Origin of the sequence: Solidesulfovibrio sp. C21 (assembly GCF_047785625.1) — a bacterium.
In the GTDB taxonomy this organism is placed as follows: Bacteria; Desulfobacterota; Desulfovibrionia; order Desulfovibrionales; family Desulfovibrionaceae; genus Solidesulfovibrio.
The window spans coordinates 1-55443 of the sequence record NZ_JBLODY010000020.1 but is presented as its reverse complement, the minus strand read 5'-3'; the positions used below and the strand labels follow the sequence as shown (position 1 = coordinate 55443).

53 protein-coding genes and 1 tRNA gene (1 of these 54 only partly in view) are annotated in these 55443 nt (G+C 65.1%); 29 read left to right on the top strand and 25 right to left on the bottom strand.

The features are described from left to right. The 4 genes in view from ACMZ6R_RS08495 to gcvH are tightly spaced (at most 15 nt apart) and all read right to left on the bottom strand, a layout consistent with a single transcriptional unit that may run on beyond the window. A protein-coding gene (locus tag ACMZ6R_RS08495) for an FAD-dependent oxidoreductase (RefSeq protein ID WP_416110493.1) crosses the window boundary here: on the bottom strand, positions 1-532 show its start. The gene continues 842 nt to the left of window position 1, outside the view; the window shows 532 of its 1374 coding nt (coding positions 1-532); the start codon lies at positions 530-532; its stop codon lies beyond the left edge, outside the window. Beyond that, positions 522-1970, bottom strand: a complete 1449-nt coding sequence (gcvPB, locus tag ACMZ6R_RS08490) for an aminomethyl-transferring glycine dehydrogenase subunit GcvPB (protein ID WP_416110492.1) — start codon at positions 1968-1970, stop codon at positions 522-524. The genes ACMZ6R_RS08495 and gcvPB overlap by 11 nt, the downstream gene beginning before the upstream one ends. Continuing rightward, on the bottom strand, positions 1967-3298 hold the full coding sequence (gene gcvPA / locus ACMZ6R_RS08485; protein ID WP_416110491.1) for an aminomethyl-transferring glycine dehydrogenase subunit GcvPA: 1332 nt from the start codon (positions 3296-3298) through the stop codon (positions 1967-1969). The genes gcvPB and gcvPA overlap by 4 nt, the downstream gene beginning before the upstream one ends. Positions 3299-3313: 15 nt before the next feature. After that, positions 3314-3688 (bottom strand): glycine cleavage system protein GcvH, encoded by a 375-nt coding sequence (gene gcvH, locus ACMZ6R_RS08480; RefSeq protein WP_416110490.1) that lies wholly within the window; start codon positions 3686-3688, stop codon positions 3314-3316. A gap of 223 nt (positions 3689-3911) precedes the next feature. Here gcvH and ACMZ6R_RS08475 point away from each other — a divergent pair, with 223 nt between their 5' ends. The 4 genes from ACMZ6R_RS08475 (at position 3912) to ACMZ6R_RS08460 (ending at position 8268) form a co-directional block, all read left to right on the top strand. Beyond that, positions 3912-4607, top strand: a complete 696-nt coding sequence (locus ACMZ6R_RS08475) for a class I SAM-dependent methyltransferase (protein ID WP_416110489.1) — start codon at positions 3912-3914, stop codon at positions 4605-4607. A gap of 13 nt (positions 4608-4620) precedes the next feature. Further along, on the top strand, positions 4621-5040 hold the full coding sequence (nikR, locus tag ACMZ6R_RS08470) for a nickel-responsive transcriptional regulator NikR (RefSeq protein ID WP_416110488.1): 420 nt from the start codon (positions 4621-4623) through the stop codon (positions 5038-5040). Between the two features lie 265 nt (positions 5041-5305). Continuing rightward, entirely contained in the window at positions 5306-6094 is a 789-nt protein-coding gene (gene folE2 / locus ACMZ6R_RS08465; RefSeq protein ID WP_416110487.1) for a GTP cyclohydrolase FolE2, read from the top strand. A 185-nt stretch (positions 6095-6279) separates the two neighbouring features. Beyond that, positions 6280-8268 (top strand): ATP-binding protein, encoded by a 1989-nt coding sequence (locus ACMZ6R_RS08460; protein WP_416110486.1) that lies wholly within the window; start codon positions 6280-6282, stop codon positions 8266-8268. 156 nt (positions 8269-8424) lie between these two features. Here ACMZ6R_RS08460 and ACMZ6R_RS08455 read toward each other — a convergent pair whose 3' ends face one another. After that, positions 8425-9000 carry a hypothetical protein gene (locus ACMZ6R_RS08455; protein ID WP_416110485.1) on the bottom strand — a complete coding sequence of 192 codons (576 nt, stop codon included), beginning with the start codon at positions 8998-9000 and terminating at the stop codon, positions 8425-8427. A gap of 111 nt (positions 9001-9111) precedes the next feature. Between ACMZ6R_RS08455 and ACMZ6R_RS08450 the strand changes: the two genes are divergently transcribed. From ACMZ6R_RS08450 to ACMZ6R_RS08425, 6 genes are all read left to right on the top strand, one after another. Beyond that, entirely contained in the window at positions 9112-9498 is a 387-nt protein-coding gene (locus ACMZ6R_RS08450) for a flagellar basal body rod protein FlgC (protein ID WP_416110484.1), read from the top strand. A 286-nt stretch (positions 9499-9784) separates the two neighbouring features. Further along, entirely contained in the window at positions 9785-10798 is a 1014-nt protein-coding gene (locus ACMZ6R_RS08445) for a sigma-54 interaction domain-containing protein (RefSeq protein ID WP_416110483.1), read from the top strand. A 59-nt stretch (positions 10799-10857) separates the two neighbouring features. Further along, positions 10858-13857 (top strand): tetratricopeptide repeat protein, encoded by a 3000-nt coding sequence (locus ACMZ6R_RS08440; protein WP_416110482.1) that lies wholly within the window; start codon positions 10858-10860, stop codon positions 13855-13857. A gap of 113 nt (positions 13858-13970) precedes the next feature. Continuing rightward, positions 13971-14813, top strand: a complete 843-nt coding sequence (gene amrB / locus ACMZ6R_RS08435) for an AmmeMemoRadiSam system protein B (RefSeq protein ID WP_416110481.1) — start codon at positions 13971-13973, stop codon at positions 14811-14813. 34 nt (positions 14814-14847) lie between these two features. After that, entirely contained in the window at positions 14848-15489 is a 642-nt protein-coding gene (locus ACMZ6R_RS08430; RefSeq protein WP_416110480.1) for a hypothetical protein, read from the top strand. Between the two features lie 51 nt (positions 15490-15540). Beyond that, positions 15541-16287 carry a hypothetical protein gene (locus ACMZ6R_RS08425; RefSeq protein WP_416110479.1) on the top strand — a complete coding sequence of 249 codons (747 nt, stop codon included), beginning with the start codon at positions 15541-15543 and terminating at the stop codon, positions 16285-16287. A 209-nt stretch (positions 16288-16496) separates the two neighbouring features. Here ACMZ6R_RS08425 and pnp read toward each other — a convergent pair whose 3' ends face one another. From pnp to ACMZ6R_RS08370, 11 genes are all read right to left on the bottom strand, one after another. Then, positions 16497-18731 carry a polyribonucleotide nucleotidyltransferase gene (pnp, locus tag ACMZ6R_RS08420; protein WP_416110478.1) on the bottom strand — a complete coding sequence of 745 codons (2235 nt, stop codon included), beginning with the start codon at positions 18729-18731 and terminating at the stop codon, positions 16497-16499. 167 nt (positions 18732-18898) lie between these two features. Next, entirely contained in the window at positions 18899-19168 is a 270-nt protein-coding gene (gene rpsO / locus ACMZ6R_RS08415; protein WP_416110477.1) for a 30S ribosomal protein S15, read from the bottom strand. Between the two features lie 4 nt (positions 19169-19172). Then, positions 19173-20150, bottom strand: a complete 978-nt coding sequence (gene truB, locus ACMZ6R_RS08410) for a tRNA pseudouridine(55) synthase TruB (RefSeq protein ID WP_416110476.1) — start codon at positions 20148-20150, stop codon at positions 19173-19175. Continuing rightward, a complete protein-coding gene (locus ACMZ6R_RS08405; RefSeq protein ID WP_416110475.1) occupies positions 20140-21126 on the bottom strand; it encodes a DHH family phosphoesterase in 987 nt (328 codons plus the stop codon). The genes truB and ACMZ6R_RS08405 overlap by 11 nt, the downstream gene beginning before the upstream one ends. Next, positions 21107-21442, bottom strand: coding sequence for a 30S ribosome-binding factor RbfA (gene rbfA / locus ACMZ6R_RS08400; protein WP_416110474.1), 336 nt, complete (start codon positions 21440-21442; stop codon positions 21107-21109). The genes ACMZ6R_RS08405 and rbfA overlap by 20 nt, the downstream gene beginning before the upstream one ends. 15 nt (positions 21443-21457) lie before the next feature. Beyond that, the gene (locus ACMZ6R_RS08395; RefSeq protein WP_416110495.1) at positions 21458-21745 is read right to left on the bottom strand and encodes a DUF503 domain-containing protein; all 288 of its coding nucleotides are present in this window, start codon (positions 21743-21745) and stop codon (positions 21458-21460) included. A 51-nt stretch (positions 21746-21796) separates the two neighbouring features. After that, a complete protein-coding gene (gene infB / locus ACMZ6R_RS08390) occupies positions 21797-24661 on the bottom strand; it encodes a translation initiation factor IF-2 (protein ID WP_416110473.1) in 2865 nt (954 codons plus the stop codon). Beyond that, complete coding sequence (locus ACMZ6R_RS08385; protein WP_416110472.1) at positions 24651-24902, bottom strand: YlxR family protein; 252 nt, start codon at positions 24900-24902, stop codon at positions 24651-24653. The genes infB and ACMZ6R_RS08385 overlap by 11 nt, the downstream gene beginning before the upstream one ends. Beyond that, entirely contained in the window at positions 24899-26395 is a 1497-nt protein-coding gene (gene nusA / locus ACMZ6R_RS08380) for a transcription termination factor NusA (protein WP_416110471.1), read from the bottom strand. The genes ACMZ6R_RS08385 and nusA overlap by 4 nt, the downstream gene beginning before the upstream one ends. A 28-nt stretch (positions 26396-26423) precedes the next feature. Beyond that, on the bottom strand, positions 26424-26966 hold the full coding sequence (gene rimP, locus ACMZ6R_RS08375; protein ID WP_416110470.1) for a ribosome maturation factor RimP: 543 nt from the start codon (positions 26964-26966) through the stop codon (positions 26424-26426). Between the two features lie 83 nt (positions 26967-27049). Continuing rightward, positions 27050-27125 (bottom strand) — tRNA-Gly (locus ACMZ6R_RS08370). A gap of 155 nt (positions 27126-27280) precedes the next feature. On the opposite strand from ACMZ6R_RS08370, the gene flgF reads away from it, so the two are divergent. From flgF to fliW, 11 genes are all read left to right on the top strand, one after another. Then, positions 27281-28066, top strand: a complete 786-nt coding sequence (gene flgF, locus ACMZ6R_RS08365) for a flagellar basal-body rod protein FlgF (RefSeq protein ID WP_416110469.1) — start codon at positions 27281-27283, stop codon at positions 28064-28066. A 22-nt stretch (positions 28067-28088) separates the two neighbouring features. After that, entirely contained in the window at positions 28089-28871 is a 783-nt protein-coding gene (gene flgG / locus ACMZ6R_RS08360) for a flagellar basal-body rod protein FlgG (protein ID WP_416110468.1), read from the top strand. 31 nt (positions 28872-28902) lie between these two features. Next, entirely contained in the window at positions 28903-29877 is a 975-nt protein-coding gene (flgA, locus tag ACMZ6R_RS08355; RefSeq protein ID WP_416110467.1) for a flagellar basal body P-ring formation chaperone FlgA, read from the top strand. Positions 29878-30035: 158 nt separating this feature from the next. After that, the gene (locus tag ACMZ6R_RS08350; RefSeq protein WP_416110466.1) at positions 30036-30758 is read left to right on the top strand and encodes a flagellar basal body L-ring protein FlgH; all 723 of its coding nucleotides are present in this window, start codon (positions 30036-30038) and stop codon (positions 30756-30758) included. A 25-nt stretch (positions 30759-30783) separates the two neighbouring features. Further along, positions 30784-31929 carry a flagellar basal body P-ring protein FlgI gene (locus ACMZ6R_RS08345; protein WP_416110465.1) on the top strand — a complete coding sequence of 382 codons (1146 nt, stop codon included), beginning with the start codon at positions 30784-30786 and terminating at the stop codon, positions 31927-31929. A gap of 2 nt (positions 31930-31931) precedes the next feature. Then, on the top strand, positions 31932-32942 hold the full coding sequence (locus ACMZ6R_RS08340) for a peptidoglycan DD-metalloendopeptidase family protein (RefSeq protein WP_416110464.1): 1011 nt from the start codon (positions 31932-31934) through the stop codon (positions 32940-32942). Between the two features lie 37 nt (positions 32943-32979). Continuing rightward, positions 32980-33456, top strand: coding sequence for a flagellar export chaperone FlgN (flgN, locus tag ACMZ6R_RS08335; protein WP_416110463.1), 477 nt, complete (start codon positions 32980-32982; stop codon positions 33454-33456). Then, a complete protein-coding gene (flgK, locus tag ACMZ6R_RS08330; protein ID WP_416110462.1) occupies positions 33456-35546 on the top strand; it encodes a flagellar hook-associated protein FlgK in 2091 nt (696 codons plus the stop codon). The genes flgN and flgK overlap by 1 nt, the downstream gene beginning before the upstream one ends. 18 nt (positions 35547-35564) lie before the next feature. Then, entirely contained in the window at positions 35565-37088 is a 1524-nt protein-coding gene (gene flgL, locus ACMZ6R_RS08325) for a flagellar hook-associated protein FlgL (RefSeq protein WP_416110461.1), read from the top strand. 116 nt (positions 37089-37204) lie between these two features. Beyond that, positions 37205-37444: a carbon storage regulator CsrA gene (gene csrA, locus ACMZ6R_RS08320; protein ID WP_416110460.1), complete on the top strand. Its 240-nt coding sequence runs from the start codon at positions 37205-37207 to the stop codon at positions 37442-37444. Further along, positions 37420-37875 (top strand): flagellar assembly protein FliW, encoded by a 456-nt coding sequence (fliW, locus tag ACMZ6R_RS08315; RefSeq protein WP_416110459.1) that lies wholly within the window; start codon positions 37420-37422, stop codon positions 37873-37875. Before csrA ends, fliW begins: the two co-directional genes overlap by 25 nt. A gap of 115 nt (positions 37876-37990) precedes the next feature. Here fliW and flgM read toward each other — a convergent pair whose 3' ends face one another. Together flgM and ACMZ6R_RS08305 are read right to left on the bottom strand one after the other, a co-directional pair. Further along, a complete protein-coding gene (flgM, locus tag ACMZ6R_RS08310; RefSeq protein WP_416110458.1) occupies positions 37991-38308 on the bottom strand; it encodes a flagellar biosynthesis anti-sigma factor FlgM in 318 nt (105 codons plus the stop codon). A gap of 64 nt (positions 38309-38372) precedes the next feature. Next, positions 38373-38792, bottom strand: coding sequence for a DVU0524 family FlgM-associated protein (locus ACMZ6R_RS08305; protein ID WP_416110457.1), 420 nt, complete (start codon positions 38790-38792; stop codon positions 38373-38375). Between the two features lie 190 nt (positions 38793-38982). On the opposite strand from ACMZ6R_RS08305, the gene ACMZ6R_RS08300 reads away from it, so the two are divergent. Continuing rightward, a complete protein-coding gene (locus ACMZ6R_RS08300) occupies positions 38983-39846 on the top strand; it encodes an NAD(+)/NADH kinase (protein ID WP_416110456.1) in 864 nt (287 codons plus the stop codon). Next, on the top strand, positions 39843-41615 hold the full coding sequence (locus ACMZ6R_RS08295) for an ARMT1-like domain-containing protein (RefSeq protein ID WP_416110455.1): 1773 nt from the start codon (positions 39843-39845) through the stop codon (positions 41613-41615). The genes ACMZ6R_RS08300 and ACMZ6R_RS08295 overlap by 4 nt, the downstream gene beginning before the upstream one ends. A 193-nt stretch (positions 41616-41808) precedes the next feature. Here the strand turns inward: ACMZ6R_RS08295 and der are convergent, their stop codons facing one another. The 4 genes from der to gatB all read right to left on the bottom strand — a co-directional run bounded on the left by der (position 41809) and on the right by gatB (position 46795). Next, on the bottom strand, positions 41809-43140 hold the full coding sequence (der, locus tag ACMZ6R_RS08290; protein WP_416110454.1) for a ribosome biogenesis GTPase Der: 1332 nt from the start codon (positions 43138-43140) through the stop codon (positions 41809-41811). Between the two features lie 271 nt (positions 43141-43411). Then, complete coding sequence (locus ACMZ6R_RS08285) at positions 43412-44203, bottom strand: sulfide-dependent adenosine diphosphate thiazole synthase (RefSeq protein ID WP_416110453.1); 792 nt, start codon at positions 44201-44203, stop codon at positions 43412-43414. A gap of 30 nt (positions 44204-44233) precedes the next feature. Next, positions 44234-45277, bottom strand: coding sequence for an S-methyl-5-thioribose-1-phosphate isomerase (mtnA, locus tag ACMZ6R_RS08280; RefSeq protein WP_416110452.1), 1044 nt, complete (start codon positions 45275-45277; stop codon positions 44234-44236). Positions 45278-45364: 87 nt separating this feature from the next. After that, complete coding sequence (gene gatB, locus ACMZ6R_RS08275) at positions 45365-46795, bottom strand: Asp-tRNA(Asn)/Glu-tRNA(Gln) amidotransferase subunit GatB (RefSeq protein ID WP_416110451.1); 1431 nt, start codon at positions 46793-46795, stop codon at positions 45365-45367. A gap of 219 nt (positions 46796-47014) precedes the next feature. Between gatB and ACMZ6R_RS08270 the strand changes: the two genes are divergently transcribed. Then, the gene (locus ACMZ6R_RS08270) at positions 47015-47392 is read left to right on the top strand and encodes a hypothetical protein (RefSeq protein ID WP_416110450.1); all 378 of its coding nucleotides are present in this window, start codon (positions 47015-47017) and stop codon (positions 47390-47392) included. A 40-nt stretch (positions 47393-47432) separates the two neighbouring features. Here ACMZ6R_RS08270 and ACMZ6R_RS08265 read toward each other — a convergent pair whose 3' ends face one another. Further along, positions 47433-48266 (bottom strand): hypothetical protein, encoded by an 834-nt coding sequence (locus tag ACMZ6R_RS08265; RefSeq protein ID WP_416110449.1) that lies wholly within the window; start codon positions 48264-48266, stop codon positions 47433-47435. 234 nt (positions 48267-48500) lie between these two features. Between ACMZ6R_RS08265 and ACMZ6R_RS08260 the strand changes: the two genes are divergently transcribed. Both ACMZ6R_RS08260 and ACMZ6R_RS08255 read left to right on the top strand, forming a co-directional pair. Beyond that, entirely contained in the window at positions 48501-49301 is an 801-nt protein-coding gene (locus ACMZ6R_RS08260; protein WP_416110448.1) for a DUF2092 domain-containing protein, read from the top strand. Positions 49302-49311: 10 nt separating this feature from the next. Beyond that, positions 49312-49977, top strand: coding sequence for a hypothetical protein (locus tag ACMZ6R_RS08255; RefSeq protein WP_416110447.1), 666 nt, complete (start codon positions 49312-49314; stop codon positions 49975-49977). Between the two features lie 550 nt (positions 49978-50527). Here ACMZ6R_RS08255 and gpmA read toward each other — a convergent pair. Both gpmA and thiC read right to left on the bottom strand, forming a co-directional pair. Continuing rightward, positions 50528-51274 (bottom strand): 2,3-diphosphoglycerate-dependent phosphoglycerate mutase, encoded by a 747-nt coding sequence (gene gpmA, locus ACMZ6R_RS08250; RefSeq protein ID WP_416110446.1) that lies wholly within the window; start codon positions 51272-51274, stop codon positions 50528-50530. A gap of 28 nt (positions 51275-51302) precedes the next feature. After that, positions 51303-52616, bottom strand: coding sequence for a phosphomethylpyrimidine synthase ThiC (gene thiC / locus ACMZ6R_RS08245; protein WP_416110445.1), 1314 nt, complete (start codon positions 52614-52616; stop codon positions 51303-51305). A 189-nt stretch (positions 52617-52805) separates the two neighbouring features. On the opposite strand from thiC, the gene rpmE reads away from it, so the two are divergent. The 3 genes from rpmE (at position 52806) to prfA (ending at position 55203) form a co-directional block, all read left to right on the top strand. Continuing rightward, positions 52806-53021, top strand: coding sequence for a 50S ribosomal protein L31 (rpmE, locus tag ACMZ6R_RS08240; RefSeq protein ID WP_416110444.1), 216 nt, complete (start codon positions 52806-52808; stop codon positions 53019-53021). Between the two features lie 67 nt (positions 53022-53088). Then, on the top strand, positions 53089-54039 hold the full coding sequence (locus ACMZ6R_RS08235; protein ID WP_416110443.1) for a DUF1385 domain-containing protein: 951 nt from the start codon (positions 53089-53091) through the stop codon (positions 54037-54039). Between the two features lie 90 nt (positions 54040-54129). Then, positions 54130-55203 (top strand): peptide chain release factor 1, encoded by a 1074-nt coding sequence (gene prfA, locus ACMZ6R_RS08230; RefSeq protein ID WP_416110442.1) that lies wholly within the window; start codon positions 54130-54132, stop codon positions 55201-55203. Positions 55204-55443 lie beyond the last annotated feature (240 nt).

Sequence of the window (55443 nt, the reverse complement as noted above, 5' to 3'; positions counted from 1 at the left end):
TGAGGCTTTCCGGGGCTTCGGTGAAATCGAGCACCGGAGCCACGCCGAGCACGGCCTTGCCGTCGGGCTTGACGCCGGGAAAGGCGGCGGCGCGCGAGCCGAGGGCCAGGATCAGCGCGTCGAAGGGGATGTCTTCGGTTTTGCCGCCGGCGGCAACATGGGCGACGTTTGGCTTGAGGCCGGCGAGGTTGCCGGTCACCAGCCGCACTCCGGCCGCTTCCAGGCGTTTGGCCATGGCCGAGTGGGTGGCGGAAAGGAGTTTTTTCTTCTTGGCCTGGATGGCGGCCAGGTCCGGCCGGACCTCGCCGGCCACCAGCTTCTGTTTGGCCTGATCGGCCAGGGCGGCCACGGCCTGGGTCGTGGCCAAAAGATGCTTGGTCGGGATGCAGCCCCAGTTGAGGCAGGTGCCGCCGAGCTTGCCGCGCTCGACCAGGGTCACGGCCAGCCCGGCCGCCGCGCCGGTCAGGGCGGCGTCGTAGCCGCCGGGCCCGGCGCCGACCACGACAAGGCGTTTGGCTTGGCTAGAGGTCATCGGTGATCTCCATGGCCCGGGCTGCGTGGGTCTCGTCCAGACGGCCCACGGGCAGCGTGGTGGGGCAGGCCCGCACCGCTTCGGGGTCTGTTTCGGCCAGGGCCAGGATGTCGCACAGATCGGCCACGAAGGCGTCGAGGGTGTCCTTGCTCTCGGTCTCGGTCGGCTCGATCATGAGCGCTTCCTTGATGATGAGCGGAAAGTAGATGGTCGGCGCGTGGTAGCCTTTATCCAGCAGTGCCTTGGCGATATCCAGGGCGCGCACGTTTTTTTCGGTCGCGAGTCTGGCGGCCGAGACCACGAATTCGTGCATACAGGTGCGGTCGTAGGGCACCTCGATGACGTCGGCCAGGCGCTTGCGCAGATAGTTTGCCGCCAGCACCGCCGCTTCCGACACCCTGGTCAGCCCTTCGCGGCCCAGGCGCAGGATGTAGGCATAGGCGCGCAGCACGATGCCGAAATTGCCGTAAAACGGGGCCACGTAGCCGATGGACTTGGGATGGTCGTAGCTTAAGGAATAGCGGCCGGCCTCGTCGCGCGTGACCCGGGAGATGGGCAGATAGGGAATGAGCCGTTGCGACACGCCGACCGGCCCCGAGCCCGGGCCGCCGCCGCCGTGGGGCGTGGCAAAGGTCTTGTGCAGGTTGACGTGGACCACGTCGAAGCCGGCGTCGCCCACCCGCAGCTTGCCGAGGATGGCGTTGAGGTTGGCCCCGTCGTAGTAGAGCAGCGCATCCACCTTGCGGCAAAGGGCCACGATCTCGGGCAGGTGGCGCTCGAACAGCCCGAGCGTGTTGGGCACGGTCATCATCACGCCGGCGGTTTCGTCGTCGATGGCCGCGGCCAGGGCTTCGGGGTCGATGATGCCGTCTTTCGAGGCGATGGACACCACCTCGAAGCCGGCGATATGGGCCGAGGCGGGGTTGGTGCCGTGGGCCGAGTCCGGGCAGATGATCTTGGTCTTTTTGTTGCCTTTGTCGGCGTGGTAGGCCGCGATCATGAGCGCCCCGGTCAGCTCGCCGTGGGCTCCGGCCATGGGGTGCAGGGTGAAGGCGTCCATGCCCGTGATCTCGCACAGAAACCGCTCCATCTCGTACATGACCTCAAGGGCGCCCGCGGTCATGTCGCCGCCGCCGGGCAGCTGGGGCGTCAGCGGATGGAGCCGGGCGAAGCCGGGCAGGGCGGCCACTTCCTCGGTGAACTTGGGGTTGTACTTCATGGTGCACGACCCCAGGGGATAGAAATTGCCGTCCACGCCGTAGTTCTTGCGCGAAAGCTCGGTGAAGTGGCGCACCACGTCGAGTTCGGACAGCGACGGCAGCCGGGGCGAGCCCTCGCGCAGAAGCCCGCCGGGCAGAAAGTCGATGGGCTCGGTCTTGGGCTTTTCCGGCCACACACCTTCCCGGCCGGGGCGGGATTTGGAAAATACGGTGCTCATAGGATTTTCCCCAGCCGTCTGGCCAGACGGTCGATTTCGGAGCGCTCGTGCTTTTCGGTGCAGCAGATAAGGAGCGCGTTTCCCAGGCCCTTGTAGTAGCGGCCCAGCGGAAAGCCCGGGATGATGCCGTCGTCCATGAGCGTGCGGGCCGCGAGCTTGGCGTTGACCGGCAGCATGGCGGCGAACTCGTTGCCGAAGGGGGCGTCGTTAATAAGCCGCACGCCGGGGAGGGCTTCGAGCTTCATGGCGGCATAGTGGGCGTTTTCGATGGACAGCGCCGCCTGGCGCGTGAGTCCCTCCTCGCCGGCCAGACACAGGTTTATGAGCGCGCGCAGGGCGCACAAGGCCTGGTTGGAGCAGATGTTGGAGGTGGCCTTCTGCCGCCTGATGTGCTGTTCGCGGGCTTGCAGGGTCAAAACGTAGCCGGTGCGGCCGGCGGCGTCCCTGGTGCGGCCGGCGATGCGGCCGGGCATCTGGCGCACCAGCGACTTCCTGCAGGTCATGATGCCGAGGTACGGGCCGCCGAAAGACAGCGGCAGCCCCAGGCTCTGTCCCTCGGCCGTGGCGATGTCCGCGCCCATGGCCCCCGGGGTTTTGAGCACGGTCTGGAGCACCGGATAGCAGGACATGATGGACACGGCTCCGGCCGCCGCCGCCTTGGCGAAAAGCTCGGTGAAGTCCTGGACCTGGCCGAAGAAGTTGGGGTTTTGCACCACCACCGCCGCGGTCCGGTCGTCGATGGCCTCGGCCAGCCCGTCCATGTCGTCGCCGCCGTCCTTGTGGGGCACGGTGACGAGCTCGAGATGGAGGTTTTTGGTGTAGGTGGCCAGCACGATGCGGTAGATGGGGCTCACCGTCTCGCTGACCACGGCCTTTTTGCGCTTGGTGTGGCGCACGGCCATCATCAGCGCCTCGTACAGCGCCGTGCCGCCGTCGTAGCCCCCGGCATTGGCGCATTCCATGCCGAGCAGCCGGGTGACGGCGGTCTGGTATTCGAAGATGGCCTGCAGCGTGCCCTGGGAGGCCTCGGGCTGGTAGGGCGTATAAGCGGTGTAGAATTCCCCGCGCGAGAGGAGCAGGTCCGACGCGGCGGGCACGTAGTGGTCGTAAAAGCCGCCGCCGAGAAAGCTCGTCATGTCGGTCCGGTTCTTGGCGGCCAGACGTTCCATGGTCGCGCGAACGGCCATCTCCGTCCCGCCCCGGGGCAGGTCGAACCGTTTGGGCCGCAAAGCCGGCGGAATCTCGGCGAAAAGTTCGGCAACGTCGCGGGCGCCGACAACAGCCAGCATTTCCCGGACTTCTTCAGGCGTATGGGGGACGTAGGGCATGTCCTTCTCCCGCGATCAGTGCTCGGCCTTGGAAATTTCCTCGTATTCCTCGGGCGAAAGCAGGCCCGCCGGCTCGGCCGACAGGTGCACCCGGAGCATCCAGCCTTCGCCGAAGGGATCGGCGTTGATCTTCTCCGGATTGGCGTCAAGCTCTCCATTGATTTCGATGACTTCACCGGCTACCGGGCTGTAAAGCTCGCTGGCCGCCTTGACGGATTCCACGGAACCCATCTCCTGGCCGGGTTCGAGCTCGGTGCCCACGGCGGGAAGCTCCACATACGTGATGTCGCCGAGCTGTTCCTGGGCGAAGTCGGTGATGCCGATCACCGCGATTTCATCCTCGACCCGTACCCACTCGTGGGTCTTGGTGTAGAGCAGGTCCTTTAACATGGCGCGTGTCCCTCCATGACGTGTGCTGCTTGGCCCGCCGTGGCAAGGTTGGCGGGCTGGCTTCGAATACCCCTTTGCGCAGCCTGGGGCAAGACATGGGGCCGACCGGCGCGGCTGTGTCAGCGAATAATCGTCGTCACCGGGCCCGGTTGCGCTGGCGGGGCTTTCGCGGTAACACAGTTGATACGGTCAATTGCACGAATGGTCCGCTATGGAGTCTTGTGTGTCCGCTAATTATGCTGCCATGCCGCTTTTGGCCGCCAATTCGACCCCACCGGACTGGTGCGGCAACCAGTTGCGGCTTTCCATCGCCGGTTACGATTTTGATCTGCGCCGTGACCAGGATATGGACGCGCTATGGGAGTCCCTGGGCCGGGACGGTTTCGGCACGGACGAGCGCATGCCGTACTGGGCCGAAATATGGCCGGCGAGCCTGCTTTTGACCGCCTGGCTGGCGGTACGGCAGGACGAGATCGCGGGCAGGCGCTGCCTGGACCTCGGCTGCGGCATGGGGCTGTCGGCCCTGGCCGGGGCGGCCGTCGGCGGGCGCGTCGTGGCCGTGGATTACGAGGAGGCCGCCATCGCCCATGCCGCCCGCAACGCCGGGCAAAACGGCCTGGGCCTGGATCTGGCCGTCATGGACTGGCGCAGGCCCTGTTTTACGGCCGGGAGCTTCGAGCGGATATGGGGCAGCGACATTTTGTACGAGACCCGGTTTTACGCGCCCCTGGTTTCGCTTTTCCGGGAGCTTCTGGCTCCGGGCGGCCGTATCTGGCTGTCCCAGCCCTGGCGGCAGGTGTCGGAGCCGGTGTGGGAGCGTCTTTCCGGCGACGGCTTTACCGTCGTCAAGGCGCACGAGGAATCGGTGTCCTTTTCCACGTACCGCTCCACGGTGAGCCTTTACGAGATCAGTCTGTAAAAGGGGGAGGAACATGGGCCAGACGATTCGCTTCGGCGTGTCGCTCAATTCCGAGTTGCTTGAGAAGTTCGACGCGCTTTGCGACGAGAAAAGCTACCAGACCCGTTCCGAAGCCATCCGCGACCTGATCCGGGGCGTTCTGGTCCAGAAGGAATGGGAACAGACCGACATGGAAGTGGCCGGCGTGCTCACCCTGGTCTACGACCACCATACCTCGGATCTCGCCCAGCGGCTCATCGAGATCCAGCACGAGGCCCACGAGGTGATCCTTTGCACCATGCATGTGCACATCGACCACCACAACTGCCTGGAAGCCCTGGCCCTGAAGGGAGCCGGCGAGGCCGTGCAAAAACTCTCCCAACGCCTCATCTCCACCCGGGGCGTCAAATACGGCAAGCTCACCCTGGCCACCACCGGCCAGGAGATCGTGTAGGAGCGAAGAGTGTGGGAGGGGCGTTGCTCCTCCCACACCCTCCCCATCGGGGGGAATAATTCCCCCCGAGCCCCCTTTCATAGAAGATGTTCCTTCCACTTTACACTGCCGTCACCGCACAGTATTGACGATTTCCCGTCCCTTTAATCTTTCCAGGGGGATCCGGGGGGCCCTCGGCCTCCCGGCGGGGTGCAGGGGCAGCGCCCCTGTCGGAAGGGTCCAGGGGAGGCGGCGCCTCCCCTGGACGCCGGAGGCATAGTAATCCATGCGCGATATACAGAGCGGACCGCCGGATGTGGCCATTGCCGTGGACCGGGTCGGCATCAAGAATTTCAAGCTGCCCTTGGTGGTGCGCGACCGGGCCAAGGGCCGCCAGCATACCGTGGCCGAGGTGGAGCTGTCGGTGGATTTACCGGCGCGGTTCAAGGGCACGCACATGAGCCGGTTCGTCGAGGCGCTTTCGGGCTTTGCCGGCGAGCTGGACCTGGTGTCCTTCCGCACCCTGCTTACGGACGTGCGTTCGCGGCTGGAGGCGGAAAACGCCCATCTGACCCTGCGCTTCCCGTATTTCCTGGCCAAGGCCTCGCCGGCGTCCGGGGCGAGTTCGCTCATGGATTACGCCTGCCAGTTGTCCGGGGAGTTCGCGGGGGACAAGTTTCGCCAGACGCTGACCGTGTCCGTGCCGGTGATGACGGTGTGCCCGTGTTCGTTGGCCATCTCCGACCAGGGGGCGCACAGCCAGCGGGCCTTGGTGACGCTTCGTTGCCGGTTTTCGGGCTTCGTGTGGCTGGAGGAGCTCATCGAGCTGGCCGAGGCGGCCGGGTCCTCGCCGGTCTACGCGCTTTTAAAGCGTGAGGACGAAAAGCACGTCACCGAGCAGGCCTTCGCCAACCCGACCTTTGTCGAGGACGTGGCCCGGCGGGCGGCCCGCGCCCTGGCCGCGCACCCCAAGGTCACCTGGTACCAGGTGGACGTGGAGAGCTTCGAGTCCATCCACAACCACAGCGCGTTTGCCGGCATCGAGGGCGTGAACGCGCCTGGAAACGGGGCATGATGCCTCTTTCTCGGGAATAGGTTTCCTTATAGCTCTCGCTGCCCCGGCTTTCCTGGTTCGAAAGACGGCTCCGGTACCTTGGTTCGTCCCGGTTTGGGCCAGAAAGAGTGCGATTTTGAAAAAAATCGGGGCATACCCCGGCGCTTGGCCCCCGGATGGCCTTGCCGGGCGGGGGAGGCCCGGGTATGGGTAACCCCATGGCGCTCCCCGGTTTGCCCCTGACCGAATGCGAGAGGATTTTGCAGTTCGCCCCGGTGTCCATCATGACCGTGGACGCCGCGGGGACCATCCTCTTCGTCAACGACTGGCATCTGGCCAATTTCGCCCGGGGCAAGCGCGGCCGGGAGTTTTTCCTCGGCCGCAAGCTGCAGGAACTGCCCGGTATCGTGTCCGCCGGCATCGTCGAGGACATCAAGGCCGTGCTGGCCGGAAATCCCATCCATCTGGAAAGCCTCTACACCGACGAATGCAGCGGTGGCCAGTCGGCCTATCAGAACATCCGGGGCATTCCCCTTTGCGATGCCGGCAAGGTGACCGGTGCCATTTTCATTCGCGAGGACGTGACCAAGCTTGTCATGGCCCAGCACCTGCTCTCGGAAAACCAGGCCATCTTCAAGGCGCTTTTAAACGCCACCCACGATTCCATCATTCTGTCCGACCTCGACGGCAACATCCTCGTGCTCAATGAGGAAGCGGCCCGGCGGCGCGGCCATCCCGTCGATGCCCTGGTCGGGACGAGCCTTTTCAAGTTCATGTCCGACGCCCAGGCCGCGGCGCGCCGCAAGCACCTGCAGGAGTCGGTGGAGAAGGGCACGCTCGTTTCCTACGAGGAGCGCCAGGAGGACCGCTACTTCCTGCTGAGCCTGTGCCCCATCGCCGACGACCAGGGCCGGGTGATATTTATGGCCAGCTATTCCCGGGACATCACGATGCTCAAAGAGACCGAGGCGCAGCTGCGCCGGGAACGGGAACTGGCTTTTTCGGCCAGCCAGGCCAAGTCGCAGTTTCTCGGCAACATCACACATGAGCTGCGGACGCCTCTCAACGGCATCATGGGCGCGACCCAGCTGGCCCAACAAGGCAGCGGCGAGGAAGAGCAGGCCGAGCTGTGGGGCATTGTCGCGGATTCGGGAAAGCGGCTGCTGGCCATCGTCAACAACGTGCTGGAACTGGCCGACATCGACGCGGCGGCCATCGAGCCGGTGCTTTCGCGCTGCGACGTGCGGGGACTCATGGAGAATCTGGCCCGGAACTATTCCGTACGGGCCAAGGTCAAAAACATCGATTTCGCCGCGCGCGTCGACCCCCGTATCCCCCGACGGCTGGTCGGCGACGTTTTCCGGCTGCGCCAGATCCTGTCCAACCTGGTCGACAATGCGCTCAAGTGCACGATGCAGGGGCGCATCGACATCCGGGTGAAGCTGATCTCCACCAGCCGCATCGCGTTCGCTCCCAACTACCGCAACCTGCTTTTTATGGTCCGCGACACCGGCATCGGTATCGCCAAGGATTTGCAGGACAGGATTTTCGAGGATTTCGAGCTGGCCGAGCACTATCTGACCAAGCGGCTGAGCGGGGCGGGGCTCGGGCTTTCCATCGCGCGCCATCTGGTCGAGATGCTCGGCGGGCGCATCTGGGTCAAAAGCGCGCCCGGCCGGGGCAGCACGTTTTATTTCACCATTCCCTTCGCCCTGCCGGACTACGAATGCCGGGACGCTTCGGTGGTCTATGCCAGCGAGGACGCGGTGTTCCATCCGGGCGAGTACACGGTGCTCCTGGTCGAGGACGAGCGCATCAACCGGCTGACCACCGGCCGCACGCTCGCCCGGCTCGGCTACAAGGTGCTGGAGGCGGCCAACGGCCAGGAGGCCCTGGCGACGCTGGCCAGGGACAAGGCCGACATCATCCTCATGGACATCCAGATGCCGGTCATGGACGGCATCGAATGCGCCCACCACATTCGAAACGGCGAGGTGCCGGGGCTGGCCAAACGCATCCCTATCGTGGCGCTCACCGCCTACGCCAGCGAAAAGGACCGGGAACGGTTCCTGCGCCTGGGCATGAACGACTACCTGGCCAAGCCGCATACCATCGAACAACTCGGCGAAGTGCTGGAAGCCAATTTGAAGGCGAACGAGGAGAAAAAGGAAGATGCGAGAGGGGAAACCCTTTAAAAAGGGTTCTCCCCTCTCGCGCTCTCCCCTTCCTAAAGTCTTTAACGGGTACAGATCTCGCTATAACAATTTTATTTTATTAAAAGTCTTTGGAAAGGGGGTCTGGGGGGAAAACCTTTCTGCAAGAAAGGTTTCCCCCCAGAGGGCTTCTCTCCTCTATTTTTCCCTCGACGGCGGTTGGTGCAGGAAGAAGGTGCCTTCCGAGCGCAGGATGTCGGCGTTGCAGGGCGAGACGGCGGCCTTAAGTTCCGCTTCCGAGTTGCCGAATACATAATTCGTGAGGGTATAGAGCAGCTTGCCCCGGGCCAGGAACGTCTGGCGCACGAGCTGGTAGCGCACCACGCCCTTCTCGTCGGCCACGTTGCGCAGGTAGATGGCGTCGTAGGCCCGTCTGCCTTGTAACAGCGACGGCCGGCACATGACGTTGTAGCCCTTGAGCTTGTCCGCGACGTAGGCCTTGACCAGCTCGCAGTTGGCGAAGTCCGAGGCGGTGGGCAGGAAATCATCGGGGCGTTCGCTGACGCACACGTAGAAGCTGCATTCCCCGTTTTTCGCCGTGACCGAGGTCAGGCAGGACGGCGTTTGCCCGGCTGTGACTTCCCAGCCCCGGGGCGGTACGAAGCTGAAGAGATACTGTTTGTTGACGTAGCGTTTGAGCTGTTGCGGTTCCTTGCATCCCCAAAGCGGGACCAGACAGGCGCAAAGCAGGCAGGCGGAAGCAAAAAGGCGCATGTCCGGGCTGTAGCATGGCCTTTGCGCTCCGGCAACCGCACGCTCCTTGCCAAGGGGCCGGGGCTGCTTTATCGTGAGAAAGGTCGGGAACGATTTCCCCGGAGGCAGGCCATGACAGACGCCATATCCGCCGCCCAGTCGGCTCTCGGAGCCTTGTCCACGTCCATGGCCGTTACGGCCAACAACGTGGCCAACGTCAATACCGACGGCTACAAGTCCCAGGATGCCCGTTTGTCCACGGGCCCGGACGGCCAGGGAACGCAGGTGTCCTCCATCGTCGAGGATACTTCCGCCGGCGCTCTTCGCGCGGAAACCGTTGCCGCCGAAAACCAGGCCGGCGTGTACGAGCCCCAAATGGACATGGTGGAAATGAGCAACGTCGACCTGGTCCGTCAAAACGTCAACATGATCCAGGATTCGCGCGCCTTCGAGGCCAATGTGGCCGTGATCCGCACCGCCGACGACATGGCCGGCACACTGCTCGACCTTCGCGTGTGATCCCCGGGCCGCGCCTGGGCAGCCGTCTGGCCCTTTTCCCGATACGATTCGCTTCCGTTGCCGCCTGCCATGCGCAACGCGGCGCGCCAAACCGCCGGCTGCGTGGGGGGGGCTTTCCAGGACGTTTCCTCTCAGGCGTCATGCCAATAATCTCGCATGTTCTCTTTTCACCCGCCATTGCCGCGTATTTTTTGGTGTCTTTTTCCGTCAGGAAATTGACTGTGCTGCCCCGACGCTATAGGAAATGGAAAGCCGCCAGGAATGCGGCCTTTTTTCCGGAGGCCAGATGGAACTGAACCTTTCCGGCATGGTGGGCCAGAGTCCCTGCCTGGGCGAAGTCATACGCATACTCGCCAAAGTCGCGCCCACCGACAGCACGGTGCTGGTCACCGGCGAGTCGGGTACGGGCAAGGAACTGCTCGTGCGCGCCCTGCACAACAACAGCAGGCGGGTCGGTAAGCCGTTCGTTCCGGTCAACTGCGGGGCCATCCCCCGCGAACTCCTTGAATCCGAACTTTTCGGCCACGAAAAGGGGGCCTTCACTTCGGCCGTGCGTTCACGCCAGGGCCGCTTCGAGCTGGCCGAGGGCGGCACCATCTTTCTCGACGAAATCGGGGAAATGGACTTGAGCCTTCAGGTGAAGATCCTGCGGGCCCTCCAGGAAAAGGAATTCGAGCGCGTGGGCGGCGGCAAGACGCTCAAGGCCGATGTGCGCATCGTGGCCGCCACCAACCGCGACCTGGAAGTCGAGGTCGAGGCCGGCCGTTTCCGCGAGGACCTGTATTACCGCCTGAACGTCATCCCCCTGCATCTGCCGCCGCTGCGTGACCGGGGGGAGGACATCCTGCTTCTGGCCGATCATTTCCTGCGTCGTTTCTGCCAGCAGAAAAAACGGACCACCCTGACCTTTACCGACGAAGCCCGTGCCATGATCCTGTCCTATCCCTGGCCGGGCAATGTGCGGGAGCTGGAAAATTTCATGGAGCGGTTGTCGATCCTGTGCGAGCACGACGAGATCGCTGTTTGCGACCTGCCGCGCAAGATTCTCGACAACGCCGGGGTGGTCCCGCCGGTGGTGCCTGTGGTGACCGTGCCGGCGGGCTTTCGCTGGCCGCGCCTGGGTGATATGGTGGAACAGGGCATGGGGCTTAAGGAATTCTTCGACGTCATGGAGGAAAAGCTCCTCCTCGAAGCCCTGGAAAAGGCCGGCGGCGTAAAGAACCAGGCGGCCGAGCTGCTTGGCATCAAGCGCACGACGCTGATCGAAAAGCTCAAAAAGCGCGACCTGGCGGGAGACTAGGCGTCGGTGGCGGCACCGGCGCATCGTGTCGCAGCACGTTCCTTGCAAGGGGATGCGGCGTGAGCCTTACCCTGCCTGCCGGTCTCCGGCGTCTTTTCCTCGCGGCCTTGCTGGTCGCGCTCTGCGCCGGCCCGGCCCGGGCCTTGTCCGTTTCCATCATTACGCGTCCCGACACCGATTCGCTGATTCTCCAGTTTTCCAGGCCCGGGGCCTATCCGACCATCGCCCGAACCGGCCCGGCCGAAATCACCCTGACCTTTCCGCCCGGTATCCTGGCCAAGGAGGACAAGCCCGAGGCCGTCGACTTCAAGTCCTCGCGCCTGATCGAGGCGATGCGGGAAAGCGGCGACACGCTGGTGGTGCGCCTGAAAACCGACGCTTTCGGCTTCGTGGGCTGGCCCCAGGGCGAACAGGAACTCAAGCTGCAGGTCTACCGCGATCCGGCCGGGGCCAACTGGACGCCCGCAAAGGCGCAGCAGGGGCCGGATACCACCATGCCGCCCCGCGCCGCCGTTTCGCCGCCGACCGCTTCGTCTCTGAAGCTGCCCGTCACGCCGCCGAACAACAAGCCCGGCCCGTTGCATCTGCCGCCGTTGCCGGCCACCCTGGCGGACAACAAAGGCCCTGGGCCGGCCCGCCCCGGCGGTCCGCTGCCGGCTCCGGAGCGCGCCGGCAAGAAACGCGATGCGCCCAAGGAGCCGTTTTACGCCGTGCCCTATTCGCTACGGGCCACGGTCATGCACGTTTCCGCCGACAAATCGCCGACGCTGCGTCCGGCCGGCATGGAAGCCCCGACCCTGGCCGACGCGCGTGCCCCCTCGGCCCTGCCGCCGTCGACACCGTCCCGGACGCCGGGCGGCAGCGGGGCGGGGGAATACCGCGTCAAATTGCCGCCGATTCCGCCGGCCGTGGCCGCCGCCGGCAAGGCGCGCGGGGCCGTGGCGCCGCCCGGTCCGACGCCGCCCGCCCCGAACAAGACCGCCGCCGCGCCACCGCCCGATGCGGCTCATGGCGGCGCGTCCCATGGCGACGTGGCCAAGGCCGAAGCGCCTGCGGGCAAGGCGCATGGGGCCGCGGGCGAAACGCCGCCTCCCATGGAGGAGGACCACGACGCCAACAGCCTCGTCGCCGCCCAGGCCGAGAAACTGGCCGGCAACTACGAAGCGGCCAGGAACATGCTGACGAGCCTCAAGAACGCGCCCGGCCTCAAGCCCGAGCTGCGCGAGGAAACCCTGCACACCCTGGCCGGTCTCTACGTCGATATGTACAAGGACGACCCGGCCGCCCATTACGACGAAATCCAGGGCGCGCTGCTCGAGGCCATGAATGCCAACACCAACTCCTACCGGGTGCCGGAGGCGCTGCTCCAGCTCGGCATGCTGAACCTGCGGGTGGGCAACCTGCCCGAAGCCAAGGGCTATTTCAATGTCCTGACCCGCAAGTATCCGACGGACGCCAACGTGCCGCTGATCAACTTTTATTGGGGCGAGTATTACTTCGATCGCGGTGAGTTCAAGAAGGCGGCCAAGGAGTACCAGCAGCTCATCGAGAAGTATCCGGAGAGCAAATACGTGCGTGAGGGGGCCATGGGCCTGGCCAAGACCCTGGTGCGCCTGGGACAGTACAAGGAAGCGGCCCAGATCGCCGACTACATCAACAAGCGCTGGCCCCGGTATTATGTGGAGTTCCCGCCGATCCTGCGCATAGACGGCGACATCGCCTATAGAAATGGCGACTTCAAGAAGGCGCGCGAGGACTACCTGACCTTTTACAATATGACCCCCAAGGCCAAGGACACCGATCTTGTCCTGGCCAGGCTCGGCGACATCTACGCCAAGCTCGGCAACCGGCCGGCGGCGGTGGATTTCTACAACATGGCCGTCAAGGACTACCCCAACCAGGAAGGCGGGCTTATTGCCAAGATGCGTCTGGCCGAGCAGGGGGTGCACGACCAGCCCACCGTCTCCGAGATGTTCTCGCTTTTCGACAAGCCCCAGCAGGAAAGCCCCGAGACCATCTACGAGGGGATCATCCGCGACCACCCCAACAGCCCGCTCGCTCCCCTGGCCCAGATCAAGCTGGCCATGTGGCATCTGTATCGCCAGAACTACCCCGAAAGCCTCAAGGCGGCGGCCCGGTTCCTGGAGCGGTATCCCCAAAACGAGCTGGCCTCCAAGGCCGAGGAAGTGGCGGTCACGGCCTTCGAGCGGATGGCCGGGGACCTCATCGATCACAAGGATTATCCCCGGCTGGTCACGGCCTATAAGGACAACCCCATCCTGGCCGCCAACAGGGGCCTGTTATCCGACAAGACACGGCTCGGGCTGGCGCTGGCCTATCTGCGCACGGGCGACGAGCGTTCCGCCCTGGCCGAGGCGCTGCCCTTTATCGGGCCCAGGGAAAACGACAACGGCAACATGGCGTTGGCCCTTTCCATGAACGTGTACCGCAAGGAAAAGGCCTGGCGGGACGTCGTCGAGCTGGCCAGGAAGGTCAAGGACTGGAAGTTCGGCCCGACGAGGCGACGGGAACTCGAATACAACGTGGCCGAGGCCCTGGAAAACCTGGGCGATTCCAGGCGCGCCCGGGAGCTGTGGCGACGGCTGGCCGGGGACGAGCTGCTGGAAACGGAAAAGCGCTGTTATGCCATGTATTTCATGGCCAAGGCGGCCATGGCCGACAAGAACCTGGAAAATGCCGAACTGTATGCCGGGGAGGCCGCCTTCATGTTCAAGGAGACGGGGCAGGACCCGGACAAGCGCAAGGCCTCGCTCAACATGCTGGTCGAATCGACCCGGGGGCTCGGCCAATACGGCAAGGCGCTCAAGTGGGCCGGGGAATACGCTTCGCTTTGCAAGGAAGGCGACGACGACTGGGCCAGCAACCGGCTGCGCATCGCCGCCATCCAGCGGGCCATGGGCGATGTGGACGGCTGGCGCAAGACGCTGACCGCCATGCGCGATGCCGCCCCGGATTCCCTCTACGGCCGCATGGCCGCTTCCGATCTGGCCACCAACGGCCTGCAACAAAGCCTCAACGCCCTGACCCAGAAGCCGTAAGGGCGCCGGCTTCGCCATCCCCTCCCTTGTCAAGGCGGCCCAAAGCAGGCTAGGACATCCATACTGCCCTGTGTCCCGACGTCCTGTCCGCCGCGCGGGGCGAGGAGGGAGCCATGTCCGTTGCGTCGTCCTCTTCCGTTTCGTCCATGGTCCGCCAGCCCGTCGTGGCCGGCCGTTTCTATCCCGGCGACCCGGCCCAGTTGCGCCGCGAAGTGGCCGGCTATCTGGGGCAAGCCGCGCCCCGGTCCGAAAAGCCGACCCTCCTGGCCATGGCCCCCCACGCCGGCTACGTCTTCAGCGGTTCCGTGGCCGGGCGCACCCTTGGCGCGGCCAGGCTTGCCGACACGCTCCTGCTCCTTGGCCCCAACCATACCGGGCGCGGCGCGCGGCTTGCCGTCTGGCCCGAGGGGGCGTGGCTGGTCCCGGGCTGCGAAGTGCCGGTGGACGCCGGGCTGGCCGGCGAACTGCTCGCCGCCGAGCCGCGTCTGACGCCTGATGTCGCCGCCCATCTGGGCGAGCATTCCCTGGAAGTGGAGCTGCCGTTTTTGTGCGCGGTCAACCCCGGGGCGCGCATCGTGCCGGTGTGCGTGGCCGAGCCCGACCCCGCCGTGTTGCGCGGGGTGGCCGGGGCCATCGTGGCGGTCCTTGGCGCGCTGGCGCGGCCGGTTTCCATCGTGGTCAGCTCGGATATGAGTCACTACATTTCCCATAACGCTGCCAAAAAGCGCGATTCCATGGCGCTCTCCCGCGTCCTGGCCCTCGATCCCGAGGGGCTTTGCCAGGTGGTGCGCCGTGAAGGCATCACCATGTGCGGCGTGATGCCCATGGCCCTGGGCCTTTTCGTGGCCCTGGGGCTTGGCGCGCGGGAGGCGACGCTGGCCGCCTATGCCACGTCCGGGGAGGTTACGGGCGACATGGAGCAGGTTGTGGGCTATGCCGGAGTACTTGTTTCCTGATAACCGCCAACCGCCCGGTGCAAGGAGATGCCCTATGCGACGTATCCTTTGCGTGCTGCCGTTGACGAGCGCCTTGATCCTGATTTTTTCCACCCTTGCCGGTGCCCAGTTCGGCCTGCTGAAGCAGGGCATCGACGCCGTAACCAGCGGCAAGCAAGCCGCGACGCCGGGAGCGGGGACGCCCGCCGCGCCGGCGACCGGCGGGGCCGGAGTGCTCGCCAGCGACACCACCTACAAGAACCCGGCCCGCAATTTCGCCTTTACCATCCCGGCCGGCTGGAAGCTGGAAAACGGCGACCCGGCCAGCGAATCGGTGCTCTTTATGAAACCCGGCACCACCTGGTCGTTTCAATTCCACCTCGAGCAGATGGTGCCGAGCTTTCCGCGCAAGGCCTCGGTTGCCGCGTCGCTTAAGCAGGCCAGGGAAATGGTGCAGATCAAGAAGTACCTGGAGGCCCGGCGGCGTGACGACGGCGACGCCAAGCGCAAATGCGGCGTCATCGGCTGGGAGGTTGTGGAAGCGCCCCAGAAAAACGGCTACCAGCGCATCATCTGGCAGGCCTATGACGGGGAGAACTTCTACATGAACTTTATGGCCGCCAGTGAAAACGGCCAGTTCGAGGCGGCCAGGGACACCTTGCGCCGCATCATGGACTCGATCCGGTTCTGCCGGTAGAAGCAATCACCGGCCGGCGTTTGCCGGTCCGGAACATCATCAAGAGGACCTATGAAACGCACCACCCTTTCCATGCCGGTTGGCCGGCTGGCGACGGCTTTGGCCCTTTGTTTCCTGCTTGCCTCCTGCGCGGTCTACACACCGCCGAATCCGCAAATTTCGAACGTGGTCAACCCGGCCGCCCTGCCCGGCGCGGCGCGCACGGCCGACTGGGATATCGGGGCGGTGCGCTACCAATGGCAGGGCCGGGGGCTCAATTACTATAACGCCGGCCTTTTCCCGGTGCTCCTTTTGGTCAGCAACCATTCCGGCCGTTATCCGGTCATCTATGCCCAGGAATGCCGGGGCATAGGCGTTGGCGGGGCGGAATACGCGCCGTATTCCGTGGACCAGGCGGCCGAGCTGGTTTTCGCCTCCACAGCCTATCAGAAAAGCGCCGAGGCGGCGGTCGTCGGAGGGCTTACCGGCGCGGCCGTCGGGGCCGGGCTCGGGGCGCTGATCGGCTCAGGCTTCAACCACGGCTGGGGCGCGGGACCAGGGGCGCTCATCGGGGCCGGCGCCGGGGCCCTCGGCGGCGCGGCGCTTTCCCAACAGCCCTCCATGGACCAGTACCGGGCCTCGCTGTACCAGGAGATGGGCACCTATGCCTGGCGGCCGTCGCCGGTGCCGCCGGGCGGCCTCATGCCCGGCTACCTCTACTTTCCGGTCTCGGCCGGCGTCCATTCGCTGCGGGTGATCGTGCACGCGGAAAACCAGGTCCAGACCTTCATCATCCCCGTGGACATGCCGGTCTGGTAGACTGGGCCGGCTTCCAAACGATCGCAAACCGGCTCCGGGCCTTCGCCCGGAGCCGGTTTTTTCATGGAACGCGGCGACAAAAAAAGAGCCTCCCGCAAGGAAGGCTCCGTCTCTCGGTGTAACGCCTGTAACGTGAAGAAGTTGAGGAAGGGGAGAGCGCGAGAGGGGAGAACCCTTTTCAAAGGGTTTCCCCTCTCGCACTGTAAACGCTAGTCGCGGCCGCGGGGACCGCGGTCACGGCCGCCGCGGTCACGGTCGAAGCCGCCGCGACGGTCGCCGCCGGGACGACGCGGACCGCTGGTCTTGGCATAATCGGCCGGATCGTAGGGGATGCCGCGTTCCTCGTTGAGAACCGCCTTGCGCGACAGGCGGATGCGGCCCGAGGGCTCCTGATCCAGGACCTTGACCTCGATCTCCTGGCCGAGCTTGACCACGTCGTCCGGGCTGGCCACCCGCTCGACGTCGAGCTGGGACACGTGGCACAGGCCCTCGAGGCCGGGCAGGATCTCGATGATGGCGCCGCAGTCGATGACCTTCCGGACGATGCCCTTGTAGTTGGCCCCGACCTCGGCGTGCTGGTCGTAGTACTCGACGCGCGCCTTGGCCTTTTCCAGGGACTCCAGGGTGGGGGCGAAGATGGAAATCTTGCCCGAATCCTCGATGTCGATGGAAGCGCCGGTATCGGCCGTGATGGCCTTGATGTTCTTGCCGCCCGGTCCGATCACTTCACGGATTTTTTCCGGATTGATGTTGACCACGGCCAGTTGCGGCGCCAGGGGCGACAGCTCCGGACGCGGCGCGGCCAGCATCTCGGCCATGCGGCCGAGGATGTGCAGCCGGGCTTCCTTGGCCTGGGACAGCGCCTGGCGCATGACGGCCTGGGGAATGCCGGTGATCTTGATGTCCATCTGGATGCCGGTGACGCCGTTGGCCGTGCCGGCAACCTTGAAGTCCATGTCGCCCATGGCGTCTTCGTCGCCGAGGATATCGGTCAAAATGAGGAAGTCGTCGCCTTCCTTGATGAGCCCCATGGCGATGCCGGCCACGGGCTCCTTGACCGGAACGCCGGCGTCCATGAGCGCCAGCGACGCGCCGCATACCGAAGCCATGGACGAGGAGCCGTTGGACTCCATCACCTGGGACACCACGCGCATGGTGAAGGGGAATTCGTCGGGGCCGGGCAGCACGGGCAGGATGGAGCGCTCGGCCAGGGCCCCGTGGCCGATTTCACGGCGCGACGGGCCGCGCATGGGCTTGACCTCGCCCACGCAATAGGGCGGGAAGTTGTAGTGGAGCATGAAACGCTTGTAGGTCTCGCCGTTTAACGTCTCGATTTTCTGCTCGTCGCCGGTGGAGCCGAGGGTGGCCACGCACAGGGACTTGGTCTCGCCCCGGGCGAAGATGGTCGAGCCGTGGGTGCGGGGCAAAACGCCCACTTCGATGGCGATGGGGCGCACGGTCTTGGTGTCGCGGCCGTCGAGGCGGATGCCGGTTTCCTTGATAAGCCTGCGCAGGAGCTTCTTCTCCATGTCCGCGAGGATATCGCCGGCCTTGGCCTTGTAGGTCGGCTGGTCCGGGAAGGCGGCCAGCACGGCTTCGATGACGGTCTGCTTGACGGCCTTTCTGGCCTCGCGCCGGGGCATCTTGTCCTTGATGGAGAAGGCTTCCCTGAGCCCGGCCTCGGCCGTCTCGTGGACGAGCTTTTCCAGTTCCGCAATGGGGGCCGGCGGGACAAAGGCGATCTTCGGCTTGCCGGCTTTCTCGCGCAGCTCCTCCTGGAGGTCGATTAAGGGCAGCACGCTTTTGTGCCCCCACTCCAGGGCATCGGCCAGCATGTCCTCGGAGACGAACTTGCCGCCGCCTTCGACCATGACCACCGCGTCGCGCGAGGCGGCGAAGGTCAGGTTGAGCGTGCTCTCGCCGGCCATCTGCTGGACGGTGGGGTTGAAGACGAACTGGCCGTCCACGAAACCCACCCGGCCGCCGGCAATGGGGCCTTCGAAGGGGATCTTGGAGATGTGCAGGGCGGCCGAGGCGGCGGTCAGGGCCAGCACGTCGGGCTCGACCCGGCCGTCGGCGGAGAGCACCGTGGCGATGATCTGGACCTCGTCACGGAAGCCCTTGGGGAAAAGCGGCCGGCAGGGGCGGTCGATCAGCCGGCACACCAGCACCTCGCGCTCGGAGGGGCGGCCGATCTCGCGGCGGAAGTACGAGCCGGGGATGCGGCCGGCGGCGTAGGACATTTCCTGGTAGTCGACGGTGAGCGGGAAAAAGCCTTTTTCCTCGGGCAAGACCTGGGTGCAGGCCGTGACCAGCACCACCGTGCCGCCGGACTGGACCCAGATGGCGCCGTCGGCCTGGTTGGCCAGGCGTCCGGTTTCGAGAATGATGGCGTTGCCGCCGATGTTCGCTTCGAGTCGGATGGGAGAAAATGGGGATGTCATGGGCACCTCGCTGAAAAAGGGGGGAATGCGGCGTATCGTGGCCGGCCCTCCCGCCATGCAGCAGGCGCGGCGGCCACCGGGACCGGTGTCCCGAGGGCGGGCGCGCATAATGCATGTGCGGGAAGGCGGGAACCGGCCCGGAAAGGCCGGCTCCCGACGTGGCGGCGCTACTTGCGCAATCCAAGCTTGGCGATCAGGTCGCGGTAGCGCTGGATGTCCTTTTTCTTCAAATAGTTTAAGAGTTTCCGGCGCTGGCCGACCATTTTGAGCAGACCCGTCCGGGAATGGTAATCCTTGGGATGGGCCTTGAAATGCTCGGTCAGGTAGCTGATGCGCGCCGTCAGCAGGGCGACCTGGACCTCGGGAGATCCGGTGTCGCCTTCGTGCTTCTTGTGCTCCGTGATGACGCTTGCCTTGTCTTCGGCGGTCATAACCACAGCGTTATCCTCCATGGTTGGGGGTGGTTGTTCGCTCGGGGACGGTTTGTCCGCCGCGCCGGGCCGGCTGCGGGTCGCCGAAAAGACCGCGCAAAATGGCCCACCTTAGCGTGCCTTCCGTTTCTTCGACTTTGGCCAACGCCAGTGGCTGCCCGGCGTTGTCGGTCAGCAGGGCGCATCCGCCGGGGGCAACCGAGGCCCCGGCCCGCACACGCACGCCCTGGCGTACCAGGGCGGCCGTATCGGCGGGCAGGGCAATGGTGACCCAGTGGGGAAGCGCCTGCCCGATGGGAATGATCCGTTCGGGCAGGGTTTCCGGGGCGGCCAGGATGTCGTCCAGGCCATGCGCCTGCGTCAGGTCGAAGGGACGGCTGGCTTCCCGGGTCAGGGCGGTTAAAGCGGCGCCGCAGCCAAGTCGCTTCCCCAGGCTGTGGACCAGGGAGCGTATATAGACGCCAGCGGAAACCCGGACCCGGAAGGTCGCCGACGGCAGGTCGATGGCAACGGCCTGCGCGTCGAAAACGGAAATCTTTTTGTGTTTGACAGGGGCGGCCAGACCCTGGCGGGCCAGGGCGTAAAGCGGCTTCCCCTGGTGCTTGGCCGCCGAGTAGGGCGGCACCTCCTGGCTCTCTTCCCGCGTCCAGGCGGAGATGGCCTCGGCCAGTTCGGCCGGGGCGATATGATCCCAGGCCGCTTCGGCGGTCACCGCGCCCTGGATGTCATAGGTGTCCGTGGAAAGCCCCAGGCGCAATTGCCCCAGATAGGTCTTCTCGCCCTCCATGATATAAGAAGCGAGTTTGGTCGCCTCGCCTAAAAGCACCACCAACACGCCGGCGGCCAGGGGATCGAGGGTCCCGGCATGGCCGATCTTTTTTTGCCCCAGGCGTTTGATGGCCGTCAGGCAGGCGGTGGAGGTCGGGCCCGACGGCTTGTCGAGCACCAGCACCCCGTGCAGTTGGGGCAGAGCGGTCCTAGGCGTCAATCGGATATTCCTTTGCCCCGGCAACGGCCTTGGACACGGCCGCAACGAGGATATCGGCGGATTCTTCCAGGGGGGAGGCGAGGCTGCCGCCAGCGGCGTTTTTGTGCCCGCCGCCGCCAAACGAGGCGGCAACGGCCTGGATGTCGATGGCGCCAACCGAACGCAGGGAAAATTTCACGCCGCCCTCGGGCAGCTCGCGAGCCAGGATGGCGGCGCGCACACCCCGAACCCGGAGCGCGTTGTTGACCAGCCCCTCGCAATCCTCGGGCCCTGTGCCCGTGCGGCGAAACATTTTCTGGGATATCCTGATAAGCCCCACCTGTCCATGGTCGGCCAGGCAAAGCTCGCCCAGCACCTCGGACCACAACCGTATCCGGTTCATGGTCCACTGGTTTTTGATGCGCGCGCCGATGGCCCCGACGTCGAGCCCGCCCCGGATCAGTTCGGCCACGATCTCCATGCAGACGGCCGAGGTGCCGCTGAAGCTGAAAAAGCCCGTGTCCGTGGCCAGGGCGGTGTAGATGGCCTCGGCCAGGGGGCCGGAAAGCGGCACGCCCAGGTCCTTGGCGAGCAAGGCCACCATCTCGCCCGTGGCGCTGTGGACCGGATCGACCCAGTTGACCACGCCGAAGCCGGGATTGCCGAGGTGGTGGTCGATGACGACCATGCGGGCCGGATCGAGCACGGTTTCCAGGCGGCCCAGCCGGGGGCCGTCGCCGCAGTCGAGGACCAGGGCCAGATCGTAGTCGTCGGCCGGCGGGACGTCGAGCAGGGGGGCCGGCAGTTCCAGCCAGCCGTACTGGGGCGGCACGGGGAAATCGTTTACCAGGGAGAACGACTTGCCGAGCGCTTCCAGAACGAATCCCATGGCGGCGGTTGCCCCCAACGCGTCACCGTCCGGGGCGGCATGGGCGGCGACCACGAAGGTGTTGCCTTCGCGGATGCGACGGGCGATTTCACTCCTCGGGTCGGGCATAGACCATGTCCTCCAGATACGTATCGCGGGCAAACCGCAGCTGGGGCACGGAGCGCATGCGCAGCCGCTTGCCGAGCAGGGTGCGCAAAAATCCCTTGGCCTGCTCGAGGCCCTCGGCCGCTTCGGCCAGCCGGGCCTCGTCGCCGCTTAGGGTGTAGTAGACCCGGGCGATGGAAAGGTCGGCATTCAAGGCCACGCCGCTTATGGTGACAAGCATGAGGCGGGGGTCTTGCACGTCCTCGACCAGGGCGGTGGCCATTTCCCGGGCGATCTGGTCGGCAAGGCGCGCCGAGCGGCGCGAAGGTTTGGCTTTCATGGCAGTGTTTGCGCCTTACAGGAAAAGTATCTCGATGTCGTCGTCGACAAGTTCGGCCTCGGCCGTGGCCACGACCATGTTGAGCGCTTTTTGGAGCAGGCCCCGGGCATGGGCCGCGTCGGAGGAGACGGTCACCGCGGCCAGAACAAGGGTGCCCCAGGATTCCTGCATGGCCGTCTCGGCGGCGGCCACGTTGAACTTGTTGCGCAGCTTGCGCTTGAGGCTTTGGGCCACGCGGCGCTTGCCCTTGAGCGAATCGTTGCCGTGCAACGTGAACTGGAGGGTCAGCACGCCTACGACCATGGTCATTCCGCATGCGGCGCGGGACGCGTGGGCGTCCCGCGCCGTCATCCGTTACAGGGTGGCCTTTTCCTCCACCGACTCGAAGGCCTCGATTACGTCGCCGACCTTGATGTCGTTGAAGTTTTCCAGGCCGACGCCGCATTCGTAACCCTTGGTGACTTCCTTGACGTCGTCCTTGAAGCGCCGCAGGGACGCAAGCTTGCCGGTGTAGACCACCACGCCGTCGCGCACGAGCCGCACGCCGGCGTTGCGGGTCAGCTTGCCGTCGAGGACGCCGCAGCCGGCGACCGTGCCGATTTTGGGCACGCTGAAGGTGTCGCGCACCTCGGCCTGGCCTAGGTACTGCTCGCGGATGACCGGGGCCAGCATGCCGGACATGGCGTCTTTGATCTCGCCCACGAGCTTGTAGATGATGTCGTAGAAGCGGATGTCCACGCTCTCGCGCTCGGCCATCTCCTTGACCTTGATGGTCGGGCGCACATTGAATCCGATGATGATGGCGTCGGAAGCCGAAGCCAGCAGGATGTCGGACTCGGTGATGGCGCCGGCGCCGGTGTGGATGATCTCCACCTTGACCTTGTCCGTGGAGAGCTTGTGGAGCGCGTCGGTGATGGCCTCGAGGGAGCCCTGCACGTCGGCCTTGAGCACGAGGTTGAGGGTTTGGGCCTCGGCCTCGGGCTTGCTGGCCAGGAAGGTTTCAAGGGTCACCTTGCTGGCCTTGCCGAGCTCGCGCTCACGCTGTTTGGTGGCGCGGCCCTCGGCGATGCGGCGGGCGACCTTGTCGTCCTCAAGCCCGGCGAATTCGTCGCCGGCCTCGGGCACGCCTTCGAAGCCCTGCACTTCCACCGGGATGGCCGGGCCGGCGCCCTTGATCTTGCGGCCCTGGTCGTCGAAGAGGGCCCGCACGCGGCCGGAGAACACGCCGCACACAAAGGCGTCGCCCTGGTGCAGGGTGCCTTCCTGGATGAGCACCGTGGCCACCGGGCCGCGACCCTTGTCCAGGCGCGCTTCGACGATGTGGCCACGGGCGCGCTTGTCCGGGTTGGCCTTAAGCTGCAGCACCTCGGCCTGGAGCAGGATCATTTCGAGCAGTTCGTCGAGGCCGATCTTCTGTTTGGCCGAGACGCTGGCGAAGATGGTGTCGCCGCCCCAGTCCTCGGGCACAAGGCCGAGCTCGCCCAGTTCGCGCTTGACGCGGTCGGGGTTGGCGTCGGGCTTGTCGATCTTGTTGACCGCGACCACGATGGGGACGCCGGCGGCCTTGGAGTGGTTGACCGCCTCGCGGGTCTGATCCATCACGCCGTCATCGGCGGCAACCACCAGGACCACGATGTCCGTGACCTGGGCGCCGCGGGCGCGCATGGCCGTAAACGCCTCGTGGCCCGGCGTGTCGAGGAACACGATGTCCCCGCGCTTGGTGCTCACGTGGTAGGCGCCGATGTGCTGCGTAATGCCGCCGGCCTCGCCAGAGACCACGTTGGAGGCCCGGATGGCGTCCAAAAGCGACGTCTTGCCGTGGTCGACGTGGCCCATGATGGTGACGACCGGGGGACGGGGCTTTAAGTCCTCGGGCTTGTCCGCTTCGGAGGCGATGAGGTAGTCGTCCTCGGAGAAGCCGAATTTTTCCACTTCGAAGCCGAATTCGGACGCGGCCAGGGTGGCGGTCTCGACGTCGAGGGACTGGTTGATGGTCACCAGCGCCCCGAGGCCGAGCAGGACCTTGATGAGGTCCTGGGCCTTGGCGCCCATCTGCTTGGCCAGATCGGAGACCCGGATGGTTTCCTCCATGCGGATCTTGCGCTTGGCCGCCTTCATGGGCTGGGCGCCGGCGTCGACCTTGGTCTGGAGGAAATCGTCGCGGTTTTTCTTGCGCTTGAATTTGCCGCCCATACGGCCGCCGGTGCGGTCCGGGATGTCGCCGGCCTTGCGCTTGCCGCCCTTGCCCGCGCCGAGGCCGCCGGCCCTGCGGCGGTCGCCTTCGTTGGCCTGGGGCGTGAATTCCACCACGCGACGGTCCTTCTTGCGCTTTTTCGAGGCGTCGTCGGTGCCTGGCTGCGGCGGCATGCCGGGCACAGGACGTCCGGTGGGACGGGGTGCGCCGGGACCCGGACGCATGCCGGGACGAGGCGAATCGCCGGCCGGCCGCCGGGGCGCGGGAGGCGTTTTCTTCGGGTCCGGCATGGAAATGATACGCACCTTGGGCGCGGAAGAGGGTTCGGGCCGGCGGGGTTTGCGGCGGTCCTTCCCGGCGGCGTCGGCCCCTGCGGCGGGTGCTTCGGCCTTTTCGGGTTCCGGGGACTTTGGCGCGACCGATGCCGGCGCTCCCTCCGCCGGGGCCTCGGAGGCTTCGGCGGCAGCTTGCGCTTCCTGCGTTTCGGGTGCCGCAGCGGCTTGCAATCCCTCGGTCGCGGCCTCGTCTTCGACCTCGACGGTCGGCGTCTCGGCCTGGGGCTCTTCGGCAGCCGCTGCGCCGGCCGGGCGCACGACCCGGGCGGTTTCCATGATGACCGGCCTGGCCGCCTCGCGGGGCGCTTCGGGGGCCTCCGGCGTTTCGCTCGCGGCTTGCGGGACCTCTTGCTCCACGGGCTCCGCAGCCTCCGGCTCCGGCGCCTCGGGGGCGGGGGGGGGCGTCACGGGCTCGGGCGCTTTTTCGTTCGCGGTCGGCGCGGGGGGCGGGGTCGGGGCGGCCTTGCGGCGACGGACGATGACGCCGGGCTGCACTTCGGTATCAATGATCTGGGTGCGGGCGGTCTGTCCCTGCTGCACGCGGGCGCGCACCTGGGCGGCTTCCTCGTCGGTCAAAGTGCCCATCTGGCTTTTGACCTGGATGCCGAGCTCCCGCAGGATCTGCAGCAATTCCTTGTTGCCGATGCCCAGATCCTTGGTAATGTCCTTCAGTCTGATTTTATTCACCATTCCCCCCCCTCCGGCGCCTGGGCCGCCCGGAGTATTTCGAAAATTTCTCGGCGCATTCGGGGTTGGCGCAGAGATAGTGCCCCCGTCCCGGCATGACGGCCCGGGGATCGGGCACCAGGCGGGCGTCGCCGGTCGCGGCCGCAACATGGCGGCGCAACGCGCTTTTGGGATATCGGCCACGGCAGATGACGCACATGCGCGTGGGGCCGGCGCGGCGACCGGTCGTTTCGTTTTGCATCATCGGGTCGTATCCGTCCCCGGTTCGTTGTCTGCCGCATCCACCGCATTCGCGGTTTCCGGGGACGCTTCGGGAGCGGTCGCCTCGGCTTCGGGCGGCGTTTGCGCCGCGTCCTCGATCGGAGTGTCCGCAGCCTCGGTTTCGGCTGGGGCGTCAGCATCTTCGGCCTCGGGCGACGCCGGGGTCGCCTCCTCGGCCGGGGCTTCAGCGTCCTCGACCGGGGTTTCCCCGGCTTCGTCCGCATCGTCCTCGGTGTGGGCAGCCACCGCGCCCATAAGCTTGAGCGCCGCGCGCAGGTCGTCGCGCTTGGACGGCGTCATGCCGCTTATGGCGTCGATGGCCTCATCGGGCGCTCCGGCCAGTTCTTCCATGGACTCGAAGCCGGCGGCCAGGATGTTGTCCACGGGAATTTCGGCCACGCTCGCCAGCTGCTCCAGGAATTTCTTGGAGGCGTTGACCTCGCGGAAGCGGGACTCGGTGAAGATGTCGATCTTCCAGCCGAGGAGCTTGGCCGCGAGTTTGACGTTTTGGCCCTTGCGGCCGATGGCCAGGTTGAGCTGGTCGTCGGAAACCACGACTTCCAGGGCTTTTTCGTCCTCGTCGACGGAAATTCGGGTCACCCGGGCCGGGGACAGGGCGTTGGCGGCGTAGCTGGCGATTTCGGGGTTCCAGACCACGATGTCGATGCGTTCGCCGCGCAGCTCCTGCACGATGTTCTGGATGCGCGAGCCCCGGATGCCCACGCACGCGCCCACCGGGTCGACGTCGCGGTCCTTGGACACCACGGCCACCTTGGCCCGGGAGCCGGGATCGCGGGCCACGCCCACGATTTTGACCGTGCCGTCGGAGACTTCCGGCACCTCGCGCGAGAAAAGCGCCTTCATGTATTCGGCATGGGTGCGCGACACGATGATCTGGGGACCGCGTCCGGAGGGCAGGACTTCGATGATATAGGCCTGGACCCGGTCGCCGCGCTTGTAGCGCTCGCGGGGAATCTGTTCTTCCTTGGGCAAAAGCGCCTCGGTGCGGCCGAGGTTGATGATCCAGCCGGTACGGTCGCGGCGCTGGATGATGCCGGAAATGATCTCGCCCTTGCGGTCCTTGTATTCCTCGTAGATGATCTCCTGCTCCGCGTCGCGCATGCGCTGGATGATCACCTGTTTGGCCGACTGGGCGGCGATGCGGCCGAGGTTTTCCACCGTGAGCTTGAAGCCCATCTCGTCGTCGAGGGCCACGTTGGGATCGATGGCCCTGGCGTCGGCCAGGCAGATCTCCACCGCCGGATCGGCCACGTCGTCGTCTTCCACCACGACTTTGAACTGGTACACCTCGATCTCGCCCTGTTCGTCGTTGTAGCTGACCTCGACGTCGAGGTTCTCTCCGTATTTGCGGATGACCGACGAGCGTACGGCCTCCTCCAGGGTATCGATCAGCAAGTCGCGGTCGATGCCCCGGTCCTTGCTGATCTGATCGATGGCTTTTTTGAGTTCCGTCATGGGGTTCCCTCCGAGGTCCCGGACGACGCTAGGCGTCGCCCTCCGTGGCCTCTCCTTCGGAAATGGCGTCAAAGGCGTGGATGAGGCGGACCTTGTCCGCTTCGTCGAAATCAAAGGACAGCGAAAACGCCTGCGGCACGGAGTCCACCGTCATGGTGACGCGCACACCCGCAACCGCCGTCAGTTTCCCCCGGAAGCGCTTGCGCCCGTCCCGGGGCGCGGCGAGCTTGGCCTCGATGGTCTCCCCGATGTAGGCCGGCAGTTGTCCGGCCGTGAAAAAACGGCGGCCAAGGCCCGGCGAGGACACCTCCAGCACGTAGGGACCGTGAAAGATGTCTTCCATTTCGAGCAGCGAGCCCAGGTGGCGGCTGACCGTGGCGCATTCGTCGATGGTCACGCCGCGACGCTCCGGCGTACGCGGAACGTCATCGGCGAGGTCGAGGTAGAGGCGCACAAGCTGGCGATGTCCGGACGCAGCCAGTTCCACGCCCCAGGCGACAAGGCCCTTGGCGGCGAGGAACGGGGAAATCAGTTCCCGAATTTTTTCCGGCGCTACGCTTGTTCGCTGCATGTTGTCCTTTGTCAGCAAAAAAAAAGTGGACCGATCGTCAGGCCCACCTCGTCACGACAACCGTTGGGTTGGGAGACTCAGGTTGGAGCGGGCGACGAGGATCGAACTCGCGACACCAAGCTTGGGAAGCTTGTACTCTACCAGCTGAGCTACGCCCGCTCGAATTGGAGGGAATACCATCTCCCCCGTATTTGTCAAGCGAATGGGGCCATCCGCGGAAAAAAGTACCCAGTCCCCCGCCCGGTGCCTCCGGGAGCGGTTCCGGCCGTTGGCCCGCATGTTGCAACCGTGTCGGCCGAGGAGGGCCGCACCCCATGGAAATGAGCATGCTGAGCGCTGTCTTCGGGGCTTTGTCCACGGAATTGCGCCTGAATATGTCCGCCAATAATTTGGCGAACGTCAACACCACCGGCTATAAGCGCGACCGGGTGTCCTTCGAGGACACCTTCCTGCGCTACGCCCACGACTACCATATGGATCCGCGCGGCAACCTCCGGGAAAAGGAGATCTTTCCCCGGGCGGATCTCGTGGCCACGCCCCGGCTGGCCGAACAGAAAATCGATTTTGGCCAGGGCGCGTTGCAACTCACCGGCAACCCCCTCGACGTGGCCATCCAGGGGGAGGGCTTTTTCAAGGTCTCCTCCGGCGGCTCCACCTACTACACGCGCAACGGGGCCTTTCACCGCGATGCCCAGGGCATGCTCGTCACCGATCAGAACTCTCCCGTCCTCGGCAACGGCGGTCCCATCCAGATTCCCGACGGTCGGAACATCTCCATCGACGGGGCCGGGGCAATCTATGTCGACGGAGCCCAGGTGGGCCAGATCGACGTGGTGACCGTGCAAAACCCCGAGGCCCTGCAAAAATACGGCACCAATCTCTACATGCCCCAGGACGGCGTCACCGTCCGGGAAGGGGCGGTGGTGGACGGCCAAAGTCAGGTCGCCCAGGGCTACCTGGAAAAACCCAATGTCCAGGTGGTCGAGGAGATGGTCAACATGATCGAGACGCAACGGACCTACGAAGCCTATCAGAAGGTCATGACCAACACCAGCGATCTCGACACCAAGTCCATCCGCATGGGCACGGACAAGTCGTAACGCTTGAGAGGAGAAAGACGCCATGATGCGATCCCTTTGGACCGCCACCACCGGCATGGTGGCCATGCAGATGCAGATAGACACCATGTCCAACAACCTGGCCAACGTGAACACCGTGGGCTTCAAAAAAAGCCGGGCCGAGTTCGAGGACCTCATGTACCAGACGCTCCAGGTGGCCGGCACGGAAACCGCCGGCGGCAACCGCATCCCCACCGGCCTGCAGGTGGGCCTGGGCGTCAAACCGACGACGGTGCACAAGTTCTTCACCCAGGGCGACCTGCAAAACACCGGCAACCAGCTCGACATCGCCATCCAGGGCCAGGGTTTTTTCAAGATCGACGTCAACGGCCGGGAACTCTACACCCGGGCCGGCTCGTTCAAGCTCAACCAGGACGGCACCATCGTCAATGCCGGCGGCTATCCGCTCCAGCCGACCTTTTCCGTGCCCACCGAGACCAAGAGCATCACCATCACCGAAAACGGCCACGTCTCCTGCCTCGACCAGGACGGCGCCGAACTGGCTTCGACCGACATCCCGCTTTACACCTTCATCAACCCGTCCGGGCTCACCGCCGAGGGGCGCAACCTCTATTCCACCACCCAGGCCTCGGGCACGGCCAACGAAGTGACGCCCGGCGACCAGAACGCCGGCACCCTGGCCCAGGGCTACCTCGAAATGTCCAACGTGGAGCTCGTCGACGAGATGGTCGGGCTCATCGTGGGCCAGCGTGCCTACGAAGCCAACTCCAAGGCCATCACCACAGCCGACGGCATGTTGCAGACCGCCGTCAACGTGAAGCGGTAAACGCCGTCGGGAAACTCCCCGGGAGGATGCCATGACACGCCTGATCAAAACCGCCGTCGCCGCCGCGTTGGCCTCGGTGCTGCTTTTCGCCGCCGCAACGGCCGGGGCCGCGTTGTGGCGGCTTTCCGTCAAGGAAGCAGCCACAGCCGCCGGCGAGCGGGTGCTTTTATCCGAAATCGCCGAGCCCCAGGGCAGTTTTCCGCCCGACGCCTGGGCGACGCTCGGGGCCACGCCCCTTTGGTATTCCCCGGAGACGGTGGGCAGGCAGACGATCATTCCCGCGGCCAAGATCCTGGAGGGGCTTCGCTACTACCTGCGCGACGCGCCGGTGGAATACGCCCTGCCCAACCAGCTCGTGCTCTCGCGCGGGGGCAAGGTGCTCTCCCACGAGGAGCTGCGGACCATGGCCGTCGAAACATTGACGCCCAAGGTGGCGGCCCTTGGCGGCGAGGCCCGGCTCGTGTCGGTGTCCGTGCCCGACCATCTTTTCATCGATGACCGGGGCACCGGCGTCCACGTGGAATGCGGGGAAGTCGTGCCCGGAAAAATGCCCTTCCGGTTCGTCGTGGCCGGGGCCGGGGCAAAGATATTGCAACAGATCCCGGCAGAGGCCGTGGTCGAGCAGTTCGCCCGCGTGCCCGTGGCCATAAAGCCCATCCTCCCCAGGGACGGAGCCGCCAGGGAACAGGTCGCCTATGTTTGGGAACGACGCAACATGGTGCACATCAAGGGCCGGGTGTTCGAACCCGGCGACGGCCAGTGGCGGGCGCGCCGGGGCGTCGGCGCGGGGCAGATCATCATGGCCGACGACATGGAGCCCATGCCGCTTATTCTGCGCGGCGACCAGGTCCGGGTGGTCTACCAGGGGCGCGGCGTGCGGTTGACGCTTCTGGCCGAAGCCCTGACCGACGGGGCCCCGGGCGGCAAGATCACCGTGAAAAGCTCCAAGGGCACCAAGGAACTCATGGGCATCGTCCGGGACAGATCCACGGTCATGGTCCAGTAGCCTGAGAAAAAAATACGCGAGTATTCTTAAGAAAAAAGAGTGATCCGAACTGTCGCCTGCGGGATGGGCCGGGAAGCATCCCAAGGGCGCGACACGGGGCTGGCGTGGCACAAGGATGTGTTTTCGCAAACGCCGAGGACGGAAAGGACGGAGTCGTCATGATACTCAAGCACTGTATTCCCCTGCTTCTGGTCGCTGGCCTTGCCGCCTGCGCGCCGGCCTCCAAGAAGGCCACGCCCATGCCCCAGGTCACGCCGACCGTGGCCAAGGCCCCGCCGCCGGCCCAGAATCCCGGCTCGGTCTTCAGCCAGAACCAGCCCACCTTTTTGTTCGACGACACCCGGGCCCGGCGCATCGGCGACATCCTGACCGTCAACATCGTGGACACGTCGAAGTCTGACCTCAAGGCCGAGACGAAAAACGACAAGACCAGCAGCCAGCAGCTCGGCGTGTCCAACTACTTCGGCAACAAGACCATCACCGGCAACCTGCCCGGCCAGCTCGGCGGGCCGGACTTCGGCATGAAGGGATACACCGGCTCCACTCCGCTGGTGGGCGTCAGCAACGCCGAGAAGTTCCAGAGCAAGGGCGAAACCAAGCGGGAATCCGCCGTCACCGCCTCCATCGGCTGCCGCATCGTCAACATCCTGCCCGGCGGGGTGATGCAGCTGGAAGGGGCGCGGCAGACCCGCGTCAACAATGAAAACCAGATCATCGTGGTCAAGGGGCTCGTGCGTCCCATCGACGTCGGCCCGAGCAACACCGTGGCCTCGACCCATCTGGCCGACTGCCAGATCGAGTACTACGGCGAGGGCGACCTGGCCGACCGCCAGAAGAGCGGCTGGCTGGCCCGCATTCTCGACAACGTCTGGCCGTTTTAAGGCCGCATCGAGGGAGCAAAAGGATATGCACCCCATCATGAGCAGCAGCATCGCCACGCGCCCGGTCCGCGCCATGGTCCTTGTCCTGGCCGCGCTCGCCGTGTTTGCGGCCCTGCCCTTTACGGCCTCCCCGGCGCACGGCGCGCGCATCAAGGATATCGCCAGCGTTTCGGGCATGCGCCGAAACCAGCTCGTGGGCTACGGTCTGGTGGTCGGGCTCTCCGGCACCGGCGACCAGCGCGGCTCGGATTTCACGGTCCAGTCCATCTTTAACATGCTCGACAAGATGGGCGTGCGCGTGGACAAGACGACGCTGAAGCCCAAAAACGTGGCCGCGGTCATGGTCACGGCCCAGATGCCGGTTTCGGCCCGGCCCGGCAGCCGGCTGGACGTGACCGTGTCCTCCATCGGCGACGCCACGAGCCTTCTTGGCGGCGTGCTGCTGGTGACGCCCATGAAGGGCGTCGACGGCAACATCTACGCCATCGCCCAGGGCTCGGTGCTGGTCGGCGGCGTTTCGGCCCAGGGAGCCGGGGCCTCGGTGTCGAAAAATATCACCACCGTGGGCCTGCTTCCGGGCGGGGCCAACGTGGAACGGGCCGTGGCCTTTTCCTTCAACGACCAGACCGACCTGACCCTTTCCCTGCGCAACCCCGACTTTTCCACGGCCACCCGCGTGGCCAAGCGCGTCAACGAAACCATGGGCTCGGCCATGGCCACGGCCATCGACGCCGGCACCATCCGCCTGTCCGTACCGCCGGAGAACCAGGGCAACCTGGCGCCGCTTATGGCCTCCATCGAGAATATCGAGGTCACCCCGGACCACCGGGCCCGGGTGGTGGTGGACGAAAAGACCGGCACGGTCGTCCTTGGGCAAAACGTCCAGATTTCGCCCGTGGCCATCACCCACGGCAACCTGCAGATCCAGGTCCAGGAGTCCGCCGACGTGTCCCAGCCGCTGCCGTTTTCGGGTGGCCAGACCGTGGTCACGCCCCAGACCAACGTCGGGGTGACCGAGGAGAACCGCAAGCTCAAGATGATCGAAGGCGCCACGCTCCAGGAACTGGTGGAGGGTTTAAACGCCCTCGGCGCGACGCCGCGCGACCTCATAAGCATCCTGCGCACCCTGGAATCGTCCGGGGCGCTGGCCGCCGACCTGGAGGTCAACTAGCCGTGAGCCTTCCTTCCGGCATGGGCGATCTGGCCGCGACGGGGTCCTTGCAGGCCGATGTGGCGCAAAAGCTGCGCGTCGACGCCCTGCAAAAGACCCTTACCGGGGGCAAGACCAAGGAGGCCAAGCTGCGCGAGGCCTGCAAGGGCTTCGAGTCGGTCTTCATCTCCCAGCTCTTCAAGGAGATGCGCGCCACCGTGCCGAAAGACGGGATTCTCCACGGCCACTACGAGGATCAGTATTATTCCATGTTCGACAAGGCCATGTGCGACCAGCTCGCGGACGACGGCGGCATCGGCCTGGCCGACATGATGTACCGCCAGCTCAAGGGGCAGGTGATGGGCAAGGACGGCAAGGCCGGGCAGGGCGACATCCTGCCGGCCAACCGGCCCGTGGCCGCCCACGGATCGTTCTTGTCCGGCGTGGCGCGCATTCCTGTTCCGGGCGGCGTCGCCCCGGCCGGCAAGCGCGGCATCCCGGCCGACCATTTCTCGCCGGAAATGGCCGCCGCCATGGCCCGGCCCGGCGTCTCCCCCCTGGCTTCCGCCCATGCGCCGACGGACGGCGCGACCGACCAGGCCGTCGCCGCGACCCAGGCCGCGACGCCCATGGCCGCGCCGGTCAATGGCGAGATCACCTCGGAATACGGCTGGCGCGCCGATCCGTTCAAGGGCGACCGGGCCTGGCACGCCGGCATGGACATCGCCGCGCCCCAAGGGTCGTCGGTTTCCGCCTGCTGGGGCGGCACGGTCGTTTTTGCCGGGACGAAGGGGGGGTACGGCAACGTGGTCGAGGTGGAGCATCCCGGCGGATGGAAGAGTGTTTACGGGCACTTGAGCAGTTATTCGGTCAAGGCGGGCGACCATGTCGCGGCTGGCGGAAAAATTGCAGAGGTTGGCAGTACCGGACGTTCCACCGGGCCGCATCTGCACTTCGAACTGCGCCGGGGAAGCGAGACGGTCGATCCGGAGCGGCTGCTGGCCGCGTCGGGACTGGTCCAGGATGCTTCATAGAAAATGTATATTTCAAGGTGGTTAAGGAGGCGCAGCCATGATCGCGGGCATACTGTCCAACCTCGAACGCCAGCTCAAGGCCGTTTTGCTGCTGGATACGCTGCAAAAGGAAGAATTTTCCCACCTCTCCGCCCGTAATCCGGGTGGGGTCGCCTCCGCCGAGTTTTCCATCCAGGAGCTCCTGCGCCAACTGACCGTGGAGCGCCACAGCCTGCACGCGATTTACGCGGCGCTCGATCCCGGGGCCACGCGCCTTGGCGACGTCATTGGCCGCTTTTCCCCCGAGGATGCGGAAAAGGCCGGCGGGCTCGTGGCGGCCATCGACGCCGGCCAGCAGCGTTGCGCCAAGCAGGCCAGCCGCAACTACGCCATGGCCCTTGGGCTTTACGACGTGGCCAAGGGCAGCCTCGACACCCTGCGCAAACTGCTCGTGCCCAAAAAAGGCGTCTACGGGGCCAAGGGACGCATGGCCACCGGTACGTCCGGGCCGGGGATCATCAGCGGGAGACTCTAATGTCGAGCTTAAGCTCCATCCTGTCCATCGGGCGATCGGGCCTTACCGCCTCGCAGGTCGCCCTGCAGGTGACGGGCAACAATATCTCCAACGTCGACACCAAGGGCTACAGCAAGCAGTCGGTGGTGCTCGTCGACGGACAGTACATCACGTCCTCGCCCGGCCAGCTCGGTTCCGGCGTGGTGGCCCAGGAAGTGGTGCGCTCCTACGACTCCCTGACCGAATCCAAGTACCTGTCCCAGATTTCCGTGCGCGACCGCTGGAAGGCGCTCTACACCGGCCTCAGCTCCATCCAGAGCTATTTCAACGAGTCCAACACAGACGGGGCCAACGCGGCCTTGTCGAAATTTTTCGGGGATTGGGGCAATCTGACCACCAACACCAGCGATGCGGCCACGCGCCAGACCATGCTCGAGGACACGGGCACGTTGCTTTCCATCTACCGCTCCATGGCCTCTTCCCTGGAGGGCCAGAAGACGACCCTCGATACGGCCATCACCGACGACGTGGGCACCCTCAACAAGCTGGCCTCGGACGTGGCCGACATCAACCGGCGGATCAACCAGTACCAGATCGACGGCAAGAGCATTCCCAACAGCCTCTACGACCTGCGCGACTCCAAGGTCGAAGACCTCTCCTCGCTGGTGGACGTCAATGTGGTGGACAACGGCAAGGGCGACTACACCGTCTACACCAAGTCCGGGCAGACCATCGTGGACGGCACCGAGGCCTACAGCTTTGACTACAAGCAAGGGCAGACCGTCCGCCAGCTGAGCGCGGCCTCGATGGCGGCCGGCTCGAACGCCCAGTGTTACTACGACGGCTCGGATTCCCACGAATACACGATCCAGGTGGTGGACTCCGGGGGCGTCGGCGCCGGGGCGACGTTCAAGGCCTCCCTCGACGGCGGCAAGTCCTGGCTGACCACTTCCAACGGCAACACCGCCATTTTCCAGGCCGACGGCACATCGGGAAAAGTCAAGGTCGGGGACCTGGATATTTGGTTCGACAAAGTGGATGCCTCGGACCCTTCGCCGTTAAGCGATCTCAACGCCGGCGACACCTTCACCCTGGTCCCCAAAAAGGCCCTCTACTGGCACACCACGGCCGGCACCGAGGAAAACGTCACACCGCAGTTGCATGCCGACGGCACGGACAACGAGCGCCGGCTGACCGGCGGGGCGCTTTCCGGCGCGTTTTTGCTGCGCGACGTGAATCTGGCCGGCTATCAGGATTCCCTCGACGCCATGGCCAACAGCCTGGTCTGGGAGATCAACCGCGTCCATTCGCAAGGCGCGGGGCTCACGAATTTTTCCTCGGTCCAGGGCACCTACAGCGTGGACGATGCGGACGCGGCGCTCGGCAGCAACCAGGCCCACCTGACCTACGGCGACCGCCTGGCCTCGGGCGCGGCCATGATCTACGTCTACGGCCCGGACGGCACATTGAATTCCAAGGACAGCATCTGGGTGGATCCGACGGCCACCACGCTCAATGACTTCGTCACGTCGATCAACACCGCCTTCAGCGGCAAGCTGAACGCCACTGTGGTCAACGGCCGACTCAACCTCAGCGCCGCCAGCGGCTACTCCTTCCAGTTCGGCGACGATTCCTCGGGCATTCTGGCCGGCCTTGGCGTCAACACGCTCCTGACCGGCTCCACGGCCTCGGACGTGGCCATAAACAACGTGGTGACGAACGACACCAACCGGGTCAACGTGGGCCATGTCGGCTCGGCCGGGCTGACAGCTCCGGGTGATAACACCACGGCCACGGCCATAACCGCGCTGGCGACCAAGGACGTCAATTTCTTCGTGACCGGCAAGGCCACCTCCAGCCAGACCCTGAGCGGTTATTACAACGCCCTGGTCGGGCAGGTGGGCGCGGACACCTCGAGCGCCAACTACCAGGCCACCTACCAGACGGCCCTGGCTTCCCAGGTCCAGGACCAGAAGCTTTCGATTTCCGGCGTCAGCCTCGACGAGGAGCTGACCAACCTCATCAAATACCAGCATGCCTACCAGGCGGCGGCCAAGCTCATCAGCACGGCCGATTCGCTGTTCCAGACGGTTCTGGGGCTGAAAAACTAGCTCCCGGAGGTTTTCCCTATGGCCCTGCGCGTTACCCAGCAAATGCTTTACGGCACCGTCATCAACCAAAACAACGCCGCGTTGTCCAGGCTGATGGCGACCAACGAACAGGCGTCCACCCAAAAGCGCATCAACGCACCGTCCGACGACCCCAACGGCGCGGTGCAGGTGCTGGGTACCCGGACCGACTTGAGCCAGCTGACCCAGTACCAGAGCAACATCACCTCGGCCAAGGGCTGGCTCAACCAGGGCGACAGCACCTTAAGCTCCGTCAGTACGCTTATAAGCACCATCAAGGGCTACGCCGAGCAGGCGGCCACGGGCACGGTCACCGACGAGAACCGCCACGAGATCGCGAGCCAGCTCCGTCAGTACTTCGGCCAGCTCATCTCCTTGTCCAACACCACCTACAACGGCAAGTCGCTTTTCGCCGGCCAGAAGACCGACACCGGGGCCTATGAACAAGGCTTGTGGATGAACAGCAACGACGCGACCTTCGACGCGGCCGTCGACGCAAGCGGCGGGTTCAGTATTTCGGGTAGCTCGGATTCGACGGTGCTGGTGCAGTTTATGGGCACCGACACCACGAACTATCAGCCAGCCTTCCAATATTCCACCGACGGCGGCACGACCTGGAACAACGGAACGTACGCCACGGCCCCGGGCGCGGCCAGCCAGACGCTCAGCCTCGGTTCGGGCCTGTCCATGGACCTTGATGCCAATGCGCTTTCCAGCGTGACCGCCTGCGCCGACCATAATGATTCCAACGGCACCTGGATGTGGATCCGGCCGACCGCCGTCTACCAGGGCAACACCAACGAGGACGTCACGGTATTTAGCGTGGATACCGGCGGCGGTACGGCCACGGCATCGGCCTCGGGCACGTTTAGCGGCAACGTCATGGTGCGCATGGACGACACGTCCGGTGCGAAATACAAGTATTCCTACAGCACCGACGGCGGGACGTCCTGGGTGGCGGGCAACACGTCGAGCGCCATCGGGCCACCGACGACCATGGCCGTTCCCGGCGGGCTTTTGACGATCACGGGCGGCTCGCCCGCCGACGGCGACCAGTTCTTCATCCAACCGGGCACGGCCGACATTTCCATCGGCATCTCGCCGACCGATTCGGTGGTGGTCAACGGGGTGGGCACGGAGATCTTCGGCGGCATCGACGACAAAAAGGCCGTGACATTCAGCGGCTCCAACGCCGGCAACCTCTTTGAAACGGTTGGCAAGCTCGTCGGCTACCTGGAAACCAACAATCAAAGCGGCATCCAGGAATGCCTGGACAACCTGACCACCTCGCAAAACCAGGTGCTGGTGGCGGCCGCGTCGGTAGGGGCCCGGGAGAACAGGGTGACCGCGGCCGGGACCATGATCACGACGCTTAAGGAAAACGCCACCACGACGCTCAGCAACGTCGAGGACGCGGACCTGACGTCGCTTATCACCACGCTGTCGGAACAGGAGCTGGCCTATCAAGCGGTGCTCAAGTCTTCCAGCATGGTCATGGACATGTCCCTGGTCAAGTACATTTAGCCCCGGGTGCCGGCCAGCCGTTGACAAACGGCGGCACCGGCGCGTAAAGGCTATTGTAACAGGGCGCGAAGATGGAATTTTTCACGTCCGAAACATAAGTGGGGGCGCGGGCGTTCATGCTCATTTTGACCCGAAGGCCGGGCGAGAGCCTGCACCTCGGCGACAACATCAAGATTACGGTGCTGGGCGTCCAGGGCAAGCAGATCAAGATCGGGCTGGAAGTGCCCGACGATATGCAGGTGTATCGCGAAGAGGTTTATCTGCGGGTGCTGGAGCAGAATCGGCAGGCGCTTTGCGCCACGGATTCCGATGTCCTGGCGGCGGCGAAGTTATGGCCAAAAAAGACGAACGAGTAGTGGAAACGCGGCTCGGGAGCATAACGCTGCCCGAGGACCGTGTGCTCAATTTTCCCCGTGGGCTCATCGGCTTTATGGGACACCGCGAGTTCACCCTGATCCGGCTGCGCGAAGAGTCGCCGTTCATGGTGCTGCAAAGCTTAAGCGACCCCAAGCTCGGACTGCTCGTGACCGACCCCTACAGCTTCATGACCGAATACGAGGTGGTCATAGGCGAGCCCGACCGCCGGCTGCTCGGCATCGAGAGCCGGGAACAGACCGTCGTCCTCGTCACCGTGACCATCCCCCAGGGCATGCCCGAACGCACCACGCTCAATTTGAGCGGTCCCATCATCATCAACAACGAGACCCGCATCGGCCTGCAAATCCCGCAAACCGACTCCCGGTATCCGGCCCACTTTATCCCGGGCATGGTCCCGGTGGAAAAATAGCCCGGTTGCCCGCGGCCTTCGGCGGCCCGCTGGCGAGGCTTCCTCTCCATAAAAAAAACGCCTTCCTGACGCAACGGCATCGGGAAGGCGTTCGTGTTTGCGCGATAGACCGGAGTTACCCGAACAGATCGGACTCCATGGTCAGCATCTTTTCGGCGATTTTTTTGGAGTCCGGCTGGTAGGTGCCGGCCTGGACCTGGGCCTTGAGGGTGGCCACCCGGTCGGAGCGGACCTCCGGGGCTTCCTTGGCCTGGTTTGCGGCCAGGGAAACCAGCCTGGCGTCGCCGGAAAGGGTCACCCGGTCCGCTGCGGAACCCGCTTCGGTCTCGGAAGCGGTGCCGCGCGTCACGCCCGAGGTCTCGCCCGAGCCGCTGCGGCCGATTCGGCCCTGGCCGTACGCCTGATTGATTCCGAGTATGTTCTTGATGTCCATGGTGCCAACCCCCCTCCCGCGTTATCCCTCGCAATGTACGTATCGGTAGCGGGGGGACCGAAATTTAGAGCATGGTCGCGTCAACTTTTTCCAGGGCCAATTCCCACAACCGCTGGAACACGGCGGTCTTGACCTCACCTGTCAGTTCTTCATGGCCGTTTTCCGGGTCCGCCCGGAATATCTGCATTTCCTGATCCTCGGGCGGATAGGCGAACACCAGGGGGTACCCGAGCTCTTCTTCCAGCTCCGCCTTGATGTCCTCGACCACCGGCGTGTCCGAGCCCGTCACGATGCAGTTCTCGACGATCTCGGCCGCCACCCGACCCACCAGTTCCCGCCGTTTGGCCTCTCGGGAAATGCTGATTTCGTCTTCGGCGCCGGCGGCCATCAGCGACCGGCGGTAGCGGGCCAGGCGCCTGGCCGTGGTCACCTGCCGTCCGTAGGTGCGCAACATGGCGCGGACCTGGTAGGGGATCGCGGTCAAGGCGTGTAACTCCTTCTCACGGAACTTATCGGATGCTTGCCCCATACCTTTAGTGGCAATCGGGAAAAAAATCCATCGCCTGCCGTGGGGAGTCCCGGGCCGCGTCTTTCTTGTGTCATGACCGCCTTTGCCTTATAAGTGGCGTCCTCCCCGGACCGCAAGGGGATACAACCCGAAACGGAGACCGGGCATGGGCCACGACATCAAAACCATTCTCATTATTTATAAAGCCGAGCACACCCTGGCCCGGGACACGGCCTGGACCGTGGCCGACTGGCTGGCCGGGCAGGGCGTGACCGTGCTGGTCCGGGAAAACCTCCCCGACGCCCAAAGCTCCGTGGTGCCGCCCGGTGCGGTGCTGGCGGCCCGGCCGCAACTGGCCCTGATCCTCGGCGGCGACGGCACCATGCTCTCGGCCGCCCGGCAGACCGTGGCCGACGGCGTGCCCTTTTTGGGCATCAATCTCGGCCGGGTGGGGTTTATGACCTCGGCCGGTCTCGACGACTGGCGGAAAATCCTGGCCGACGTTCTGGAAAACGGCTTCATCCCGGCCCGACGCATCATGATCGACGTGGCCGTGATCCGGGGCGGGGAGCGCGTTTACAGCACGACATCGCTCAACGACGCGGTGGTCAGCCGCGGGGCCATGGCCAGGCTCGCCGCCTTCAACGTGAGCCTCGACGACGTCGATGTCTGCACGCTTCGGGCCGACGGCGTGGTCATCTCCACCCCGACCGGGTCCACGGCCTACTGCGTTTCGGCCGGCGGGCCGCTCATCTACCCCGGCCTCGACGTGTTGTGCGTGGTGCCCATCTGCCCGTTTTTAAGCGACTTCAAGCCGGTCATCGTGCCGGCCGAGTCCCCGGTGCGCCTGGCTCTGTCCGCGCCGGAAACCAACATGTACCTGACCTGCGACGGCCAGGAGCTTTTCCCTCTCGACGACAACGACGTGGTGGAGGTGCGCAAGTCGTCCCGGTCCCTGATTCTGGCCACGCGAAAGGACGACAGTTATTTCGGCCGGTTGCGGCTTAAAGGATTCATCAGCTGCCCATGACGGAAAAACCCCTCGAACCGGCGCTGCCGGCCGCGTCCCTGGAGCCGGGCCAGGCCCCGCGTTACGGCCTCGATCCCGTCCTCGACGCCTGGCTTTTGCACTTCATGACCGAAAACAATCTGGAGCATTCCATCGCTCCGGAAAAAAATGCCTCGCCCGAACAACTGCGCTTCATGGTGGCGCTTGCGCCCGAGGAAATCTACGTGCCCTGCTCGGACGTCATGTTCGCCCATCTCGTCAGCGCCCGGGCCGACCCCATGGTCGTGGCCGAATACGACGGGCGGCTGGCCCGCATCGACGGCCTCATCGACGCCTACGTGCCCGACGCCTACACCAGGACCAAGATCCGCACCCTCTGCCGGCTCAAGTACCGCCAGGCCATGGTCAAGCCGACCATGATCCCCTCGCGCCTGGCCAAGCGGCTGTGCACGATCCTTCTGACCCAGTCGGGGCTCGACGATCCGCACAGGGAGCGCAAGCGGGTCTTCAACCGCCGGGCTTTTTCCTTCATCCAGAGCGAGGCGTTCTCGGCCATGCTCTACGCCTGCCCCGACGAGTTGCCCGGCTGCCGGGCCCTGCCCGATCTGCGCTTCGCCCTGGACATGCTGGAACTGCGCCGGCTGTTGGCGCTTGGCGCCATGCCCGCCATCTGGACGGGCGAGGGGGCGGTCCCCGACCGGGCCGCCCTCGACGCGGCCTTGGCGCGTTTTCCGGCGGATTTCGCGCGGCTCGAGTCCCTGCTCGATCCCCGGCGCGGCGGGCTCAAGATCCTTTTTTTGCCGGACAGCGCCGGCGGGGTGCTTTTCGACCTGCTGGCCGTGCGCACGCTCCTGCGCCTGGGTCACCGGGTGATCGTGGCCGTCAAGGACGGGTTCTACTACGACGCCCCCACGTTCTGGGACCCCGAGGGCGATCCCATCCTCGACGCGGCCTTGTCCGGGGCCCGTTTCGTCAGCGACCCGCGCCTGGGAAAAAACGCGCTGCTCCAGACCATCCGGGAAAATCCGCTCACGGTCATTTCCGACGGCACCCGCGAACGGCTCAATCTCTACCGCGTCTCGATCACCTTCGCCCGGGCCTGGAAGGAGGCCGACCTGGTCCTGGCCAAGGGGCCGCTCACCCACAAGCGGCTCATCGAGACGAGCCATCTTTTCACCCGCGACGTGGTGTCCTTTTACGGCGACGGGGAGCGCGGCCTGCGGCTCGACTTCAAGCCCCGCGCCCCCGGGGCCCGTTCGCTGACCGAGGCCGAGATCACGGCCAAGGCCGAGGAGATCATAACGGCCATGCGCGCGGCCAAGGCGGCCGGCAAGACCGTCATGTTCTACAGCGCCGTTATCGGCTCCATCCCCGGCCAGACCAAAACGGCCATCGAACTGGTGACCGCGTTCGTGGCCCATCTGCGCGAAAAGCTGGCCGACAGCTCCATCATCAACCCGGCCGAGCACTTCGAAAAGGGCATGGACGCCGACGACCTGATGTTCATGTGGGAAAAGGTGCAGCGAAGCGGCCTGATCGACGTGTGGCGTTTCCAGACCCACTTCGACATCGAAAAAAGTTTCGAGCTTCTCGGGCGCAAGGTGCCCCCGGCCTGGGCCGGCAAGGACGCCACCTTTTCCACGGGCTGCACCAAGGAGATGCGCATCGCGCTGTCCATGCAGGCCCGCCAGCCCGAGATGCAGATCATCGGCCCGGACCCGGAGAAATTCCTGCGACGCCGCGAATACGGCGTGGGCAAGTTCTGCGACGCCGGCATCGAATGCCGGTAGGAAGGAACCGGGGGGAACCCTTTCTGGAGAAAGGGTTCCCCCCGGACCCCCTTCCTAAAGACTTTTGACGGTTACGGCGTGTTTCCGTTGCCACACCAGTAATCGTTGAAAGTTTTGGGGAGGGGAGAGCGCGAGAGGGGGACCCTTTTTTCAAAAAGGGTCCCCCTCTCGCACGTTCTTTCCCGCTCCTATCCTACTCTTTCGGCTTGTGGCTGGCGCGGCAGACGACCTTGACCGGGGCCATGGTGATGCCGAAGAGCTTGCGCAGGCCGTTTTCCAGGTATTTCATATAGGAGTCGCGCACCCGCTCGGTGTCGCTGACGAAAAAGACGAAGGTCGGTGGCGGATCGGAAGCCTGGGTCAGGTAGTAGAACTTGGCCCGGCGTCCGTTGACGAGCGGCGGCTGGTGCTTGTCCAGCACCTCGCGCATGGCCCTGTTGAGCGCGCCGGTGCCGACCCGGATCTGGCATTCCTTCCAGATTTCCTCGGCCATCGGCAGGATCTTGCCGATCCCCTTGCGTTGGGCGGCCGAGATGTAGAGCACCGGCACGTGGCCGCACATGCGCAGTTCGTCCTGGATGTCCTTGCGCAGCGCGAGCATGTCCTTCTGGGGGACGAGGTCGATCTTGTTGACCGCGATGAGAAACGGCGTGCGCTCCTTGTCGAGGTAGGAAATGAGCCGCTTGTCCTGCACGCCCACACCGCCCGTGGCATCGATGACCACCACGGCCACGTTGGCCCGCTTGGCGCTGCCGAGCGCCTTGCCCACGCTGTAGCGCTCCAGCCCGTCGGTGATGCGGGTGCGTTTGCGCACCCCGGCCGTGTCCACGAACACGTAACGCCGGCCGTTTTTCACCAGCGCCACGTCCACGGCGTCACGGGTGGTGCCGGCCACGTCGCTGACGATGAGGCGTTCCTGGCCGAGCAGCTCGTTGACCAGCGACGATTTGCCGGCGTTGGGCCGTCCGAGCACGGCCAGACGGATGCCGGCTTCGGGCGCCGGCGGGCTTTCCTCCCCGGATTCTTCTTTCTCGGGCAGGGCCTTGGCCAGGGCCTCGGCCAGATCCTGCAGGCCATGGCCGTGGGCGGCGGAGAGCGGCAGTATCGGAAAGCCCCAGGCGTGGAAATCGCCGGTCAGGGCCGTGATGCGTTCGCTTCCGTCAACCTTGTTGACGGCGACGATGACGGGCTTGCCCGCCCGGCGCAGCCGTTCGGCCATCTCGTCATCAATCGCCGTGCGTCCGGACTTGCCGTCGACGAGAAAAAGCACCACGTCGGCCATGGTCAGGGCGATTTCCGCCTGAACGACGATTTGCCGTTCAAGGCCTTCCGGGGCGTCGAAATCCATGCCGCCGGTGTCGATCAGGGTCACGATCCGGTCGTCGAGTTCGACGGTCGCCTCCAGACGGTCACGGGTGACGCCGGGACGGTCGTGGGTGATGGCCTTCGGGCGTTTGGCCAGGCGGTTGAAAAGGGTGGACTTGCCTACGTTGGGGCGTCCGACGATGGCCACGATAGGGGGCATGGGGTATCGGCTCTCCTTGCGGGGGTGGGGGAGGCGTCGCGAACGACGCGGGACAGACGCTTGAGCACGGCTTCGGGGGAGATGTCAACCGGTGTCGCGCGTCCGTCTCTCTTTTTTTGAAATCGTAGCGAATCTATAGGGAATGATTCCCCCCGACAAGGGGGGCGGAAAGATTATTCCCCGACGGGGTGCAGGGACAGCGGCCCTTTGGCGGAGGTGGCCCGGGAGGGGGGCCTGCCTCCTCCCGGGCGTCGCAGGCGTTACGCCCCTATTATCCCCGCAGCTTGGCGGCGATGTCCGCCGCGACTTTTTCGCCGGAAAGGAGCATGCCGCCGAAAATGGGCCCCATGCGGTAGGAGCCGAAGCTGGCGTTGGCGGCCATGCCGGCAACGTACAGGCCCGGAAAGATTTCCCGGGTGTTTTTTACGGTGTTGGTCTCGGCCACGTCGGCCCACATGGACTGTTCGCCCTCGATGCCGCCGGAAGGGGTGCCCAGCTTGACGTCGTTTTTGCGCACCAGGGTGTGCAGCACTTCCGTGGCGTGGCCCGTGGCCTCGATGAGAAACTTGCTGCCGAGCACCACCGGGTCCACGTGCAGCCCGGCCATTTCCACCGGCGAGGAATTGATGACGATGCCGGTGACGCGCTTGATGCCGTTCACCTCGCGCAGCACCACGTCCTCGACGCTCATGCAGTTGAACACCTTGACCCCGGCCAGGCAGGCGGCCGAAGCCAGCGTGGTGGTGGCGGCCACGGCGTCGGCGGTGAAGTAGTTGTCCTTGTAGCGGGCGACCGGAATGCCAACGTCGGTGAGGAGATGGGCGCTTTCCTCCTGCACCACGATGATGTTGTAGGTCATGCCGCCGCCCCACATGCCGCCGCCAAGGGACAGCTTGCGTTCGAACAGGGCGACGTTGAACCCTTCCTTGGCCAGCAGCCGGGCGGCGGTCAGTCCCGAGGGGCCGCCGCCGACGATGGCGACATCGAGTTCGAGGCTGGATTTGAACTTGGCGAAATACCCGTCGACAATGGCTTCCGTGATGATGCGTTCGTCAAGAGGCATGAGACTTCCTTAAAAGCTGTTGCGGTTGCGTTATTTTCCGCCGATGGCGGCACGGATGGCGTCGGTGTAGGGCGCGGTCAGCACGCCCTTTTCGGTGATGATGCCGGCGATGAGCTCGGCCGGGGTGACGTCGAAGGCGAAATTGTAGACCGGCACGCCCTCCGGGGTGATGCGGTGTTCGCCCACATGGGTGACCTCGCGGGGGGTGCGGTTTTCGATGGGAATCAGTTCGCCCGAGGCGAGCGTCAGGTCGAAGGTCGAGGCCGGGGCGGCGACGTAGAAGGGCACGCCGTGGGCCTTGGCGGCCAGGGCCACGGTGTAGGTGCCGATCTTGTTGGCGGCGTCGCCGTTGGCCGCGATGCGGTCCGCGCCGACCACCACTTTCTGGACCATGCCCTTTTTCATGAGGTGCCCCACGGCATTGTCGCAGGCGACGGTGACCGGGATGCCTTCCTTGGCCAGTTCGTAGGCGGTCAGGCGCGCGCCCTGGAGGAAGGGGCGGGTCTCGTTGGCGATGACCTTGATGCGCTTGCCCTGCTCGAAGGCGGCCCGGATGACGCCGAGCGCGGTGCCGTAGCCGGCCGTGGCCAGGGCGCCGGCGTTGCAATGGGTCATGACGGTGTCGCCGTCGTCGATCAGGACCGAGCCGTTTTTGCCCATGGCCTTGTTGATCTCGATATCCTCGGCCTGCATGGTCTCGGCCAGTCCCAGCCATTCCGACAGCAGCGCCGGCAGCGAAATGTCGCCGAGCGCCTGCCACTTTTGCCGCATACGTTCGACGCCCCAGTGCAGGTTGACGGCCGTGGGCCGGGCGTTTTCCAGCTCGATGAGCAGTTCCGACAGCTTTTTCTTCCAGCCGTTGCCGGCCGCGCCCGCTTCACGGGCGGCCAGGTAGCAGCCGTAGGCGGCCGTGACGCCGATGGCCGGCGCGCCGCGTACCACCATGGTCTGCAAGGCGTAGATGGTGTCGGCGGTGTTGCGGCACACGAAGGATTCCTCGCGGTCGGGCAGGAAACGCTGGTCGAGCAGGAGCAGGGCGTGCCTGTCCGGGGAAAAGGCGATGTGGTCGGTCATTGGCTACCATCCGTCTGCATGATGCGGCATAGGGTTAGAGCCTCTCGCGAGGAGCCGTGGGGGACGATCCCCCGGGGGAGGCGGAACCTACCCCAGTTTTTTGCGTAAAAGCTCGTTGACCAGTCCGGGGTTGGCCTGCCCCTTGGTGGCCTTCATGACCTGGCCGACGAAAAATCCCATGAGCTTGGTCTTGCCGCCCCGGTAGGACTCCACTTCGGCCGGGTTGGCGGCGAGCACCGTATCCACGGCCGTCTCCAGGGCGGAGGCGTCGGAAATCTGGACAAGGCCCTTGTCGCGTACGTAGGCGGCCGGATCGGCGCCGGTGGCGAAAAGATCCGGGAAAATCTGCTTGGCGATCTTGCCGGAAATGACACCCTCGTCGATCAGGCGCAAAAGCCCGGCGAGGCGTTCGGGGGAAAGCTTGCAGGCCCCGGGCGTCGTGCCGGACTGGTGGCACTCGCGCAAAAGTTCCGTCTGCACCCAGTTGGCGGTCTGCTTCGGGTCGGCCCCGGCCGTAACGGCGGCCTCGAAGTAGTCGGCCATATCGCGTTCGGCCGTGAGCACGTCGGCGTCGTAGTCGGAAAGCCCGAGAGCCGTGGCGAAGCGTTCCCGGCGCGCGGCCGGCAGTTCCGGAAGTTCCGTGCCCCAGCGGGCGATGGTGTCCGTATCGAGATGCAGGGGAACGAGGTCCGGGTCCGGGAAGTAGCGGTAGTCGTTGGCCTCTTCCTTGCCACGCATGGAGGCGGTGCTGTTTTTCGCGGCGTCGTAGAGCCTGGTTTCCTGGACGACCTTGCCTCCGTCGTCGAGGACGTCGCCCTGGCGCTCCACCTCGTATTCGATGGCCTTTTGCACGTGCCGGAAGCTGTTTAAGTTTTTAAGCTCCGTGCGGGTGCCGAAGGCCTCCTGGCCGACCGGCCGCAGGCTCACGTTGGCGTCGCAGCGAAACGAGCCTTCCTCCATGTTGCCGTCGCAGATGTCGAGGTAGACCAGGATGGCACGCAGCGCCTTGAGGTAGGCCACGACCTCCTCGGGGTTGCGCATGTCCGGTTCGGAGACGATTTCGAGCAGCGGCACGCAGGCGCGGTTCAAATCCACGTAGCTTAAGTTGTCGGCCGCGGAGTGGATGTTCTTCCCGGCGTCCTCTTCCATGTGGATGCGGGTGATGCCGATGCGGCGGGGCTTGCCGCAGGCAACCACGTCGATGTGGCCGTGCTCGCAGATGGGCTGCTCGAACTGGGAAATCTGATAGCCCTTGGGCAGGTCGGGATAGAAGTAGTTCTTGCGGGCGAAGACCGAGACGGGATTGACCGTGCAGTCGGTGGCCAGCCCCATCTTGGCGGCGAATTCCACGACCCTGGCGTTGAGCACCGGCAGCACGCCCGGCATGCCGGAACATACGGGGCAGACATTTTCGTTGGGGTCGTCGCCGAAGCGGGTGGAGCAACCGCAAAAGATCTTGCTTTCGGTTTTCAGCTGGGCGTGCACCTCGACGCCGATGACCGTCTCGTACCTGGCCATGAAACGCTCCTTGGCATGGCGCGGTCCCGCCGGATCGCGCCACGAAATTTCGGTCGGGGGTGTACCCTGCTTCCGGCAGGTGGGTCAATGCCGCGCCAGGTGTGGGAAACGGAACGCAAGCGGTTGTATTTTCGGCGCGGGACGCCTACAACAAGAATGTTCCGGGGCGGCCCGCGTCCGCAGGGTCCGGGACCATATTACCATACCGTGAGGCATGCCATGGCCAGTCACATTTTGTCGGCGGGGCGTTTCTTTCGCGTTGCCGTCCTCAGTTGCACGATGCTGTTCTCCGCTGTCCTGCCCGGCGTGATGCGTCCGGCGGTCTGCATGGCCCAGGATTACGAGGCCATGATGCCCGAGACTTTGCACCGTGAGTTGCGCAAGGCCGAACACGCCTACCGCGACGCCATCGACAAGGTCAATGCCGCCGAAACGGAGCGTCTGGCCAGGAAGGCGGCCGGTGCGGCCGAAGGCGAGTTGCGCGCCTTGGACGAGAAGGTGGGCGAGCTTGTCAACAAGGCCGAGGACCTCAAGGTCCAGGCCGATTATCTCGAGGAACTCTACCAAGCCAAGAGTAAGGAATACAAGAACAAGTAGGTTGTTCGGGCCGGCTGCCCCAGGGCTGCCGGCCCTTTTTTCACGTTCCTTGCGGCCCGGCTCCCACCGCACGCGTCCCGCGTCGGGCGGCGGTGAAATCCAGATAGCCCCACACGTGGTTGCGACGGTCGTAGCAGTGCGACTCCTCGGGTCGGGGCGCGATGTCCCATATCCAGGCCCGGTCGGGCACAGGCGGCCGCGCGCCTTCCAGGGCGTCGCGGCTTTCGACCACCGCCCCGTCGCCGTCCACCTCCTCCCACATCCGGTCGCACACCAGCCCGACCCGTCCGGGCAGCCCTTCCAGCCAGGCGAAGTGGGCCTCGATCAGCCCCCGGCCGAACCTTTTGAGGGCCTCGGCCGGGACCCGGCCGTCCAATACCTTATAAAAAGGGATGGGGAGCTGGGAGGCGAGGTTGAGCGAGATCGTGAAGTCCGCTCGCAGGCCGGGCAAGGGCTCGGGCGGGGACGTCGGGTCGGGCAGGGGCCGGCCGGCGGCGGCCGCGCGGGCGACGGTCTCGCCCATGCCGGTGACGTCGGCCGTGATCAGACGGAGCTTGGGGTGGTTCCGGGCAAGCTTCCTGGCCGGCCGGGGGTGATGGACGTCGACGAGAAGCACCCGGCGGAAACGGGCGCAAAGCTCCTCCACAGGCACGTCCAGGCACAGGCCCGAGCCCAGGATGACGGCCGTATCCCGGCCGGGGGCCGTGTCGGCGGCGGTCAGCACGAGATTTTTGGCCGCTTCCAGATGGGGCTCCCAGGCGGCGCGACAGCGACGGTGCCGCGCGGCGATGGCCACGGCTTCGCGGTCATGGCCGAAACGCCTGGCCTGGCGCGACCCCCGGTCGCGCAGCAGTGTGATGCACTCCCACAACATGACGCTTTCCTCCGACGCCTTCGTCTTCCGGGTAAAACAGTCGGGCCGCACAGGCAATGCCCTCCTGCCTGCAATGTTGCGGTTTCGGGCGGCGCGCTGTGTCGACGGGGCGGCGCATGGTGCAATGCCGTTTTTTTGCCTGGCGTTGACAACATATGAGCCGTCCTCTAACAAAATGAGATAATCAAACGGTCCGTGCGGCGTGTTGCCCGACGGGCCGGCAAGGAGGTTTCCATGCGTCACCTGTATTGGATCCTCGGCCTGCTCGTCGCGCTGGCCGTTGCGCCGGCGGCCAATGCCGCCGCATCCGGGGATTCGGGGGCGAAACCGGCCCAGTCCGCGACGGCGGACATCACCCCAGCGGCATCCGGACCGATTGCGGCCATGTGCGACTTTTTGAAGGCCCAGAAAAAATTTTCCTTTACCGCCGACATCGTTAGCGAACTTGTCTATCCCAACGGTCAGACCCTCCAGATTTCCCGCAAGGCCACCGTGGCCATCGAGCGCCCCAACAAGGCCTATTCCCATGTCGTCGGCGATGACTGCGACCGGGAGTACTTCTATGACGGCAAGACCGTGACCCTGGTCGACCGCGACCGGGGCGTCTATGCCGTGACCGAGGCTCCGGCGACCATCGACGCCACCACCGACATGCTGACCGAGAAGTACGGCCTTTCGGCGCCGCTGAGCGATTTCGTCGCTGCCGCGCCCTGCGTCGCGTTTTTGCACAACGTGCGCACGGGCGACTTCGTGGGCAGGCACATGGCCGCCGACAAGGTCTGCGACCATCTGGCCTTCACCCAGAAAAGCGCCGATTGGCAGGTGTGGATCGAACAGGGCAAGATGCCGCTGCCGCGCAAGTTCGTCCTCAACGACAAGGACGTCCCGGGCTGGCCCCAGTACGCGGCGACGTTTTCGGACTGGAACCTGCATCCGAAACTGCCGTCCGGCCTTTTCACCTTCACCCCGGTCAAGGATATGCGCCGGATCGACTTCCTGCCCCTGGCAACCAAGGGCCAGGGCAAACCCGAGTAAGGAGGCGGTCGTGAGACGCTTACGCCTTTATCGAGGAATTTCGTCCATCCTGGTGCTGGTCGCGGCCCTGAGTCTGGTGTTCGACGCCTCTGGGCTGTTGACGCTCACCGGGCTTTTCACCGGCAACGCCGAGGCCCGCATGGGCGGCGGGGGAGGTCCGCATTTCGGCGGCGGGGGAGGGCCCCGCATGGGTGGCGGTGCGCCGCATATGGGAGGGGCTCCTGGCGGCTTGCGTTTCGGCGGCGGCCCACCGGCCGCGCCGCGCCCGAGCGTGCGTCCGCCCGCGGGGCGTCCCGGCGGTCCGGGATTCGCGCCCATGCCCGGTCCGGTTCCAGTCGCGCCCGGCTTCGCCCCGGGGCCCCGGGGCCCGGTGGCGGGCCCTGTTCCCGGCCCGCGCCCCATGCCTGGTCCCGTCCCCGGTCCGCGCCCTGTGCCCGGTCCCGGTTGGGGACCGCGCCCTGTCGGTCCCGTTCCGGTTCCGGTGCCCGGTCCCGGTTGGGGGCCGCGTCCGCCCCTCGGCCCCGGCCCCTGGCTGTGGGCCCTGCCTGCGGCGGCCGTGGCGCTCACCGTGGCCGGCATGACCTACTATAATTACAACAATACCTGCTATATCCAGCAGTTCCAGGGTGATCAGGTGGTCTACGTGCCGGTGCAGGGGCCCTGCCCACCGCGTTGAGCGCATTGATCTTGTTGATCGCGTTGCCAGCCAGGGGAGGCGTCGCCTCCCCTGGCCTCCTTCGAGGATAATCCTTCCCTTCTCCGGTTTGGTCGGCTTGTTTGTTGGTGATATGGCAGGTTGGTCGGCCGGGGGGCCGGGCGTCCGCGCGCGGCGCATATTTGAAGAATGCGCCTTCGCGTCCGACCTGCCCCCAGCCGGCCCTGCTCATACGGCCCATGCCCGGGATCAATTGTTGTCCCCGTCTGATGGGGAATTCCCGCTCCCCGTACGTGAAATCTCGTGGCGCTGTGGACTGCCCTTAACCAAACGAGAGGCTTCATCCCCGCCTGACATGCGTCTTCTTGCCATTGCTCATGAAGAAAGAGAGCGATCGGCATTTCCAAAGAAACGCTGACCGCTCTCTTCACATCGGGTGACTCCCCGATATTCCTCGATATCCCTTGTGAAAGTTTTTGAAGGGGGTCCAGGGGGAAACTTTTTTCAAAAAGTTTCCCCCTGGCCGCCGGAGGCATCTTCATTCTTCTCTTCCCCCTTCTCTTCTTTCTATCTATTTCGCCTTGCCCTGGGCGGCGACGGCGGCCATGCTTTTGGCGATGGCGTCGGGGTCGCCGAGGTAGTGGTGGCGCGTGGGTTTGAGGCTGTCGTCGAGTTCGTAGACCAGCGGCACGCCGGTTGGGATATTGAGCTGGCTGATATCCGCGTCGTCGATGTTGTCCAGGTATTTGACCAGGGCGCGCAGCGAGTTGCCGTGGGCGGCCACGAGCAGACGTTTCCCCGCCTGGATGGCCGGGGCCATGACATCGTGCCAGTAGGGCAGGACGCGGGCCACGGTGTCCTTGAGGCATTCGGTGCGCGGCAGTTCGGCGTCGGTCAGCCCGGCGTAGCGTCGGTCGTGGCCGGGGAAGCGCGGGTCGTCGGGGGTCAGTTCCGGCGGGCGGGTGTCGAAGCTTCTGCGCCAGACGAAGACCTGTTCCTCGCCGTATTTGGCCGCCATCTCGGACTTGTTGAGGCCTTGCAGCGCCCCGTAGTGCCGTTCGTTTAGGCACCAGGATTTTTCCACCGGGAGCCACAGCCGGTCCATGTCCTCGAGCACGATGTCGAGGGTCATGATGGCCCGGGACAGCACCGAGGTCAGGCAGGCGTCGAAGTCGTAGCCGCCGTCCGTGAGCAGTTTGGCGGCGCTTTGTGCTTCGGCCCGGCCCTGGTCGGTCAGGCCCACGTCGGTCCAGCCGGTGAAGCGGTTTTCCAGGTTCCAGGCGCTTTGTCCGTGCCGCAGCAATACGAGGGTGTGCATGGCTCCTCCGCGTGGCGTTCGGCCGTGGTTATTCGGACGTATCCTTGTCCTTTGCGTCGCAGGTGAAGCTGTCGCCGGTCATCATGCGCATGGCGCAAAGCGCGCCGCACATGGCGCATTCCTTTTCCTGGCTGTGCATGGCCCGGCGCTTGTGCAGGAGGTCCGGGTCCAGGGCGAAGCCGGCCATGGCTTCCCAGTCCAGGTCGGCCCGGGCCTTGGACATGCCGAGGTCGCGGGCCACGGCGGCGGGGCGGCCAAGGGCGGTTTCGGCGCTTTGGGCGGCGACCAGGCTGGCCTTGATGCCGGCCCAGACGTCCTCTGGCCCGGGCAGGGTGAGGTGCTCGGCCGGGGTCAGGTAGCACAGAAAATCCGCGCCGAAATAGGCGGCCATGGCCCCGCCGATGGCCCCGGCGATATGGTCGTAGCCCGGGGCGCAGTCCGTGGTCAGGGGGCCGAGCACATAGAGCGGCGCGCCGTCGGTCAGGCGCTTTATGCCCTGGATCTGGCTCTGGACCAGATGGAGCGGCACGTGGCCGGGGCCTTCGATCATGACCTGGACGCCGCGCTCCCTGGCCCGGCGAGCCAGCCGGCCGAGGTTTATGACCTCTTCCCACTGGGCCGCGTCGCCGGCGTCGGCCCCGCAGCCGGGACGCAGGCCGTCGCCGAGGCTGATGGTCACGTTATGGGCCAGACAGATGTCGAGAATGTCGTCGTAGCGCGTCAAAAAGGGGTTTTCCTCCTCGTGCCGGCGCATCCAGCGGCCGAGGATCGAGCCGCCGCGCGACACGATGCCGGTGATGCGTCCGGATTCGGCGGCAAGCTCGGCCCCGAGCCGGGTCACGCCGCAATGTAGCGTCATGAAATCCACACCGGCCGCGGCCTGTTCGGCAATCTCGGCGATGATCTCGGCCTCCGTGAAATCGCTCGGGTCCTTGCCCTTGGCCAGATGGCGCTGGGCCACGGCATAAAGCGGCACCGTGCCGAGCGGCAAATCGACGGCGTCGAGGATCTGGCGGCGGATGGCGGTCAGGTCGCCGGCCGTGGACAGGTCCATCAGGGCATGGGCTCCGGCTCTCTTGGCCAGGTTCGCTTTTTGCAGTTCCATGGCCACGTCGGTGACGAGCATGGAGGTGCCGATGTTGGCGTTGACCTTGACTTTGGCCGGCTGGCCGATAAGCGTGGGGATGACGCCCTTGTGGGCGGGGTTGGCCAGGACGACCATGGTGCCGGCGTCCACGGCGGCGAAGATGGCCTGCGGAGTGAGCCCTTCGGCGTCGGCCATTTCGGCTGCGCGGGCGCGCAGGATGTCGGAACAGACGGTGTTTTTCATGCGTATGGACATGCTTGATCCTTGGGTATGGAATGGGGACGCGTCTGGGTACCATGAAGGGCGGCAAAGCTCAAAGGCGGCCCGCACCGAAACGGTCTGTGCCCCGGTGCGGAAAATCCGCTTCCGGGCGCTTGCCAACCTCGGGAAAAGGCGTTACTTGATTTCGCTTTCCCGAAAGGGTCACTTTCAAGGAGTCGGAAGATGAAAAAAGATATCCACCCGAAAGTCTACACTGCCACCATCCGCTGCAACTGCGGTTACGAAGAAAAGGCCCTGTCCACCAAGGGCGAGTTGATGCTCGTGGAAGTCTGCTCCAATTGCCATCCGTTTTACACGGGCAAGCAGCGTTTCCTCGACACCGCCGGCCGTATCGACCGTTTCCGCAAAAAGTACGCCAAGTTCGAGAAAAAGGACTAGTCCGCTGGAAAGTCCTGTTGCAGCCGCCGGGCGGCCAGCGCCCGGCGCAAGGTCTGGGAAATTCCCCATGAAACGCGTGCGTTTCCTTTTGCCTCTGCTCGTGGCCGCCCCGACCGTCGGTGGACAGGCCGTGATGGAAGGGGTCATGATGCGTGACCAGGAGCGTCTGGCCATTGCCGTGCGCAAGCCCGGCGGCGACATCCTGCTCGACGTGCGCCCGTGGTTTTCCCTGACCGCCGCCAAGTGGCTCAAAAAGCCCTTTGTGCGCGGCTTTCCCATCCTGCTCGAAACGCTGGTCAACGGCATCAAGGCCCTGAACTATTCGGCCCAGGTGGCGGTGGAAGACGATGAGGAGGAGCTCTCCCCCATGGCCATGGGGCTCACCCTGGCCGCGTCCATCGGCTTCGCGCTGCTGCTTTTCGTCGTCACGCCGCACCTTTTTTCGCTCGGCATGAAGGCGGCCGGATTTTCCGGGGGCGTGGAGGCGTTAAGCTTCCACATCTGGGATGGCTTTTTCAAGATGGTCCTCTTCGTGGGCTACATCGCGGCCATCTCCTACCTGCCGGACGTGCGCCGGGTGTTTCAGTACCACGGGGCCGAGCACAAGGTCATCTGGGCCTACGAACAGGGCGCGCCCCTGACCCCGGCCGGGGCCCGCGGCTTTTCCAGGCTCCATCCCCGCTGCGGTACGGCCTTTCTGCTCTTCGTCCTGGCCATCTCCATCGTGCTGTACGCCTTTCTGGTTCCCTGGCTGCTGACCTTTTACGCCCCGGCCACCACCTGGATCAAACAGGCCTATATCGTGGCGCTCAAGCTTTTCCTCATGGTGCCGGTCAGCGCCCTGGCCTACGAAGTCATCAAGATCGCCGGCAAGTTTCGCACGAACGTCGTCTGCCGCCTGATCTCGGCCCCCGGGCTCTTCATGCAGCTGCTCACCACCAAGGAGCCGGACGACCGGCAACTCGAGGTGGCTTTGGCCGCGCTGCGCGGCGCGGTTGAGCGCCAGCCCGCTTCCTGACCCCGCGCCCGCACGGGCCGGTCCTTGCCAACCCCAAGCCGGGAACGCTTTTCTCTAAGGCGTCCCGGTTCTTCGCTCCGGAGATGCCGCATGTTCGCCAAACTGGAAAGCCTTGAGCGCAAGTACGAGGATCTGGAGAAACAGCTCTCCGACCCCACGGTCGTGGACGACCAGGAGCGCTACCGCAAGCTGGCCAAGGCCCACGCCGACCTGGCCGAGGTGGTGGAGGGTTTCCGGGAGCACAAGCGCCTTTCCCGGGACCTCGAGGAAAATACCGAGCTGGCCCAGGACCCGGACCCGGAAATGCGGGAACTGGCCCTGGCCGAGGTCAAGACCATCAAAGAGGCCCTGCCGGAACTGGAAGCGCGCCTCAAGCTGCTGCTTTTGCCCAAGGACCCCATGGATGAGAAAAACATCCTGCTGGAGATCCGGGCCGGCACCGGCGGCGAGGAAGCGGCGCTTTTTGCCGGAGACCTCTTCCGCATGTACAGCCGCTACGCCGAGACGAAGCGATGGAAGGTCGAGATCATGAGTTCCTCCGAAACCGGCTCCGGCGGGTTCAAGGAAGTCATCGCCAATATCTCCGGTGAAAAGGTCTACAGCCGGCTCAAATACGAGTCCGGGGCGCACCGCGTGCAGCGCGTGCCGGCCACCGAATCCCAGGGTCGCATCCATACCTCGGCCGTGACCGTGGCCATCATGCCCGAGGCCGCGGAAGTCGACGTGGCCATCGACCCCAATGACCTGCGCATCGACGTCTATCGTTCGAGCGGCCCCGGCGGCCAGAGCGTCAACACCACCGACTCGGCCGTGCGCATCACCCACATCCCCTCCGGCCTGGTCGTCATCTGCCAGGACGAGAAGTCGCAGCACAAAAACAAGGCCAAGGCCCTCAAGGTGCTGCGTTCCCGGCTGCTTCAGGCCGAACAGGAAAAGCAGCGCCTGGAACAGGAAGCCAACCGACGCTCCCAGGTCGGCTCCGGCGACCGCTCCGAACGCATCCGCACCTACAATTTTCCCCAAAGCCGCGTCACCGACCACCGCATCAACCTGACGCTCTACAAGCTCGAAGCCGTGCTCGAAGGCGACCTCGACGAGCTTTTCGACGGCCTCATCGCCCACTACCAGTCCGAAGCCCTCAAAGCCCAGGCCGACGCCGCCTAGTTGGTGCAGGGAGGAGAGGGTGCCTCCGGCGGCCAGGGGGAAACTTTTTGAAAAAAGTTTCCCCCTGGACCCCCCTTCAAAAACTTTTAAAAAGGGAATGTAAGGTTCCATCCGATCAAGGTCGGATAGGGAACCGGGGCACGGCCTGCTTCCAAGTATGGGGCGCTTGACCTGGGCCGGCGGGAGGGTTTGCCGGAGGCGAAGGCGTATTCTTCAAATATGCGCCGCGCGCGTCCGGCA

Excerpts from the sequence above, each read along its gene's own strand:
- ACMZ6R_RS08285 (WP_416110453.1), bottom strand. The coding sequence starts at position 44,203 with ATGCCTCTTGACGAACGCATCATCACGGAAGCCATTGTCGACGGGTAT.
- ACMZ6R_RS08460 (WP_416110486.1), top strand. The coding sequence starts at position 6,280 with ATGGGTAACCCCATGGCGCTCCCCGGTTTGCCCCTGACCGAATGCGAG.
- der (WP_416110454.1), bottom strand. The coding sequence starts at position 43,140 with ATGCCCCCTATCGTGGCCATCGTCGGACGCCCCAACGTAGGCAAGTCC.
- ACMZ6R_RS08385 (WP_416110472.1), bottom strand. The coding sequence starts at position 24,902 with ATGATGCAAAACGAAACGACCGGTCGCCGCGCCGGCCCCACGCGCATG.
- prfA (WP_416110442.1), top strand. The coding sequence starts at position 54,130 with ATGTTCGCCAAACTGGAAAGCCTTGAGCGCAAGTACGAGGATCTGGAG.
- gcvPB (WP_416110492.1), bottom strand. The coding sequence starts at position 1,970 with ATGAGCACCGTATTTTCCAAATCCCGCCCCGGCCGGGAAGGTGTGTGG.
- gpmA (WP_416110446.1), bottom strand. The coding sequence starts at position 51,274 with ATGCACACCCTCGTATTGCTGCGGCACGGACAAAGCGCCTGGAACCTG.
- flgL (WP_416110461.1), top strand. The coding sequence starts at position 35,565 with ATGGCCCTGCGCGTTACCCAGCAAATGCTTTACGGCACCGTCATCAAC.
- nikR (WP_416110488.1), top strand. The coding sequence starts at position 4,621 with ATGGGCCAGACGATTCGCTTCGGCGTGTCGCTCAATTCCGAGTTGCTT.
- ACMZ6R_RS08425 (WP_416110479.1), top strand. The coding sequence starts at position 15,541 with ATGAAACGCACCACCCTTTCCATGCCGGTTGGCCGGCTGGCGACGGCT.
- flgF (WP_416110469.1), top strand. The coding sequence starts at position 27,281 with ATGGAAATGAGCATGCTGAGCGCTGTCTTCGGGGCTTTGTCCACGGAA.
- flgN (WP_416110463.1), top strand. The coding sequence starts at position 32,980 with ATGATCGCGGGCATACTGTCCAACCTCGAACGCCAGCTCAAGGCCGTT.
- rpmE (WP_416110444.1), top strand. The coding sequence starts at position 52,806 with ATGAAAAAAGATATCCACCCGAAAGTCTACACTGCCACCATCCGCTGC.
- amrB (WP_416110481.1), top strand. The coding sequence starts at position 13,971 with ATGTCCGTTGCGTCGTCCTCTTCCGTTTCGTCCATGGTCCGCCAGCCC.
- ACMZ6R_RS08450 (WP_416110484.1), top strand. The coding sequence starts at position 9,112 with ATGACAGACGCCATATCCGCCGCCCAGTCGGCTCTCGGAGCCTTGTCC.
- flgM (WP_416110458.1), bottom strand. The coding sequence starts at position 38,308 with ATGGACATCAAGAACATACTCGGAATCAATCAGGCGTACGGCCAGGGC.
- ACMZ6R_RS08235 (WP_416110443.1), top strand. The coding sequence starts at position 53,089 with ATGAAACGCGTGCGTTTCCTTTTGCCTCTGCTCGTGGCCGCCCCGACC.
- gcvH (WP_416110490.1), bottom strand. The coding sequence starts at position 3,688 with ATGTTAAAGGACCTGCTCTACACCAAGACCCACGAGTGGGTACGGGTC.
- ACMZ6R_RS08270 (WP_416110450.1), top strand. The coding sequence starts at position 47,015 with ATGGCCAGTCACATTTTGTCGGCGGGGCGTTTCTTTCGCGTTGCCGTC.
- mtnA (WP_416110452.1), bottom strand. The coding sequence starts at position 45,277 with ATGACCGACCACATCGCCTTTTCCCCGGACAGGCACGCCCTGCTCCTG.
- flgK (WP_416110462.1), top strand. The coding sequence starts at position 33,456 with ATGTCGAGCTTAAGCTCCATCCTGTCCATCGGGCGATCGGGCCTTACC.
- ACMZ6R_RS08300 (WP_416110456.1), top strand. The coding sequence starts at position 38,983 with ATGGGCCACGACATCAAAACCATTCTCATTATTTATAAAGCCGAGCAC.
- ACMZ6R_RS08265 (WP_416110449.1), bottom strand. The coding sequence starts at position 48,266 with ATGTTGTGGGAGTGCATCACACTGCTGCGCGACCGGGGGTCGCGCCAG.
- ACMZ6R_RS08395 (WP_416110495.1), bottom strand. The coding sequence starts at position 21,745 with ATGGTCGTAGGCGTGCTGACCCTCCAGTTCACGTTGCACGGCAACGAT.
- ACMZ6R_RS08350 (WP_416110466.1), top strand. The coding sequence starts at position 30,036 with ATGATACTCAAGCACTGTATTCCCCTGCTTCTGGTCGCTGGCCTTGCC.
- ACMZ6R_RS08345 (WP_416110465.1), top strand. The coding sequence starts at position 30,784 with ATGCACCCCATCATGAGCAGCAGCATCGCCACGCGCCCGGTCCGCGCC.
- rbfA (WP_416110474.1), bottom strand. The coding sequence starts at position 21,442 with ATGAAAGCCAAACCTTCGCGCCGCTCGGCGCGCCTTGCCGACCAGATC.
- rimP (WP_416110470.1), bottom strand. The coding sequence starts at position 26,966 with ATGCAGCGAACAAGCGTAGCGCCGGAAAAAATTCGGGAACTGATTTCC.
- folE2 (WP_416110487.1), top strand. The coding sequence starts at position 5,306 with ATGCGCGATATACAGAGCGGACCGCCGGATGTGGCCATTGCCGTGGAC.
- fliW (WP_416110459.1), top strand. The coding sequence starts at position 37,420 with ATGGCCAAAAAAGACGAACGAGTAGTGGAAACGCGGCTCGGGAGCATA.
- ACMZ6R_RS08405 (WP_416110475.1), bottom strand. The coding sequence starts at position 21,126 with ATGCCCGACCCGAGGAGTGAAATCGCCCGTCGCATCCGCGAAGGCAAC.
- csrA (WP_416110460.1), top strand. The coding sequence starts at position 37,205 with ATGCTCATTTTGACCCGAAGGCCGGGCGAGAGCCTGCACCTCGGCGAC.
- ACMZ6R_RS08430 (WP_416110480.1), top strand. The coding sequence starts at position 14,848 with ATGCGACGTATCCTTTGCGTGCTGCCGTTGACGAGCGCCTTGATCCTG.
- gatB (WP_416110451.1), bottom strand. The coding sequence starts at position 46,795 with ATGGCCAGGTACGAGACGGTCATCGGCGTCGAGGTGCACGCCCAGCTG.
- infB (WP_416110473.1), bottom strand. The coding sequence starts at position 24,661 with ATGGTGAATAAAATCAGACTGAAGGACATTACCAAGGATCTGGGCATC.
- ACMZ6R_RS08455 (WP_416110485.1), bottom strand. The coding sequence starts at position 9,000 with ATGCGCCTTTTTGCTTCCGCCTGCCTGCTTTGCGCCTGTCTGGTCCCG.
- nusA (WP_416110471.1), bottom strand. The coding sequence starts at position 26,395 with ATGACGGAACTCAAAAAAGCCATCGATCAGATCAGCAAGGACCGGGGC.
- gcvPA (WP_416110491.1), bottom strand. The coding sequence starts at position 3,298 with ATGCCCTACGTCCCCCATACGCCTGAAGAAGTCCGGGAAATGCTGGCT.
- pnp (WP_416110478.1), bottom strand. The coding sequence starts at position 18,731 with ATGACATCCCCATTTTCTCCCATCCGACTCGAAGCGAACATCGGCGGC.
- flgA (WP_416110467.1), top strand. The coding sequence starts at position 28,903 with ATGACACGCCTGATCAAAACCGCCGTCGCCGCCGCGTTGGCCTCGGTG.
- ACMZ6R_RS08295 (WP_416110455.1), top strand. The coding sequence starts at position 39,843 with ATGACGGAAAAACCCCTCGAACCGGCGCTGCCGGCCGCGTCCCTGGAG.
- ACMZ6R_RS08260 (WP_416110448.1), top strand. The coding sequence starts at position 48,501 with ATGCGTCACCTGTATTGGATCCTCGGCCTGCTCGTCGCGCTGGCCGTT.
- ACMZ6R_RS08445 (WP_416110483.1), top strand. The coding sequence starts at position 9,785 with ATGGAACTGAACCTTTCCGGCATGGTGGGCCAGAGTCCCTGCCTGGGC.
- thiC (WP_416110445.1), bottom strand. The coding sequence starts at position 52,616 with ATGTCCATACGCATGAAAAACACCGTCTGTTCCGACATCCTGCGCGCC.
- flgG (WP_416110468.1), top strand. The coding sequence starts at position 28,089 with ATGATGCGATCCCTTTGGACCGCCACCACCGGCATGGTGGCCATGCAG.